45 protein-coding genes, 3 tRNA genes, 2 pseudogenes and 1 CRISPR repeat array (2 of these 51 cut by a window edge) are annotated in these 57,193 nt (G+C 72.5%); of the genes and pseudogenes, 20 read left to right on the top strand and 30 right to left on the bottom strand.

What is annotated here, in order from left to right:
• From HNR12_RS28050 to HNR12_RS27565, 7 genes are all read right to left on the bottom strand, one after another.
• On the bottom strand, nucleotides 1–2,395 hold the 5' end (the start) of the coding sequence (locus HNR12_RS28050) for a type I polyketide synthase (protein WP_246425845.1). Its footprint begins 7,871 nt before the window's first position; the window shows 2,395 of its 10,266 coding nt (coding positions 1–2,395); the start codon lies at nucleotides 2,393–2,395; its stop codon lies beyond the left edge, outside the window.
• Between the two features lie 692 nt (nucleotides 2,396–3,087).
• Nucleotides 3,088–4,350, bottom strand: a complete 1,263-nt coding sequence (locus HNR12_RS27590; RefSeq protein WP_179770279.1) for a styrene monooxygenase/indole monooxygenase family protein — start codon at nucleotides 4,348–4,350, stop codon at nucleotides 3,088–3,090.
• Between the two features lie 64 nt (nucleotides 4,351–4,414).
• Complete coding sequence (locus HNR12_RS27585; RefSeq protein WP_179770278.1) at nucleotides 4,415–4,972, bottom strand: GTP-binding protein; 558 nt, start codon at nucleotides 4,970–4,972, stop codon at nucleotides 4,415–4,417.
• 13 nt (nucleotides 4,973–4,985) lie between these two features.
• Entirely contained in the window at nucleotides 4,986–5,345 is a 360-nt protein-coding gene (locus HNR12_RS27580) for a DUF742 domain-containing protein (RefSeq protein WP_179770277.1), read from the bottom strand.
• Between the two features lie 52 nt (nucleotides 5,346–5,397).
• Nucleotides 5,398–5,823, bottom strand: a complete 426-nt coding sequence (locus tag HNR12_RS27575) for a roadblock/LC7 domain-containing protein (RefSeq protein WP_179770276.1) — start codon at nucleotides 5,821–5,823, stop codon at nucleotides 5,398–5,400.
• A 106-nt stretch (nucleotides 5,824–5,929) separates the two neighbouring features.
• The gene (locus HNR12_RS27570; protein ID WP_308118506.1) at nucleotides 5,930–7,189 is read right to left on the bottom strand and encodes a sensor histidine kinase; all 1,260 of its coding nucleotides are present in this window, start codon (nucleotides 7,187–7,189) and stop codon (nucleotides 5,930–5,932) included.
• Between the two features lie 756 nt (nucleotides 7,190–7,945).
• A complete protein-coding gene (locus HNR12_RS27565; protein ID WP_246425188.1) occupies nucleotides 7,946–8,989 on the bottom strand; it encodes a LacI family DNA-binding transcriptional regulator in 1,044 nt (347 codons plus the stop codon).
• Between the two features lie 277 nt (nucleotides 8,990–9,266).
• Here HNR12_RS27565 and HNR12_RS27560 point away from each other — a divergent pair, with 277 nt between their 5' ends.
• The 8 genes from HNR12_RS27560 to HNR12_RS27525 all read left to right on the top strand — a co-directional run bounded on the left by HNR12_RS27560 (nucleotide 9,267) and on the right by HNR12_RS27525 (nucleotide 19,537).
• On the top strand, nucleotides 9,267–10,787 hold the full coding sequence (locus tag HNR12_RS27560) for a sugar ABC transporter ATP-binding protein (protein WP_394353924.1): 1,521 nt from the start codon (nucleotides 9,267–9,269) through the stop codon (nucleotides 10,785–10,787).
• Nucleotides 10,784–11,845, top strand: coding sequence for an ABC transporter permease (locus HNR12_RS27555; RefSeq protein ID WP_372451097.1), 1,062 nt, complete (start codon nucleotides 10,784–10,786; stop codon nucleotides 11,843–11,845). Before HNR12_RS27560 ends, HNR12_RS27555 begins: the two co-directional genes overlap by 4 nt.
• Nucleotides 11,835–12,866 carry an ABC transporter permease gene (locus tag HNR12_RS27550; protein ID WP_308118507.1) on the top strand — a complete coding sequence of 344 codons (1,032 nt, stop codon included), beginning with the start codon at nucleotides 11,835–11,837 and terminating at the stop codon, nucleotides 12,864–12,866. The genes HNR12_RS27555 and HNR12_RS27550 overlap by 11 nt, the downstream gene beginning before the upstream one ends.
• Nucleotides 12,867–12,946: 80 nt before the next feature.
• On the top strand, nucleotides 12,947–14,023 hold the full coding sequence (gene rhaS / locus HNR12_RS27545; RefSeq protein WP_179770272.1) for a rhamnose ABC transporter substrate-binding protein: 1,077 nt from the start codon (nucleotides 12,947–12,949) through the stop codon (nucleotides 14,021–14,023).
• Between the two features lie 156 nt (nucleotides 14,024–14,179).
• Entirely contained in the window at nucleotides 14,180–14,500 is a 321-nt protein-coding gene (locus HNR12_RS27540; RefSeq protein WP_179770271.1) for an L-rhamnose mutarotase, read from the top strand.
• A gap of 49 nt (nucleotides 14,501–14,549) precedes the next feature.
• Complete coding sequence (rhaI, locus tag HNR12_RS27535) at nucleotides 14,550–15,716, top strand: L-rhamnose isomerase (protein ID WP_179770270.1); 1,167 nt, start codon at nucleotides 14,550–14,552, stop codon at nucleotides 15,714–15,716.
• A gap of 137 nt (nucleotides 15,717–15,853) precedes the next feature.
• Nucleotides 15,854–17,953, top strand: coding sequence for a bifunctional aldolase/short-chain dehydrogenase (locus HNR12_RS27530; protein WP_179770269.1), 2,100 nt, complete (start codon nucleotides 15,854–15,856; stop codon nucleotides 17,951–17,953).
• Between the two features lie 120 nt (nucleotides 17,954–18,073).
• Nucleotides 18,074–19,537, top strand: a complete 1,464-nt coding sequence (locus HNR12_RS27525; protein ID WP_217782234.1) for a rhamnulokinase — start codon at nucleotides 18,074–18,076, stop codon at nucleotides 19,535–19,537.
• 93 nt (nucleotides 19,538–19,630) lie between these two features.
• On the opposite strand, the gene HNR12_RS27520 is transcribed toward HNR12_RS27525, so the two are convergent.
• Nucleotides 19,631–20,071, bottom strand: coding sequence for a DUF397 domain-containing protein (locus HNR12_RS27520; protein ID WP_179770267.1), 441 nt, complete (start codon nucleotides 20,069–20,071; stop codon nucleotides 19,631–19,633).
• Between the two features lie 317 nt (nucleotides 20,072–20,388).
• On the opposite strand from HNR12_RS27520, the gene rox reads away from it, so the two are divergent.
• Nucleotides 20,389–21,819 carry a rifampin monooxygenase gene (rox, locus tag HNR12_RS27515; RefSeq protein WP_179770266.1) on the top strand — a complete coding sequence of 477 codons (1,431 nt, stop codon included), beginning with the start codon at nucleotides 20,389–20,391 and terminating at the stop codon, nucleotides 21,817–21,819.
• A gap of 73 nt (nucleotides 21,820–21,892) precedes the next feature.
• Here the strand turns inward: rox and tgmC are convergent, their stop codons facing one another.
• The 3 genes from tgmC to HNR12_RS27500 form a co-directional block, all read right to left on the bottom strand.
• The gene (gene tgmC / locus HNR12_RS27510) at nucleotides 21,893–23,056 is read right to left on the bottom strand and encodes an ATP-grasp peptide maturase system methyltransferase (protein ID WP_338119853.1); all 1,164 of its coding nucleotides are present in this window, start codon (nucleotides 23,054–23,056) and stop codon (nucleotides 21,893–21,895) included.
• A 97-nt stretch (nucleotides 23,057–23,153) separates the two neighbouring features.
• Nucleotides 23,154–23,342 carry a DUF397 domain-containing protein gene (locus tag HNR12_RS27505; RefSeq protein WP_179770264.1) on the bottom strand — a complete coding sequence of 63 codons (189 nt, stop codon included), beginning with the start codon at nucleotides 23,340–23,342 and terminating at the stop codon, nucleotides 23,154–23,156.
• Nucleotides 23,326–24,108 carry a DUF5753 domain-containing protein gene (locus tag HNR12_RS27500; RefSeq protein ID WP_179770263.1) on the bottom strand — a complete coding sequence of 261 codons (783 nt, stop codon included), beginning with the start codon at nucleotides 24,106–24,108 and terminating at the stop codon, nucleotides 23,326–23,328. Before HNR12_RS27500 ends, HNR12_RS27505 begins: the two co-directional genes overlap by 17 nt.
• Before the next feature lie 393 nt (nucleotides 24,109–24,501).
• Between HNR12_RS27500 and HNR12_RS27495 the strand changes: the two genes are divergently transcribed.
• The 4 genes from HNR12_RS27495 (at nucleotide 24,502) to HNR12_RS27480 (ending at nucleotide 28,900) form a co-directional block, all read left to right on the top strand.
• Nucleotides 24,502–24,870, top strand: coding sequence for an ATP-binding protein (locus tag HNR12_RS27495; RefSeq protein WP_179770262.1), 369 nt, complete (start codon nucleotides 24,502–24,504; stop codon nucleotides 24,868–24,870).
• Nucleotides 24,871–25,021: 151 nt separating this feature from the next.
• Complete coding sequence (locus HNR12_RS27490; RefSeq protein WP_179770261.1) at nucleotides 25,022–25,240, top strand: helix-turn-helix domain-containing protein; 219 nt, start codon at nucleotides 25,022–25,024, stop codon at nucleotides 25,238–25,240.
• A 309-nt stretch (nucleotides 25,241–25,549) separates the two neighbouring features.
• Nucleotides 25,550–26,533, top strand: coding sequence for an alpha/beta hydrolase family protein (locus tag HNR12_RS27485; protein ID WP_179770260.1), 984 nt, complete (start codon nucleotides 25,550–25,552; stop codon nucleotides 26,531–26,533).
• Nucleotides 26,534–26,812: 279 nt separating this feature from the next.
• On the top strand, nucleotides 26,813–28,900 hold the full coding sequence (locus tag HNR12_RS27480; protein WP_308251302.1) for an acyltransferase family protein: 2,088 nt from the start codon (nucleotides 26,813–26,815) through the stop codon (nucleotides 28,898–28,900).
• 80 nt (nucleotides 28,901–28,980) lie between these two features.
• Here the strand turns inward: HNR12_RS27480 and HNR12_RS27475 are convergent, their stop codons facing one another.
• On the bottom strand, nucleotides 28,981–29,622 hold the full coding sequence (locus tag HNR12_RS27475) for a TetR/AcrR family transcriptional regulator (RefSeq protein ID WP_179770258.1): 642 nt from the start codon (nucleotides 29,620–29,622) through the stop codon (nucleotides 28,981–28,983).
• Nucleotides 29,623–29,822: 200 nt separating this feature from the next.
• Between HNR12_RS27475 and HNR12_RS27470 the strand changes: the two genes are divergently transcribed.
• Nucleotides 29,823–30,998 (top strand): acyl-CoA dehydrogenase family protein, encoded by a 1,176-nt coding sequence (locus HNR12_RS27470; protein ID WP_179770257.1) that lies wholly within the window; start codon nucleotides 29,823–29,825, stop codon nucleotides 30,996–30,998.
• A gap of 129 nt (nucleotides 30,999–31,127) precedes the next feature.
• On the opposite strand, the gene HNR12_RS27465 is transcribed toward HNR12_RS27470, so the two are convergent.
• Complete coding sequence (locus tag HNR12_RS27465; RefSeq protein ID WP_179770256.1) at nucleotides 31,128–31,502, bottom strand: FKBP-type peptidyl-prolyl cis-trans isomerase; 375 nt, start codon at nucleotides 31,500–31,502, stop codon at nucleotides 31,128–31,130.
• Between the two features lie 102 nt (nucleotides 31,503–31,604).
• Nucleotides 31,605–32,825: a mannose-6-phosphate isomerase, class I gene (gene manA / locus HNR12_RS27460; RefSeq protein ID WP_179770255.1), complete on the bottom strand. Its 1,221-nt coding sequence runs from the start codon at nucleotides 32,823–32,825 to the stop codon at nucleotides 31,605–31,607.
• A gap of 464 nt (nucleotides 32,826–33,289) precedes the next feature.
• Between manA and HNR12_RS27455 the strand changes: the two genes are divergently transcribed.
• Nucleotides 33,290–34,666, top strand: coding sequence for a GntP family permease (locus HNR12_RS27455; RefSeq protein ID WP_179770254.1), 1,377 nt, complete (start codon nucleotides 33,290–33,292; stop codon nucleotides 34,664–34,666).
• Here HNR12_RS27455 and HNR12_RS27450 read toward each other — a convergent pair.
• Nucleotides 34,650–35,411, bottom strand: coding sequence for a FadR/GntR family transcriptional regulator (locus HNR12_RS27450; protein ID WP_179770253.1), 762 nt, complete (start codon nucleotides 35,409–35,411; stop codon nucleotides 34,650–34,652). The genes HNR12_RS27455 and HNR12_RS27450 overlap by 17 nt on opposite strands.
• 243 nt (nucleotides 35,412–35,654) lie before the next feature.
• Here HNR12_RS27450 and HNR12_RS27445 point away from each other — a divergent pair, with 243 nt between their 5' ends.
• Nucleotides 35,655–36,176, top strand: a complete 522-nt coding sequence (locus HNR12_RS27445; RefSeq protein ID WP_246425838.1) for a gluconokinase — start codon at nucleotides 35,655–35,657, stop codon at nucleotides 36,174–36,176.
• Between the two features lie 36 nt (nucleotides 36,177–36,212).
• Here the strand turns inward: HNR12_RS27445 and HNR12_RS27440 are convergent, their stop codons facing one another.
• The 4 genes from HNR12_RS27440 to HNR12_RS27425 form a co-directional block, all read right to left on the bottom strand.
• Nucleotides 36,213–36,968 carry an IclR family transcriptional regulator gene (locus HNR12_RS27440; protein ID WP_179770941.1) on the bottom strand — a complete coding sequence of 252 codons (756 nt, stop codon included), beginning with the start codon at nucleotides 36,966–36,968 and terminating at the stop codon, nucleotides 36,213–36,215.
• 598 nt (nucleotides 36,969–37,566) lie between these two features.
• A complete protein-coding gene (locus tag HNR12_RS27435) occupies nucleotides 37,567–38,577 on the bottom strand; it encodes a LysR family transcriptional regulator (protein WP_179770251.1) in 1,011 nt (336 codons plus the stop codon).
• A gap of 551 nt (nucleotides 38,578–39,128) precedes the next feature.
• Nucleotides 39,129–39,848 (bottom strand): GntR family transcriptional regulator, encoded by a 720-nt coding sequence (locus tag HNR12_RS27430; RefSeq protein WP_179770250.1) that lies wholly within the window; start codon nucleotides 39,846–39,848, stop codon nucleotides 39,129–39,131.
• A gap of 174 nt (nucleotides 39,849–40,022) precedes the next feature.
• Nucleotides 40,023–41,477, bottom strand: coding sequence for a molybdopterin molybdotransferase MoeA (locus HNR12_RS27425; protein WP_179770249.1), 1,455 nt, complete (start codon nucleotides 41,475–41,477; stop codon nucleotides 40,023–40,025).
• Between the two features lie 188 nt (nucleotides 41,478–41,665).
• Here HNR12_RS27425 and HNR12_RS27420 point away from each other — a divergent pair.
• From HNR12_RS27420 to HNR12_RS27410, 3 genes are all read left to right on the top strand, one after another.
• A tRNA-Gly gene (locus tag HNR12_RS27420) sits at nucleotides 41,666–41,738 on the top strand.
• Between the two features lie 44 nt (nucleotides 41,739–41,782).
• Nucleotides 41,783–41,853 (top strand) — tRNA-Cys (locus tag HNR12_RS27415).
• Between the two features lie 17 nt (nucleotides 41,854–41,870).
• Nucleotides 41,871–41,947 (top strand) — tRNA-Val (locus tag HNR12_RS27410).
• Between the two features lie 94 nt (nucleotides 41,948–42,041).
• On the opposite strand, the gene HNR12_RS27405 is transcribed toward HNR12_RS27410, so the two are convergent.
• From HNR12_RS27405 to HNR12_RS27385, 5 genes and pseudogenes are all read right to left on the bottom strand, one after another.
• Complete coding sequence (locus HNR12_RS27405) at nucleotides 42,042–42,407, bottom strand: hypothetical protein (protein ID WP_308118615.1); 366 nt, start codon at nucleotides 42,405–42,407, stop codon at nucleotides 42,042–42,044.
• 358 nt (nucleotides 42,408–42,765) lie between these two features.
• A complete protein-coding gene (locus HNR12_RS29880) occupies nucleotides 42,766–43,173 on the bottom strand; it encodes a nucleotidyltransferase domain-containing protein (RefSeq protein ID WP_179770248.1) in 408 nt (135 codons plus the stop codon).
• Between the two features lie 279 nt (nucleotides 43,174–43,452).
• Nucleotides 43,453–44,622 carry an MFS transporter gene (locus HNR12_RS27395; protein WP_246425186.1) on the bottom strand — a complete coding sequence of 390 codons (1,170 nt, stop codon included), beginning with the start codon at nucleotides 44,620–44,622 and terminating at the stop codon, nucleotides 43,453–43,455.
• A 17-nt stretch (nucleotides 44,623–44,639) separates the two neighbouring features.
• Complete coding sequence (locus HNR12_RS27390; RefSeq protein ID WP_179770246.1) at nucleotides 44,640–45,245, bottom strand: TetR/AcrR family transcriptional regulator; 606 nt, start codon at nucleotides 45,243–45,245, stop codon at nucleotides 44,640–44,642.
• 5 nt (nucleotides 45,246–45,250) lie between these two features.
• Nucleotides 45,251–46,716 (bottom strand): annotated as a pseudogene (locus HNR12_RS27385) (ATP-binding cassette domain-containing protein).
• Between the two features lie 216 nt (nucleotides 46,717–46,932).
• Here HNR12_RS27385 and mobF point away from each other — a divergent pair.
• Nucleotides 46,933–47,712: pseudogene (gene mobF, locus HNR12_RS29875) on the top strand (MobF family relaxase); the annotation flags it as partial.
• A 97-nt stretch (nucleotides 47,713–47,809) separates the two neighbouring features.
• Nucleotides 47,810–49,791: a CRISPR direct-repeat array (repeat unit 29 nt; unit sequence CGGTTCACCTCCACGTGCGTGGAGAGCAC).
• 453 nt (nucleotides 49,792–50,244) lie between these two features.
• Here mobF and HNR12_RS27375 read toward each other — a convergent pair.
• From HNR12_RS27375 to fxlM, 6 genes are all read right to left on the bottom strand, one after another.
• A complete protein-coding gene (locus HNR12_RS27375) occupies nucleotides 50,245–51,219 on the bottom strand; it encodes a hypothetical protein (RefSeq protein ID WP_179770245.1) in 975 nt (324 codons plus the stop codon).
• Nucleotides 51,220–51,365: 146 nt separating this feature from the next.
• On the bottom strand, nucleotides 51,366–52,178 hold the full coding sequence (locus HNR12_RS27370) for a thiopeptide-type bacteriocin biosynthesis protein (RefSeq protein ID WP_179770244.1): 813 nt from the start codon (nucleotides 52,176–52,178) through the stop codon (nucleotides 51,366–51,368).
• 24 nt (nucleotides 52,179–52,202) lie between these two features.
• Complete coding sequence (locus HNR12_RS27365; protein WP_179770243.1) at nucleotides 52,203–53,471, bottom strand: lanthionine synthetase C family protein; 1,269 nt, start codon at nucleotides 53,469–53,471, stop codon at nucleotides 52,203–52,205.
• Nucleotides 53,468–56,488 carry a thiopeptide-type bacteriocin biosynthesis protein gene (locus HNR12_RS27360; RefSeq protein ID WP_179770242.1) on the bottom strand — a complete coding sequence of 1,007 codons (3,021 nt, stop codon included), beginning with the start codon at nucleotides 56,486–56,488 and terminating at the stop codon, nucleotides 53,468–53,470. The genes HNR12_RS27365 and HNR12_RS27360 overlap by 4 nt, the downstream gene beginning before the upstream one ends.
• Before the next feature lie 73 nt (nucleotides 56,489–56,561).
• Nucleotides 56,562–56,714 (bottom strand): FxLD family lanthipeptide, encoded by a 153-nt coding sequence (locus HNR12_RS27355; RefSeq protein WP_179770241.1) that lies wholly within the window; start codon nucleotides 56,712–56,714, stop codon nucleotides 56,562–56,564.
• A gap of 40 nt (nucleotides 56,715–56,754) precedes the next feature.
• On the bottom strand, nucleotides 56,755–57,193 hold the final stretch of the coding sequence (gene fxlM / locus HNR12_RS27350) for a methyltransferase, FxLD system (protein ID WP_179770240.1). The gene runs 782 nt beyond the window's last position; 439 of the gene's 1,221 nt are visible here — the last part of the coding sequence; its start codon lies off the right edge, out of view — the gene reads right to left on this strand; it ends in the stop codon at nucleotides 56,755–56,757.

Genomic DNA, 57,193 nt, shown 5'->3' with positions numbered 1-57,193 from the left:
GCACGGTGCGGGCCAGCGCCGCCAGCGTGCCGCCCGGCCCCAGCTCGCAGAACACCTCCGCCCCGCGCGCCCGCAGCACCGCCACGCAGTCGGCGAAGCGCACCGGCTCGCGCGCCTGGCGCGCCCAGTAGTCGGCCGCGCCCAGCTCCGCCGCGCCCGCGACCGCACCCGTCAGCCCCGACACCAGCAGCGGCCCCTCCCCCACCCGCACCGCCAGCCCGCGCGCCGCCGCCCGCAGCCCCGCCATGGCGGGCTCGACCAGCGGCGAGTGGAACGCGTGGCTCACCGCGAGCCGCCGCGTGCGCCGCCCCCGCGCGGCCAGGGCGCGCGCCACCCGCTCGACCGCCGCCGCCTCCCCCGACACCACCACCGACTCCGGCCCGTTGACGGCCGCCAGCGCCACCCGGTCGGCCGCCGCCGACACCAGCGCGCCCGCCTCCTCCGCCGACGCGCCCACCGCCACCATCGCCCCGCCCTCCGGCAGGGCGTCCAGCAGCCGCGCCCGCTCCGCCACCAGCGCGCACGCGTCGGCCAGCCCCAGCAGCCCGGCCGCGTGCGCCGCGCTGATCTCGCCGACCGAGTGCCCCGCCACCAGCGCCGGGCGCACCCCCCACGACTCCAGCAGCCGGTACAGCGCCACCTCCACCGCGAACAGGGCGGGCTGGGTGAACCCGGTGCGGTGCAGCAGCGCCGCCTCCGGGCCGCCCTCCGGGGCCCACAGCACCTCGCGCAGGGGGCGCGGCAGCAGCGGGTCCAGTTCGGCGCACACCGCGTCCAGCGCGGCGGCGAACACCGGTTCCTCGGCGTGCAGGCGGCGGCCCATCCGCGCGTACTGGGTGCCCTGCCCGGGGAACAGCACCGCCACCGGGCCGGCGACCGCCCTGCCGCGCAGCACGCCCGAGGCGCGCCCACCCCGCTCGACCGCCGCGAGGCCCGCCAGCAGCTCCGCCCGCCCGCCGGCGGCCACGCCGGCGCGGTGCGCCATGGGGGTGCGCGTGGCGGCGAGGGAGAAGGCGAGGTCGACCGGCCGGAGCCCGGGGTGCTCCGCCAGGTGCGCGCGCAGCCGCGCGGCCTGGGCGCGCAGCGCCTCGGGGCTCGCCGCCGACAGCACGAACGCCCGGTGCCGGCCGTCCCACGCCACCGCCCGCCCTTCCGGAACCTCCCCCGGCGCCTCACCCACCGCCGCCGCGGCCTCCTCGGGCGCGGCGACGATGACGTGGCAGTCCGTGCCGCCCATGCCGAACGACGACACCCCCGCCACCGGCCGCCGCCCCGGGTGCGGCCACGGCTCGGCCGCCACCTGCACGCGCAGGCCCAGGTCGGCCAGCGGGATGCGCGGGTGCGGCTCGGCGAAGTTCAGGCTGGGGACCAGCTCCCCGTGGGCCACCCCCAGCACCGCCTTGAGCAGCCCGGCGATCCCGGCGGCCGCGCCGAGGTGGCCGATGTTGGTCTTCACCGACCCCACCCGCAGCGGATCCCCCGCCGCCCGCGCCGCCCCCAGGACCTCGCCCAGCGCGGCGGCCTCCACCGGATCCCCGGCCCGCGTCCCCGTGCCGTGGAGCTCCACGTAGTCGACCCGCTCGGGCGCCAGCCCGGCGTCGCGCAGCGCGCCCCGCAGCGCCGCCGCCTGGCCCTCGCGCCCGGGCACGGTCAGCCCCTCGGTGGCGCCGTCGTTGGCGACCGCGCCGCCCAGCAGCACGGCGTGCACCCGGTCGCCGTCGCGCCGGGCGTCGGCCAGCCGCTTGAGCAGCACCGCCGCCCCGCCCTCGCCCCGCGCGTACCCGTTGGCGCGGGCGTCGAAGGTGAAGCAGCGGTCGTCGGGCGAGAGCGCGCCGAACAGCTCCTCGTGGCGCGCCGCCGCCCGCGCCACGTTGAGGTGGACGCCCCCCGCCAGCGCCGCGTCGGTCTCCCCCCGGCGCAGGCTCTCCATGGCCAGGTGCACCGCCACCAGCGAGGAGGACTGCCCGGTGTCGACGGTGAGGCTGGGCCCGCGCAGATCCAGCGCGTAGGAGACGCGGTTGGCGATGACTCCCCGGGCGCTGCCGGTCAGCGCGTGGTGGGTGGCCTGTCCCGGCGGCGCGGGGTCGTCGCCCATCGCCCCCACGAACACCCCGATCCGGCCGCCGCGCAGGGCGCGCGCCGCGAGCCGGGCGTCCTCCACCGCCTCCCACGCCAGGTGCAGCGCGAGCCGCTGGCGGGGGTCCATGGCCGCGGCCTCGACCGGGGCGATGCCGAACGGCTCGGGGTCGAAGGCGTCGGCCGCGACGAACCCGCCGCGGCGCCCGCCCGCCCCGGCCGCGCGCCCCGGCGGCGGCTCCTCGACGGCGGCGCGCCCCTCGGCCAGCAGCCGCCGGAGGGCCCCCGGGTCGGGCGCGCCGGGCAGGCGGCAGGCCATCCCCACCACCGCGACGGCCGCGTCATCCGCCGCACGGCACTGCGCCACCTCACTCCACCCCCGCCCATGGTCCGTCGGCCGCCGTGTCGTCCGCCCCGGACCGCGCCGCGGCGCGCGGGCGCCGTGCCGCCGACCGGACGCGGCGCTCCGCGAATTGCTGTTTCCCTCCGTCACCGGGTGCGCCGAGAACACGCGAATTCCCCTCGCCGCCGACCGCGGAATGGCCTCCGCCGTGTCAGCGCGCGGTTACGTGCGGTGCTCCGGCGCGCGCTCAGCCGCAGCAGGCGCGGCCCTCCGCACGGCACCCGGCGCCGCGGGTGCGCCCGCGGCGAGCGGGGCTTTCCCCGGGAGGAATGCGGCGGGCGGGCTGGTCAGCGTAATGCGCGTCCTGTGCCATATCAGGCCCCGGAGGTAGAGAAGGGGGATCGTACCGAGCAGCCGCCAAAAGGGGACATCAGCCCCAAAGGAAGCATGATTCGCTTAGGCGGCAACAACACAGAGATCGTAACTCCCACCTATAAGCAGAGCAATAGCATTCCCATATTCCCCGGGCACGAAGATCGTTTTCCGCAATTACTCCGAAAATCACCGGTTAAGGGAGTGATCCTGTGGTGCACGAGAGCCGTCCGGCCCGGTTTCCCCGTGCGGGGAAACCGGGCCGGACGGCGCGGTGGTCGTGTTTCGGCTGAGCGCTATCGGTTCTTGTTGGCCGCCGCAACCTGGGCCAGGTAGGCGCGGGCCTTCACCGGGTCGTACAGCCAGTTCTGGTAGTCCGGCGGGTAGTCCCACCCCTGGATCCAGCGGTCGCCGATCTCCGGGTAGGACGCGGCGCCGGCCAGCATCTCGGTGAAGTGCTCGGGCAGTTCGTGCTCCCACAGCGTGGAGTTCATCTCGGCCCAGTGCTGCACCGGCAGTCCGTACTCCCAGAACCGCTCGAACGCGTTGGTGAGGAACTGCGCGTCGAAGGGGCGGTCGCCGTGCTCGACGATGCTGGCCAGGTAGCTGCGGGCGCACCGCGTCGAGTGGTTCCAGCCCTGCCCCACGAACGGGTCCATCGTGATGACCACGTCGGCGATCCCCAGCACCAGCCCGCCCGAGGGCAGCACCCCGACCGGATTGCGCACCTGCGGTGTCAGGTGCTCCACCAGCGTGCTGTTGCCGTCGACCAGCGAGGCGTTGCGCACCCGCTCGTAGTAGTCGGGCGCGTACTTGCTGAGCAGGTCGCGCATCCGCCGCCACTGCTCCTCCGGGCGCGGCCGGTCGGGCCAGGCGTCCATAGGCCCGCCGCGCTTGTCGCCCAGGAACAGCGAGTGGCAGGGCCCCTCGGAGGTCAGGAAGGGCGTGAGGATCATGTTGCCGGCCTCGGCGGTGGAGGCCGCCCAGCCGATGGACTCGCTCTCGCCGGTGTCGGGCTCCACGTCGTAGATGTTGGCCTGGGCCACCACGCGCGGGCGGGCCCCGGTGAACCGCCCGGGGTCGGGGTCGAACAGCGCGCCCAGCTCCCCGTGGCCCACGGCGACCACGATGAGGTCGAACATCCGGGAGAAGTAGTCGAGGTCGCTGAGGGTGACCCCGTGGATGACCACCTTGCCGCCGGAGTCCTCGAAGTACTCCAGCCAGTCGGCCATCTTCACCCGCCGGTCGATCGAGACCGTGTACTGGTCGGCGCGGCCGGTCCGGCCGATGAGCTGGATGGGCGGCGTGCCGCCCGGGGGGTAGAGGTGGATCTTGAATTTGTCGACCTGGGGCGCCTGGGCGCTCCAGAAGTCCAGGTGGAGTTCGCGCTCGTACTCCAGCGCGGTGGGGAAGGTCAGCTGGGTGACGGAGGGCCGGCCGGTGCGGATCTCGATGGAGGTCTGCCCGGTGATGACCGTGACGTCGTAGCCGTGGTTGAGCAGACCGTGGGCCAGGTGGAGGCCCGAGTGCCCCGCGCCGACGATGAGGATCTTGCGCATCAGAAGAGTTTTCCTTCTCGGGTGTGGGCGGGAGGGGCCGCCGCAGCGCCCGCCCTCGCGGTGGTCACCCCACGGGTGCGGCGGCGGCGTTGGTCGACAGGGCGTAGCGCAGCAGCGTCTTGAGCACGGTGCCCCCCGACGACCGGTCGCGCGCGTCGAAGTCGAGGATGGGCACGCTGGGGCTGACCTCCAGCGCCTCGCGCACCTGCTCGGCGGTGTACTCCAGCTGGCCGTCGAACCGGTTCAGGGCGACGATGTAGGGGATGCGCCGGTTGGTCTCGAAGTAGTCGACCGCCTCGAAGCTCTCGGCGAGCCGGCGGCAGTCGACCACCACGACCGCGCCGACCGCGCCGCGCACCAGGTCGTCCCACATGAACCAGAACCGGGTCTGGCCGGGGGTGCCGAACATGTACATGATGAGCTGCTGGTCGACCGTGATCCGGCCGAAGTCCATCGCCACGGTCGTGGTGACCTTGTGGGGCGTGGCCGAGATGTCGTCGTGGCCGATGCTCGCCTCGGTCATGACGGCCTCGGTGGTCACCGCCGGGATCTCCGAGACCGAGCCCACCAGCGTGGTCTTGCCCGCCCCGAATCCTCCGGCGATGACGATCTTGGTCGACATCTTGGTCGGGATGTCACTGGAATAGTCGTTCGAGACCACGGAGCGCCCTCTCCAGTACCTGGTTCTCAGACGGGCTGTTGCCCGTGATGGTCGGGTGGATGTAGACGAGACCCAGTTCCGCGAGATCGCTCAGCAGGACCTGGGCCACACCCAGCGGGATCTTGAGTTCGGCGGAGACCTCGGCGACCGAGCGGGTCTCCCGGCACAGCACGTAGATGCGCTGGGACTCCGGCATCAGCTTGGCCGGCGGATCGTTGCTGGGATCCGCGGTCGAGACGAGCGTCTGCACCATGAGCGGGTGGCGCGACCGGGTCCGTCCGCCCGTGAAGGTGTAGGGGCGGATGCGCGAACCCCTGCGCTTGCGGTAGCTCATAACTGTGGCAACCTCTTCATGAATCAGCTCCAGCCTGCTCGGCCGCCGTCGCCTAGTTCCCGATCACTTCGCGGAGTTCGGAGCGCAGCTGCGGGGTGAGCGCGTGGCCCACGTTCTCCACGAGGCGGGTCATCTGGTAGGCGACGATCTTCATGTCGGCCGTGGGCGCGCTGAGCACCGCCAGGCACGAGCCGTCGCTGATCGACATGACGAACAGGTGGCCGTGCTGCATGCGCACGATGAGCTGCTCGCACTCCCCCTTGCCGAACAGCTTGGCCCCGCCCACCGCAAGGCTGTGCATGCCGCTGGCGATGGCGGCCAACTGCTCGGCGTGCTCCTCGGGGAAGTCGCGCGAGGAGGTGAGCACCAGGCCGTCGGAGGACACGACGACCGCGTGGTCCACGCCCGGGACGTCGTTGACGAAGTTGGAGATCAGCCAGGCGAAGTTCTCTGCGGTGACGCTCATCTGGTCGTTCATGGCAGTTCCAGCCCTTTGCTAGGCGGGTGGGTGAGCAGGTCCGCACCGGTGCGGCCGAGGGAGCGGCGCCGCCGGGTGCGGTGGCGGTCGGATCGGCGGCGCACGGTCACTCCGCGCGGTTGGTGTCGCGGGTGGCGGCGCGCTCGCCCTCAAGGAATCCGTCGAGGTCGTCGCGGATGCGCTCGGCGCGGTCGCGGCCCTGTCCGCCGCCCGCCGGGGCCGGCGGGTCCTGGGCAGGGGTGGGCAGCACCCGCAGCGGCGCGGCGTGCGCGGCGCTGCGGCGGGGCAGCCCGGCCGCGGTGACGGCGGAGGTCCCGCCGTTGCGGCGCGGCCCGCCGGGCGGGGGCGCGGCGTGCCCGGTCGGCTGGGGCGCCAGCGCGGGCATCATCCGCGAGGGGCCGGGCACCACGGGCTCGGGCCGGGGGCCGTAGGCGGTGATCAGGTTCGCGGGGATGACCGTGTAGGCGTTGAGGCCGCGGAAGGCGCGCGCCTCCAGCTGCACCCGCAGGCCGTGGCGGTGGGCGATCCGGCTGGCGACGTAGAGGCCCATGTGCCGGATCACGCGCTTGTCCAGGATCGGGGTGCCGGCCAGGCGGGCGTTGAGGTCGGCGAGCTGCTCGGGCGGGATCCCGATGCCCTCGTCCTCGACCACCAGCAGCAGTCCGCCGTCGGCCATGAGCTGGCCGCTGATGACCACCTGGGAGTGGTCGGGCGAGTGGTTGGTGGCGTTGTCGAGGAGTTCGGCCAGCAGGTGGCTGATGTCGTCGGCGGCCTCGCCCGCCACGTACTTCTCGGGCAGCCGCCCCAGGTGCACCCGGCTGTAGTTCTTGATCTCGGAGGTGGCGGCGCGGGCGACGTCCAGCAGCGCCACCGGCTCCATGCCGGAGTCGTCGCTCTCCTGGTCGGCCAGCACCAGCAGGTTCTCGCCGTTGCGGCGCATGCGCGTGGCCAGGTTGTCGATCTCGAACAGCTTGGCCAGCAGGTCGGGGTCCTCGGTGGAGTCCTCCAGCGCGCCGACGATGTCGAGCAAGGACTCCACCATGGTGAGGTCGCGCACCGCCAGCCCGGCCAGGGCGTCGGTGAGCAGGGCGGGGTCGGGCTCGTGTCCGGCGGGCGGGGGCGGCGCGGCTTCGGCCGCGTGCCGGCCCGAGGGCGGCCCCGACACGTAGGCGGCGCCCGCGTGGGCCCCGTTGTAGACGCTGTAGGCGGGCGCCGGCGCGGCGTGGCCGGGTGCTCCCGCCCGCTGCCGGGCGGGGGCCGGCTCGGGGCGGGGCGGCGCCGGGGCGATGGCGGCGCGCGGCGCGGGCTGCGCGGGCTCGGGTTCGGGCGCGCGGCCGAATCCCAGCCGGCGCAGCAGTCTGCGCACGACTCCCGGTCGCGCGGACCGGGAGTCGTCGGTTGTCGTCACGGCCGGGGTGCGGCCGTCTCGACCTGGCGGTGAGGGTGACTGCGCCACAACACGCCTCCTCGGAATCTGGTGGGGGGACATTTCACTTCCGCGCTCGGTGCGGAGGGCGCCCCCGGCGCACGCAAGCGCCGCGGGCATTGCGACCGGCCGCGCGGCGAAACGCCGGCGACAGGCGGAAACGCCGCCGAAAACGCGCGGCGGCGCATGCGGCCGCCGGCGGGAACAGCCCTCCGATCAGCCCAGATAATCGCACGGACAGGGCGGCTTTGCAGTGGAACCGTTAATGATCAACCGATTCTTCGGCGAGCCTAGCAAAGGACCCGGGACCACTCAGGAAGTTCGCAAAATACGATTGAGTTCACCGGAAAGCGCCGTATGAGGTGAATGACCTTGACCGCGACCGGTTCACACCCATGGTCCCGAAAGCGAAACAGGGGACGACCGGCCGGACACCCCCGGGATGATCGTTTTCCACGGTCGAAATCAATAAACTACTACGTTGTTTAGTGCATTCCGCTCGGACAATGGGAAACAACCGGGAACCACGCGCGGCGCCCGATACGGCAGATACAGCAGATACAACCGCCAAGGGGACGTTCCGCGCCGGACGGCGCCTCCGCCCGCCCACGCCGACGGCCCGGCGCCGCCCTCGCGGGGGGAACCGGGCCGTCGAGGCGCGGGGGACGGGGACGCGCGGCGCCGCCGCGGGCCGGCTCAGTCCCGCACGGCCGCCGTGGAGCCGCGCACCACCAGCTCGGGCGCGAAGCGCAGCCGCTCGTGGGTGTGGTCGGGGTCGTTGAGCTCCGACAGCAGCAGCCGCATCGCCGCCGCGCCCAGGTCGTACTTGGGCTGGGCCACCGTGGTCAGCCCCGGGTGCACCAGCCCGGCCGTGGCGACGTCGTCGTAGCCCACCACCGACAGGTCGGCCGGTGCGCTCAGCCCGCGCTCGCCCAGCCCTTTGAGCACGCCCAGCGCCAACTGGTCGTTGGAGCAGAACACCGCCTGGGGGCGCTTGCGCGGCCCCCCGGCCAGCACCTCCTCGACCGCCTTCTCGCCGGACTCGGCGTTGAGCTGCTCGGTCTCGATCACCCGCACGGACGCGTCGGGGTCCAGGCCCGACTCCTCCAGGGCCGCGCGCAGCCCGGCCAGGCGGGTGCGGCACTGCTCCAGGTCGGCGGGGCCGCTGAGGTAGGTGACGCGCTCGTGGCCGAGGTTGACCAGGTGGCGGCCCGCGGCCAGGCCGCCGGCGTGGTTGTCCACGGCCACGCTGCAGGCGATGTCGGCCGAGACGTCGCCGCGGTCCAGCAGCACGCCGGGGACGCCCTGCTTGCGCAGCCACAGCAGGTCGGCGGTGTCGCCGTCGACCGGCATCACCACGGCCCCGGCGGCGCGCTGCTCGGCCAGCAGCCGGATGGCGCGGCGCTGGCGCCCGGCCTGCTCGGCGGAGTTGAGCAGCACCACGGCCAGCCCCGCCTCGCCCGCGGTGTCCTCCACGCCGCGCGCGACCTCGGCGAAGAACGGGTTGGTGACGTCGAGGACGAGCAGCCCCACGGAGTCGCTGCGCCCCGCCCGCAGGCTGCGGCCCGAGGAGTTGCGGACGTAGTCCAGTTCCTGGACGGCGCGCTCGACCTTGCGCCGGGTGGCCTCGGCGACCCGCTCGGGGCGGTTCAGGACGTTGGAGACGGTTCCGGGCGACACCCCGGCGCGCGCGGCGACGTCGTTGATGCCCACGGGACGCTTGACTTCGGACGAGGACAACGCAGGTGCTCCGAGGTGGTCGGGCGGCTCCGGGCCGCTCATGCTCTCACAGGTTGATTAAAACGTGTCAATCCCTTCTGCGGAAACCTACTCCTCCGACGGGGACGGCGCTACCGGCCGGCCGAATCCGGCACCGACGGTCACGCCTCGGGCACAGGGGCGAAATCCAGGCGCAACCCCCTTGACATGCGAACTGTGACCCACCTAACGTCCTCCTCCATTGAAACGTTTTTCCAGCCGCCGCGCACCGCGGCCCTGATTCCTGAAGGGGGACGCCGTGGACCATCACCCACCATCGGCTCCTCCGCTCCTGTCGCTGGTCGGCGTGGGCAAGTCCTTCGGGACCGTGCGCGCACTCCAGGACGTCTCGCTGGAGCTGCGCGCGGGAGAGATCCACGCGCTCTGCGGAGAGAACGGGGCGGGCAAGTCCACCTTGGTGAAAACGATCGCCGGTGTGCACCGGCCCGACACCGGCCACATCGAGGGCGACGGCGCGCGCACGGAGTTCGCCGCCCCCGCCGACGCCCAGCGCGCCGGGGTGGCGGTCATCTACCAGGAGCCCACGCTCTTCCCCGACCTGTCGGTGGCCGAGAACATCTTCATGGGCCGCCAGCCGCTGAAGGCCGGGCGGCGCATCGACCGGCGGGCCATGCTCCGGGCCACCGAGGAGCTGTTCGGGCGCCTGGGCGTGCGCATCGACCCCGACCGCCCCGCGCGCGGGCTGTCCATCGCCGACCAGCAGCTGGTCGAGATCGCCAAGGCGATGTCGTTCGACGCCCGCGTGCTGGTCATGGACGAGCCCACGGCGGCGCTGTCGGGCGTTGAGGTCGAGCGGCTGTTCGCGGTGGCGCGCTCGCTGCGCGACTCCGGCGCGGCGGTGCTGTTCATCTCGCACCGCTTCGACGAGGTCTTCGCGCTGTGCGACCGCATCACGGTGATGCGCGACGGCCGCTACATCTCCACCGACCCCACCGCCGACCTCACCGTCGACGCCGTGGTGCGCCGCATGGTGGGCCGCGACGTCGCCACGCTGTTCCCCAAGCAGGAGGTCGAACCCGGCGAGACCGTGCTGGAGGTCGAGGGCCTGACCCGCGCGGGCGTGTTCGCCGACGTCTCCTTCACGGTGCGCGCCGGGGAGATCGTCGCCCTGGCCGGGCTGGTGGGCGCCGGCCGCAGCGAGGTCGTGCGCGCGGTGTTCGGCATCGACCGCTACGACTCCGGCCGGGTGCGCGTGGGCGGGAAGGCGCTGCCCCAGGGCCGGCCCGCCGCCGCCATGGCGGCCGGGGTGGCGCTGGTGCCCGAGGACCGCCGCCAGCAGGGCCTGGTCATGGAGATGTCCATCGAGCGCAACGCCACGCTGACCCGGCGCTGGCCGCTGAGCCGCATGGGCCTGCTGCGCCGCCGCGACGAGGAGCGGGCCACCGCCGTGTGGGCCGAGCGGCTGCACCTGAAGGCCGGCCGGCTCACCGACGCGGTCTCCACGCTGTCGGGCGGCAACCAGCAGAAGGTGGTGCTGGCCAAGTGGCTGGCCACCGAGCCGCGCCTGCTGATCGTCGACGAGCCCACGCGCGGCATCGACGTCGGCACCAAGGCCGAGGTGCACCGGCTGCTGTCGGAGCTGGCCGGCCAGGGGATCGCGGTCCTCATGGTCTCCAGCGAGCTGCCCGAGGTGCTGGGCATGGCCGACCGCGTGCTGGTCATGCACGAGGGGCGCGTCAGCGCCGAACTGGACCGCGGCGAGGCCGACGAGGAGTCGGTCATGTACGCGGCGACGGGCCAGGAGGGCAGGGCCGCGTGAGCACGACCCGCAACCCCCGGACCCCTGACGCCCCCTCGGCCGTACCGCAGGCCCGCGGCGGCGGCGACACCCGCGCCGGGCGGCGCGTGCGCCAGGTGCGCGAGCTGGGCATCCTGCTCGCCCTGGTGCTGCTGATCGCGGTCACCACCGCGGTCAACCCCGGCTTCCTGGCCGCCCAGAGCGTGCGCGACCTGCTGCTGGGCGCCACCCTGCTGACCATCCTGGCCGTGGGCCAGTCGCTGGTCCTCATCACCCGCAACGTCGACCTGTCGGTGGGCTCGGTCATGGGCCTGTCGGCGTTCGCCGTGGGCACCCTGTTCGTGGCCTTCCCCGGCCTGCCCGCGCCCGTGGTGGCGCTGGCGGGCGTGGCCGTGGGCACGGTGTGCGGCGTGGTCAACGGCGTGCTGGTGGCCGCGGCCCGGGTGCCGGCGCTGGTGGTCACCCTGGGCACGCTCTACATGTTCCGCGGCATCGACTTCTGGTGGGCCTCGGGCCGCCAGATCAACGCCGCCGACATGCCCGACGGCTTCCTCGGCCTGGGCCGGGTGACCCTGCTGGGCGTGCCGCTGCCGGCCGTGGTGGCGCTGCTGGTGGTGCTGGCCGCCGGCTGGTACCTGCGCAACTACCGCAGCGGCCGCGAGCTGTACGCGGTGGGCTCCGAGCCCCAGGCGGCGCGGCTGAGCGGCATCCCGGTGGACCGCCGGGTGTTCGTGCCCTTCGTCGTCAACGGCGCGCTGGCCGGCCTGGCGGGCGTGCTCTACGCCGCCCGGTTCGGCACCCTCGACGCCACCGTGGGCACCGGCATGGAATTGGAGGTCGTGGCCGCCGCGGTCGTGGGCGGCGTGGCGATCTTCGGCGGCAGCGGCACGGTCTACGGCGCGGCGCTGGGCGCCCTGCTGCTGTCGACCATCGACGCGGCGCTGCCGATGCTGCGGGTCGACTCCTTCTGGCAGCAGGCGGTGGTGGGCCTGCTGATCCTCGTCTCGATCGGACTGGACCGGCTGCTGGCCGTTCGCACGGCGCGCCGGCTTCGAGGAGGTGGTTCCCGTGGGGCCTGATGTGGGCACCGCTCCGAGGGCGGCGGCGTCGCCGGGCGCCGACTCCCGCTCGGCGCTGCGGCGCCTGGCGGGCACGCGCGAGACCTCGGTCATCGGCGCGCTGGTGGTGGCCGTGCTGGCGGCCTCGCTGCTGGTCGAGGGCTTCGCCAGCGGCCGCAACGCCGGCTTCCTGATCCTGGACATCGCCACGATCGCGCTGATCGCGCTGCCGATGACGCTGATCGTCATCACCGGCGAGATCGACCTGAGCGTGGCCAGCACCCTGGGCCTGACCAGCGCGGTCATGGGGCAGCTGTGGGTGATGGGCCTGCCGCTGGAGACCATCGTCCCGCTGTGCGTGCTGCTGGGCGTGGTGCTGGGCGCGGTCAACGGCCTGCTGGTGACGGTGGCGGGGCTGCCCTCGCTGGCGGTCACCATCGGCACGATGGCCATGTACCGGGGCCTGGCCTACGTGGTGCTGGGCGACCGGGCCGTGGCCGACTTCCCCTTCGAGTGGACCGGCGGCGCCACCGCGCGCATCCCCGGCACCGACCTGCCCTGGGTGGTGCTGCTCATCGCGGTGCTGGGCGGGGTGTTCGGCGTGGTGCTGCACGCCACGCCGGTGGGCCGCTCGCTGTTCGCCATCGGCAGCAACGACGAGGCGACCCGCTTCTCGGGCATCTCGGTGGCCTGGACCAAGCTGTGGCTGTTCGTGGCCTCGGGCGCGGTGGCGGGCCTGGCCGGGGTGTTCTGGACGCTCCAGTACGGCAGCGCCCGCGCCGACAACGCCTTCGGCCTGGAGCTGTCGGTGGTGGCGGCGGTGCTGCTGGGCGGGGTGTCCATCTTCGGCGGCAAGGGCGCGCTGCCCGGCGTGCTGGCGGGCGTGCTGCTGCTGGGCGTCATCCGCAACGCGCTGAGCCTGGCCGACGTGTCCTCCGACGTGCTGTCGATCGTCACCGGTGTGCTGCTGGTGGTCTCGGTGGTGCTGCCCACCACCATCACCCGGCTGCGCGAGCGCCGTCCCCGGGCGGCGCCGTCGTGACGGGCGGGCGCCCGCGCCCGCCCGCCTGCTCCCCGCACCCCCCGCTGTCCCCCCGCATCCCTTAGTACGAGGTGAACCCCATGATGAGAAAGCGCATCCGCTACGGCGTGACCGCCGCGGCCCTGGCCGGGGTCATGCTGGCCGCCACCGCCTGCGGCGGCACCACGCGCGGCGACGACTCCGGCGACGGCTCGGGCGGCGGCGCCCAGGGCGAGGCCGACCCGAACGCCGAGATCCCCGAGGGCCTGGCCATCAGCTTCCTGCCCAAGCAGCTGAACAACCCCTACATGACCTACGCCAACTCCGGCGGCCAGGAGGCCGTGGAGGAGCTGGCCGGCGAGTTCAAGGAGGTCGGCCCCTCCGAGGCCAACGCCTCCTCCCAGGTCAGCTACATCAACACGCTCAGCCAGCAGGGCAGCGACGCGATCGTGATCGCCGCCAACGACCCCGACGCGGTGTGCGGCGCGCTCAACCAGGCGCGCCAGGCCGGCAGCGTGGTCGTGTCCTACGACTCCGACACCAACCCCGACTGCCGCGACGTGTTCATCAACCAGGCCACGGCCGAGGACATCGCGCGCATCCAGGTCGAGATGGTCGCCGAGCAGATCGGCGGCGAGGGCGAGATCGCGTTCCTGTCGGCCACCCCCAACGCCACCAACCAGAACACCTGGCTGGAGCTGATGGAGGAGGAGCTGGCCAAGGAGGAGTACGCCGACATCGAGGTCGTGGACACCGTCTACGGCAACGACGACGACCAGAAGTCGTTCAACGAGATGCAGGCGCTCCTGCAGTCCCACCCCGACCTGGCCGGCGTGGTGGCCCCCACCACGGTGGGCCTGGCGGCGGCCGCCCGCTACCTGAGCGGGTCGGACTTCAAGGGCGAGGTCGTGCTGACCGGCCTGGGCACGCCCAACCAGATGCAGGAGTACGTCGCGGACGGCACCGTCGAGGAGTTCGCCCTGTGGGACCCCAAGGACATGGGCTACCTCGCGGGCTACGCGGCGGCGTCGCTGTCGGCCGGGCGGATCACCGGCGCCGAGGGCGAGACCTTCGAGGCCGGCCGGCTGGGCGACTACGAGATCGGCGCCAACGGCGAGGTCGTGCTGGGCCCGCCCACGGTCTTCAACGCCGACAACATCGACGACTACGACTTCTGACCGGCACCGGCCGGGGCGCGGGCCCCGTCGTCCGCGCCCCGGCCGCGCCGCCGCGCACCCCCCTCATCCCCCCGCCTTTGATCCCCCTGCCTTCGCTTCTGTGACCCCTGGTGATACCTGTGCGCCCGCGCGGGCGCGGAGAGGACGGCGACGGGTATGCAGCGCGTCTGCTTCCTGCTGAAGGTCCGGCCCGAGCGGCTGGCGGAGTACCGCGAGCGCCACGAGAACGTGTGGCCGGAGATGCTGGCCGCGCTCAGCGGGGCGGGCTGGCGCAACTACTCCCTGTTCGCCCGCGAGGACGGCCTGCTCGTGGGCTACCTGGAGACCGAGGACTTCGCGGCGGCGCAGGAGGCGATGGCGCGCACCGGTGTCAACGCCCGCTGGCAGGCGGAGATGGCGCCGTTCTTCGAGGGGCTCGACGGCCGGGGGCCCGACGAGGGCATGGTGCCGCTCACCGAGGTCTTCCACCTGGACTGACGCCCCGCGCCGCCCCACCACCCCTTACGTGTAGAAGGAGCCTTCCCACATGACCGACCTTGGCGCCGTCAAGTCCGCGCTGCGGCAGCAGGCCATCGAGCTTCCGTCGTGGGCGTTCGGCAACAGCGGCACCCGGTTCAAGGTGTTCGCGCAGAAGGGCGTGCCGCGCACCCCCCAGGAGAAGATCGCCGACGCCGCCCAGGTGCACGCCTACACCGGCATCGCGCCCAGCGTGGCGCTGCACATCCCCTGGGACGCGGTGGACGACTACGCGGCGCTGGCCGCCTACGCCGCCGAGCAGGGCGTGCGCGTGGGCACGATCAACGCCAACGTCTTCCAGGACGACGACTTCCGGCTGGGCAGCGTCACCAACCCCGACCCGGCGGTGCGCCGCAAGGCCCTGGACCACCTGCTGGCCTGTGTGGACGTCATGGACGCCACCGGCAGCCGCGATCTGAAGCTGTGGTTCGCCGACGGCACCAACTACCCCGGCCAGGACGACATCCGCGCCCGGCAGGACCGGCTGGCCGAGGCCCTGGTGGCGGTGCGCGACCGGCTGGCGCCCCACCAGCGGATCCTGCTGGAGTACAAGCTGTTCGAGCCGGCGTTCTACACCACCGACGTCCCCGACTGGGGCACCGCCTACGCCCACTGCCTCAAGCTGGGCGAGCAGGCGCAGGTCGTGGTGGACACCGGCCACCACGCGCCGGGCACCAACATCGAGTTCATCGTGGCGTTCCTGCTGCGCGAGGGGAAGCTGGGCGGGTTCGACTTCAACTCCCGCTTCTACGCCGACGACGACCTGATGGTGGGCGCGGCCGACCCCTTCCAGCTGTTCCGGATCATGCATGAGGTGGTGCGCGGCGGCGGCTACGACCCCGCCGCCGGGATCGCCTTCATGCTCGACCAGTGCCACAACATCGAGGCGAAGATCCCCGGGCAGATCCGCTCGGTGCTCAACGCCCAGGAGGCCACCGCCAAGGCGCTGCTGGTGGACACCGACGCGCTGGAGGCCGCGCAGCGGGCGGGCGACGTGCTGGGCGCCAACGCGGTGCTGATGGACGCCTACAACACCGACGTGCGCCCGCTGCTGGCCGAGCTGCGCGCCGAGGACGGCCTGGACCCCGACCCCATGGCCGCGTTCGCGCGCTCGGGCTACCTGGAGCGCATCGCGGCCGAGCGGGTGGGCGGGCAGCAGGCCGGCTGGGGCGCCTGACCCCCGGCGCGCACCCGCGCGCACAGCCCACACCACACCCGAGACTCCGCCCGCGAGACGACACGAACGCCACGGCGGACCCGGCGGCCCGGTGGGCGGGCCGCCCGGGTCCGCCCCCACCACACGCAGGGGATGAGATGACCGAGCCGACTTCCCATGGCCCCGACGCCGGCCATGGCCCCCACCCCCAGGTCGCGGCGCTGCTGGAGCGCTCGCACCGGCTGGGTGCCGACCCGCGCAACACCAACTACGCCGGGGGCAACGCCTCGGCCAAGGGCACCGCGACCGACCCCGTCACCGGCGAGCCCACCGAGCTGATGTGGGTCAAGGGCTCCGGCGGCGACCTGGGCACCCTCACCGAGGCGGGCCTGGCCGTGCTGCGGCTGGACCGGCTGCGCGCGCTGACCGGCGTCTACCCGGGCGTGGAGCGCGAGGACGAGATGGTCGCGGCGTTCGACTACTGCGCCCACGGCAAGGGCGGCGCCGCGCCCTCCATCGACACCGCGATGCACGGCCTGGTCGAGGCCGCCCACGTCGACCACCTGCACCCCGACTCCGGTATCGCGCTGGCGTGCGCGGCCGACGGCGAGAAGCTGACCGCCGAGTGCTTCGGCGGGCGGGTGGCCTGGGTGCCCTGGCGCCGCCCCGGCTTCCAGCTCGGGCTGGACATCGCCGCGATCAAGCGCGACAACCCCGAGGCCATCGGGGTCGTGCTGGGCGGGCACGGGATCACCGCCTGGGGTGAGACCAGCCAGGAGTGCGAGGCGAACTCGCTGGAGATCATCCGCACCGCCGAGGAGTTCATCGCCCGCCGGGGCGAGGGCCGCCCGCACCCCTTCGGCCCGGTGGTGGAGGGCTACGCCCCGCTGCCCGAGGCCGAGCGCCGTGCGCGCGCCGCGGCGCTGCTGCCGGTGGTGCGCGGCCTGGCCTCCACCGATCGGCCGCAGGTGGGCCACTACACCGACAGCGAGGCGGTGCTGGACTTCGTCTCCCGCGCCGAGCACCCCCGCCTTGCGGCGCTGGGGACCTCCTGCCCCGACCACTTCCTGCGTACCAAGGTGCGCCCGCTGGTGCTGGACGTGGCGCCCGACGTGCCGCTGGAGCGGGCGGTGGAGCGGCTGCGGGAGCTGCACGCGGCCTACCGCGAGGACTACCGGGCCTACTACGAGGCCCACGCCGAGGCCGACTCCCCCGCGATGCGCGGCGCCGACCCGGCGATCGTGCTGGTGCCGGGGGTGGGCATGTTCTCCTTCGGCGCCGACAAGCAGACCGCGCGCGTGGCCGGGGAGTTCTACGTCAACGCGATCAACGTGATGCGCGGTGCCGAGACCGTCTCCACCTACACCCCCATCCCGGAGTCGGAGAAGTTCCGGATCGAGTACTGGGCGCTGGAGGAGGCCAAGCTGCGCCGCCGGCCCAAGCCCAAGGCGCTGGCCACGCGGGTGGCGCTGGTGACGGGCGGCGGCTCGGGCATCGGCCGGGCCATCGCCCACCGGCTGGCGGCCGAGGGCGCCTGCGTGGTGGTGGCCGACCGCGACACCGAGGGCGCGGCCCGGGTGGCCGCGGAGATCACCGAGGCGGCCGGCGGGCGCGCGGGCGACGTCGCGGTGCCGGTGGCGGTGGACGTCACCGAGCCCGAGCAGGTGGCGGCGGCCGTGCGGGCGGCGGTGCTGGCGTTCGGCGGGCTGGACCTGGTGGTCAACAACGCCGGGCTGTCGATCTCCAAGCCGCTGCTGGAGACCACCGAGGCCGACTGGGACGTCCAGCACCGGGTGATGGCGCGGGGGTCGTTCCTGGTGGCGCGGGAGGCCGCGCGGGTGCTGGTCGAGCAGGGCATGGGCGGCGACATCGTCTACATCGCCAGCAAGAACGGCGTGTTCGCGGGCCCCAACAACGTGGCCTACGGCGCGGCGAAGGCCGACCAGGCGCACCAGGTGCGGCTGCTGGCCGCCGAGCTGGGCGAGCACGGGATCCGGGTCAACGGCGTCAACCCCGACGGCGTCGTGCGCGGGTCTGGCATCTTCGCGGGCGGCTGGGGCGCCCAGCGCGCGGCCGTCTACGGCGTGCCCGAGGAGGAGCTGGGCGCGTTCTACGCCAAGCGGACCCTGCTCAAGCGCGAGGTGCTGCCCGAGCACGTGGCCAACGCGGTCTTCGCCCTCACCGGCGGGGAGCTGAGCCACACCACCGGCCTGCACATCCCGGTGGACGCGGGCGTGGCGGCGGCGTTCCTGCGCTGAGGCGCGCGTGCGGCGGCCGGGCCGGGGGCCCGGCCGCCGCGCCCGGCTGTCCGGCCCGCCGTGCCCCCGCCCCGCCGTCCCCCCGTGTCTCCTCCGTGTCTTCTGAAAGGCGTGCGCCCCGTGTCCTCTCACGACGTCTTCGCCGCCGTCGACCTCGGCGCCTCCAGCGGCCGCGTGGTCGTCGGCCGGGTCGGCCCCGACGCGTTCGACCTGACCGAGGTCCACCGCTTCGCCAACCGGCCGCTGCGGCTGCCCAGCGGGCTGCACTGGGACATCGGCGGCCTCTACCGCGAGATCCTGGACGGCCTGCGCGCCGCCGCCGCGCACGGGCCGCGCTCGGTGGGGATCGACACCTGGGCGGTGGACTACGGCCTGCTCGACGCCACGGGCGCGCTGCTGGGCCTGCCCCACCACTACCGCGACACCCGCACCGACGCGGTGGCGCCGGCGGTGGTCGAGAAGGTGGGCGCGGCCGAGCTGTACGCCGCCAACGGGCTCCAGTTCCTGCCGTTCAACACCGTCTTCCAACTCGCGGCCGCGCGGGGCGGCGCGCAACCGGCGGCGGCCGACACCCTGCTGCTGATCCCCGACCTGATCGGCTACTGGCTGACCGGGGAGCGCGGCGCGGAGGTCACCAACGCCTCCACGACCGGGCTGCTCGACGTCACCACCCGGAAGTGGTCGGCGCCGATGCTGGCGGCGGCCGGGGTCGAGCCGTCGCTGCTGCCGCCCCTGCGCGTACCCGGCTCCCGGATCGGGCCGCTGCTGCCCGAGGCCGCCGAGCAGACGGGCCTGAGCGGGGTGGAGGTCCGGGCGGTTGCCTCCCACGACACCGCCTCGGCGGTGGCCGGGATCCCCGCGCGCAGCGAGCGGTTCGGCTACGTCTCGTGCGGCACGTGGTCGCTGGCGGGGCTGGAGCTGCCCGCGCCGGTGCTCACCGAGGCGGCGCGCGAGGCCAACTTCACCAACGAACTGGGCGTGGCGGGCACCACCCGGTTCCTGCGCAACATCATGGGGCTGTGGCTGGTCCAGGAGTGCCTGCGCGACTGGGGGCTGACCGACGCCGCGCTGCCGGGCCTGCTGGCGGAGGCCGCGGCCGCGCCCGCGTTCGCGTCACTGATCGACGCGGGCGACGCCCGGTACATGCCGCCGGGCGCGATGCCCGAGCGCATCGCGGCGCACCTGCGGGAGACCGGCCAGCCGGTGCCGGAGGGCCCGGAGGGGCGCGGCGCGCTGCTGCGGTGCGTGCTGGAGAGCCTGGCCCTGGCCCACCGCGACACCCTGCGCCGCGCGTGCGCGCTGGCGGACCGCGAGATCGAGGTGGTCCACCTGGTCGGCGGCGGCGCGCGCAACGAGCTGCTGTGCCAGTGGACCGCCGACGCGCTCGGCCTGCCGGTGGAGGCGGGCCCGGTGGAGGCGACGGCGATCGGCAACATCGCCGTCCAGTCCCACGCCCCCGACTCCCCGGAGGACCTGGCCCACCTGCGTGCCCTCATCCACCGCACCCAGGGCCCCCGCCGCTACGAGCCCAGCGGCGACCGTGCGTCCTGGGACGCGGCAGCGGCCCGCCTGGGACTGCGCTGAGGTACGCCTGCAACAGCATCTCGGTTCCAGACCGAACCGGCCCCCTCGGACGTCCTCCGAGGGGGCCGGTCGCGTCAGGCAGGCCGATCGCCTCTACAGACCGGCCGACTTCACGGCCATGACGAACGCCGACCACTCGTCCGCGGAAAACGCGAGGTGGCCGAGGTGCCGGTTCTGCGTGTCCCGGACGAGCACGGTGGGCACCGTGTCGGCGACCTCGACGCAGTCTCCGCCGTGAGAGCCGCTGTGCGTGGATTTATGCCACTGCGCCGGGTCAGGACTTGGTTCACTGTGGTTCATCGCGCCGGGAAAACTCTCCCGGATTTCCACGCAGGTCGCCCCGTTTCCGTTGCTGTGGCTGGTTTTGCGCCAAGCGCCGGGGAACCGCTCGTGGATTTCAACACACGTTGCGTTGTTTCCGTTGCTGTAACTGGATTTACGCCAGTGGTCGGCGACCTCAACGCAGTTGCCGCCCTTTTGGTTGCTGTAGCTGCTTTTACGCCATCCACTGACTGAAGCGGGCGTAGGCCCCATAGGGTCGTCCTCCTGGTCCGACGCGCCGCCGTCGGCGGCGCGTCGCCTCGTCGCAAGGAGGGCGGCCGCCGACTCCGGGCGGCCTTGGGGAGGAAAAACTCTCCCCTCCACTCTCAACGTATAGCGCACCCCGGGGCTTGCGGCAAGACCCCGGTCGTGCCGCAGAATCAACCCCCGTGGCCGGAGCCCACGGTCGTGGGATCGGGGACTTCCCGGTGGTCGTCGGCATGCGTACAGCCAGGAGGGGGCGCCGACACGTCCGGCCGGAATTCCTTCTCTTCTGTTTTTCCTGCTTTCCATGAACGGCGGATTTTTTCATGATCGACGTGATCGTTGCCGGCGCCGGACCCACCGGTCTGCTGCTGGCGGCCGAACTGCGGCTGCGCGACCTGCACGTGGTCGTGCTGGAGAAGGAGGCGGAACGCACCCCGCAGGTCCGCTCGCTCGGACTGCACGCGCGCAGCATCGAACTGATGGACCAGCGCGGCCTGCTCGACCGCTTCCTCGCGCACGGCAGGCGGTACCCGCTCGGCGGCTACTTCGCCGGTATCCCCAAGCCCCAGCCCGCCGGGCTGGACACCGCCCACGGCTACGTCCTCGGCATCCCGCAGACCACCACCGACCGCCTGCTGGAGGAGCACGCCGCCGAGGTCGGCGCCGACATCCGGCGCGGCCGCGAACTCGTCGGCCTGAGCCAGGACGGCGACGGCGTGACCGCCGAACTGGCCGACGGGTCGCACCTGCGCTCCCGCTACCTCGTCGGCTGCGACGGCGGCCGCAGCACGGTCCGCAGGCTCCTCGGCGTCGGCTTCCCCGGCGAGCCCGCGCGCAACGACATGCTGCTGGGCGAGATGGAACTCGCCGAGGCCCCGGAGACGGTGGCCGCCGTCGTCAAGGAGGTCCGCAGAACGCATCTGCTGTTCGGCGCCGGACCCATGGAGGGCGGGACCTACCGCGTGCTGGTCCCCGCCGCCGGCGTGGCCGGGGACCGCACGGTCCCGCCGACCGTCGAGGAGTTCCGGGAGCGCCTGCGGGCGTTCGCGGGCACCGACTTCGGCGCGCACTCCCCGCGCTGGCTCTCCCGCTTCGGCGACGCCACCCGCCAGGCCGAGCGCTACCGGGTCGGTCGGGTGCTGCTGGCGGGCGACGCGGCGCACATCCACCCGCCGACCGGTGGGCAGGGGCTCAACCTCGGCCTTCAGGACGCGTTCAACCTGGGGTGGAAGCTGGCCGCCGAGGTCAGCGGCTGGGCGCCGGAGGGGCTGCTGGACAGCTACCACGCCGAACTCCACCCCGTGGCCGCCGACGTGCTGGTCAACACCCGCGCGCAGATGCTGCTGCTGTCCACCGACTCGGGCGCCCGCGCGCTGCGGCACCTCATGTCGGAACTGCTGGACTTCGAGGAGGTCAACCGGTACCTGACCGAGAAGGTCACCGCGATCTCGGTCCGCTACGACCTCGGGGAGGGCCACCCCCTGCTCGGCCGGCGCCTGCGCGACGTTGAACTGAAGCACGGGCGCCGCCTCTACGAGCTGCTGCGCACCGGCCGGGGGCTCCTGCTCGACGGGACCGGCCGCCTCTCGGTGGCGGGCTGGGCGGACCGGATCGACCACGTGCCCGCCACGGCCGCCGAACTGGACGCCCCCGCCGTCCTGCTGCGCCCGGACGGCCACGTGTCATGGGTCGGCGAGGACCAGGCAGACCTTGCCGCCCACCTCCCCACCTGGTTCGGAGCCGCCGCGAACTGAGCACAGGAAACCCCCTCCGGCCGCCGCCACGCCGGCCGGAGGGGGTTGTCACCGGGTCATGCCTGCCGAACGGTCAGCCCCGCCCGGGCGGGAGGGGCAGCGGCCAGCGCCGGTCGCCGTCCGCCGAGCCGAACCAGACGTACTGCTCGTTCGGGGTGACGGTGGCGCCGAAGGCGCTCCAGTCGGGTGCGCCGTTGGCGGTCCACCACCGGTGGGCCTCCTCCACCGCCGTCCACAGCCGCCGGGGGCCGCCTTGCACCACGCGGAACCGGCCGCTCTCGACCGGTGCCAGGTCGATCTCCGCCCACGAACCGTCTCCGCCCTCCATGAAGAGGAAGTCGGTGCCGTCGTCGGCCTTCTTGAGGAGGGTCTCGGCGTCGCCCGAGGCGAGTTGGGCCACGAACGCCATGGCGGGGTCGCGCACGGCGGCGGGGTCCAGCGCCGTCCAGCCGTCCTCTCCGTCGTCGTCAACGGTGGTGCGCGTGTGCGGGGAGTGGCTCCGGGCCGGCATGAAGCCCGACCACTGCGGGAGGAAGCGTCCCGTCGCGGTTCCGTCGCCGCGCACGTCGAGCTCGACCATGGCGCCGCCGGTACCGCCCGCGACGTTGACGAGCACACGTCCACCGGGCACCACCTGACCGAGCCAGGCCGGAGGGACATGGGTGAAGGCGGTGGTGGCGATGATCCGGTCGTAGGGTGCGCGTTCGGGATAGCCCAGGTGGCCGTCGCAGACGGCGGTGACGGGCGTGTAGCCGGAGCGGTCGAGCCGGTCGGCGGCGTAGGCGACCAGGCGCGGCGAGATGTCGACACTGGTCACCCGCTGGGAGCCGAGCACCTCGCACAGGATCGCGGCGTTGTACCCGGAACCGGCTCCGATCTCCAAGACGCGCTCTCCACCGGCCAGGTCGAGTTCGCCGAGCAGCCGGGCCATGAGGCCGGGCATGGTCGAGGAGCTGGTCCAGCGGCCCTTGCCGGTTCCCTGGGGGAGGGCCTCCACGACAGGCGTGCCGTTGATCTCGATGACCAGCGTCTCGTCGGCGTAGACGTGGGCGGCCCACTCCTCGCGCTGCTCGGCACGGTCGCCGCGCACGAGCCGGTACCGGGTGCCCTGCGGGGTGTGGTCGAAGAGGGCGAAGGCGGGAACGAACGCACCCCGGTCGACCCGCCGGAACGCGTCGATGAGAGCGCCCTCGGGCTCCAACACACCCGCCTCGACAAGCCGATCGGCAAGCGCCACCGAAGGGGCGTGGACAGCACGCGTCACGTCTTTCCTCCAGAAAACCCCCTCCGGCCACCGCCACGTCGGCCGAAGGGGGTTGTCGCATGTATGAGGGCTACAGGTCGGTGGTCTTCACCGCCAGGAGGAACGCCGACCACTCATCTGGGGAGAAGGCGAGGTGCCCCAGGTTGCGGTTCTGGGTGTCACGGACACTGACCGCCCGAGGGGTCTCACGGACCTCCACGCAACTCGCCCCATTGCCGTTGCTGTAGCTGCTCTTGTGCCACTCACGATGTTCCGTCACGGAGACCTCCTAGTACCTGCCGGACCAGATCAAGGCTGCTTCCAGGCGGAAGCGCCTCCCCCTGGAGCACGTCAAAGGTAGCGACGCACCGCCGGACTTGGGCTTCCGTCTCTATGATCTGCTCATCGAAGAAGTACTCGCAGGAAGCCACGGTCGGCCTACCGTCGAACACGTAGATCCGAAACGGCCCGGAGAGCCCGGGATGGAACCTGACGCTCCGAGGAACGACCTGGAGACGCACCTTTCGCGCTTCGGCGAAGTCGATGAGGTGTTCAAGCTGTGCCTTCATGACAGCCTCGTCCCCCACGACCCGACGAACCACGTCCTCGTCCAGTACTACTAAGACTAGCGGCCGGTCAGAGCGTTCAAAGATCGCCTGCTGTCGCTCCAACCTCGTACGGACGAAGCGATCGATCGTCTCTTCGGTCGCCCAGGGCTGAGTGGCGATGACCAGCGCCCGAGCGTAGTCGGGGGTCTGCACCAGGCCAGGCACAAGCACACCGTGGTATTCGTGCAGTTCAAGGGCCTTGCTTTCGAGATCGCTGTACTTCTCAAAGCCTGGTGGCAGCAGCCCCTGACTGCTGTAGTTCTCCCACGTTCGCAGCAACCGACCGCCCGCTTCAAGCGCCTGATCCAGGGCGGCGGCGTGGTCCTGCTGCGGCTTGAGTAAACCGGTCTCAATGAGGCTGATTGAGGACGACGAGAGGCCAACGCGTTTTCCAAGTTGTTCTTGGTTCCAGCCGAAGCTTCCACGGCATTTCCGCACCTCAGAAGTAGCGCTTCCAAACTGGGTTGAGGTTTTTACGTGTCATCGCCACCGCCTTCCACCAAGCTTCCCACTCCTTGACACTAGATGACCACCAACGTGCCACCCCGCGCCACCGGAATCGAGAATCTTTGAGTCGCCAATGGCGCCCGTAGCGCGACTGCTCCTCCTCCAGCACTGTGGTGATCACAGCACCTCAGAAACACGGATGGCCCTGCCGGTGTGACAGCACCGAACAGGGCCTTGGTCCCCAAACCTGGGAGGAGCCAGGTGGAAACCCAAGATGAACCCTATACGCCCGCAAGTGCCCTATTCGGCACCGGCAAGCTCACAATTCCGGCGGCGGCCATGACCGTTCTCGCCACTTCGCGTACTTTCGCCGGTCATCGGCGAATGGTTCCCGAGGCGCGGCGGTGGCTGGAACTCATGCTCGGGGCCTCGCGGCTCAGCGTTCCCGACGACACCCAGGCGACCGCCGTTCTGCTGTGCTCCGAGGCCGCGACGAACGCCGTCGTCCACACCGCCAGCGGACGCCAAGGAACCTTTACCGTCCACATCCGCGCCATCCCCGGCCACCTCACCGTCGAGGTCGAGGACGACGGCGCGGCGACCAACCCCGTCCCCGTCCAGGCCGGCGCCCTGGACGAGCACGGGCGCGGGCTGGCCCTGATCGCGGGCTTCGCCGACACGTGGGGGCCGCGCGCCCTCGGGTGCGGGATCTACTACACCCTCTCCTGGCGCCCCGCCCCGCTGGACATGTAGGCCGACCGACAAGCCACCCCCCGCGCGCGGCGGCCGACTCACCGGGAGGGGGAGACGGCCGCCCCGCGCACGAGGGCCGCCGGGATGCCAGGCCCGGCGGCCCCCACTTTCCCTCCTGCACTCTCCCGCCCCAACACGGAGACCCGGCCCCATGCCCGAGACGCACGGCACCGCCCGACCGCCCCGCCTCTACACCACCACCGAGGTGGCACGCCTGTTCCGCGTGGACCCCAAGACCGTCACCCGGTGGGTGAGAACAGGCCAACTCCGCGCCCTGCGGACCCCCGGCGGGCACGCCCGCATCCTCGCCGACGACGTGGACGCGGCACTCGCCGGCCTGACCCAGCCACCCCCCGCGCGCGGCGGCTGACTCGCTGGAGGGGAGACGGCCGCCCCGCGCACGAGGGCCGCCGGGATGCCAGGCCCGGCGGCCCTCACTTTTTCTCTGCAACTCCCCCGGCCCCACTCCCCCGCCTCCACTCCCTCACACTCCCGACCGACCACTCCCGGGCCGCGGTTGTTCTTCGCGTTGACAAAACGGAACATGGTTCCGTATGTTCAAGCGGAACAGAGTTCCGCTTGGGTGGCCACGGCCGTCCGAGTCGGGCTCCCCTCCTCCTCGGTGGCCGTCGAGTTCGACTCGGCGGGCCGTCCGGGGCCTGCAACGGAAGTGCGCATCATGAGTGTTTCGTCCACCGCCGCCCGCGCCGCCGAACTCCTCGGCCCGCCCGCCCCCGTCCTCTCCCTCGCCCCGGTGACCCTGCCCGCCCCCGGCCGGGCCGTGGACCTGGAACTGCGGGTCTCGGCCCCCGTGACCGGCGACGACCTGCCCGTCATCCTGCTCTCCCACGGCCACGGCTGGTCCCACCACCTCTCCTCCCTCAACGGCTACGCGCCGCTCGCCGACTTCTGGGCCGCGCACGGGTTCCTCGTGGTCCAGCCCACCCACCTCAGCTCGCGGTCCCTGAGCCTGCCCGCCGACACCCCCGGCGCCCCGCTCTTCTGGCGGCAGCGCGCCGAGGACATGACCCGGATCCTGGACGCGGCCGACGCGATCGAGGCCGCAGCGCCCCACCTGCGCGGGCGCGTGGACTGGAGCAGGGTGGCCGCGGCCGGGCACTCCATGGGCGGGCACACCACGAGCCTGCTGCTGGGCGCCCGGACCACCGACCCCGACGACGGATCGGAGCCCGACCTGTCCGAGCCGCGCATCACGGCCGGCGTGGTGCTGACCGGGACCGGCCGGGGCGGCGACGCCCTCAACCCGACCGCCGCCGAGAACTACCCCTTCCTCCGCAGCACGGACTTCTCCCGCATGGCCGCGCCCGCGCTCGTGGTCGTCGGCGACAAGGACGACTCCCCCCACCTGACCGTCGCCGGCCCCGAGTGGCACGCCGACCCCTACCGCCTCTCCCCCGGCCCCAAGACCCTGCTCACCTTCTTCGGTGCCGAGCACGGGCTGGGCGGCGTCTCGGGCTACGACGTCGCCGAGACCACCGACGACAGCCCCGAGCGCGTCGCCGCCGTGCAACTGCTGACCGCGGCCTACATGCGCACGCGCCTGTACCCCGGCGACCCCGCGTGGCAGGCGGCCCGCAAGGGGCTGACGACCGGCCCCGGCGCCCTCGGGAAGGTCGAGTCTAAGGGCGGCGACATCGCCTAAACCCCCGCGCGCGGTCCACGCGGCCCGTTCGGCGCGCGCGGCGGCCCCCGCCGCGCGGACCCGCGCCCGCCAACGCGTCCGCCCCGGTCACCGGTGGAACACCCGCCGTGGCCGGGGCGGATGCGTTCCTGGGAATTTGCTGAGAGAATTCGTCGGACGTTCGGACAGGCGACTGCGGGGCATCCCCTCGGGACGCCTGGCGACGCGGCCCGCCGTCCCCGGTGCGGGAGCAGCGGGCCGCGTCGTCCTCCGCCCTCTGGAGAACGGAGACCGCGCCCGGTGACCGCCGACACCCGCACCCTCGCCGCCCCCGCGTCCACCGGCTCCTCCCCCGCCGCGCGCCGGTTCCTGCCCGAGGTGCAGGGGCTGCGCGCGGTGGCGGTGCTGCTGGTGCTGATCTACCACGTCGACCACGACCTGCTGCCCGGCGGCTACGTCGGCGTCGACGTGTTCTTCGTGATCTCCGGCTTCCTCATCACCACGCTGCTGCTGCGCGAGGCCGGCGAGACCGGCCGGGTGTCCCTGGCCGGCTTCTACGTGCGCCGCATCCGGCGCATCCTCCCCGCCGCCGCCCTGGTGCTGGCCGTCACCGGTGCGCTGTCCTTCGTGCTCCTGCCGGAGTTCCGCCTCCTGGACACCGCGATGCAGCTGGCCGCGAGCGCGTTCTACGTCGAGAACCTGTTCCTGGCCGACCAGGCCGTGGACTACCTCGCCGCCGAGGCGGTCGCCAGCCCGGTCCAGCACTTCTGGTCCCTGGCCGTGGAGGAGCAGTTCTACCTGCTGTGGCCGCTGCTGTTCGTGGGCTGGGCCGCCCTGCCGCCCCGCCTGCGCACCGTGCGCGCGCTCCTGGCCGCCACCCTGATCCTGGCCGCCGCCTCGCTGGCCTGCTCCGTCGTGCTGACCTCCGGCAGCCCCCAGCAGTCCTACTTCCTGCCGCAGACCCGCATGTGGGAGCTGGCGGTGGGCGGCGTGCTCGCGATCGTCCTCAGCCGCCGCGAGGTCCCCGCCGCGCTGCGGTGGGTCCTGGGCTGGGCCGGACTGGCCGCCATCGGCGCCGCCGCCTGGTACTACAGCGACGCCACGCCCTTCCCCGGCTGGACGGCGCTGCTGCCCGTGCTGGGCGCGGCCGCCGTCATCGCCGCCGGGCACAACGGGCGGCGCCTCTCCTCCTACCAGGTCCTCTCCAGCCCGCCCGCCCGGTTCGTCGGCGACATCTCCTACGCCCTGTACCTGTGGCACTGGCCGCTGATCGTCTTCGCCCTCAGCCTCACCGACTCCACCCGCCTGGGCCCCCTGCACGGCGCGCTCGTGCTGGCGGCCTCCTTCCTGCTGGCCTGGGCCACCAAGGTCGCCGTGGAGGACCCGGTGCGCCGGTTCGGCCTGCTGCGCACCGGCCGCGCGGCCGCCGCGTTCGCGGTGTGCGCGTCGCTGCTGGTGGGGCTGATCGCCGCCGGCCAGTACGCCCGCTACGACCACCTGCGCGGCGTGGAGTTCGACCCCGTGCGCCACGTCGGCCCCTCGGCGCTGGGCACCGCCGACCCCACCGGCTCCCCCGACGTCCCGATCTACCCCGCACCGGTGGCCGCCGACGAGGACCTGCCCGACGTGTTCGAGCGCTGCCAGGCGTCGCCCCGGCTGACCGAGCTGCGCTCGTGCGTCTACGGCCCGGCCGACGCCGACACCACCGTCGCGGTCACCGGCGACTCCCACGCCGCCCACTGGGTCCCGGCACTGCGCGAGATCGCCCGCGAGCGCGGCTGGCGGCTGCACATCTACGCCAAGTCCTCCTGCGCGTTCACCACCACCCTGCTGGAGCACCCGGCCGACGGCCGCGACTACACCGAGTGCGCCGACTGGAACGCCTCGGTGCTGGCCGAGCTGACCGAGGAGGTGCGCCCCGACGTGGTGTTCACCAGCTCCAGCGCCCGGTCTCGGGCCGCCGGCGCCGCGTTCCCCGAGGCGGGCAGCACCGACATCGCCGCCGGGATGAACGAGCTGTGGGCGCCGCTGGAGGAGGCCGGGACCGACGTGGTGGCCATCCGCGACACCCCGCGCATGGGCGCCCGCCTGCCCGAGTGCGTCTCCGAGAACGCCGCCGCCCCCGCCGCCTGCGCCCGCGACCGCGCCGACGCCTTCGCCGACCAGGACCCCCAGCTGCTGGCGGCGGGCAACGCGCCCGAGGCCGACGTCGTGGACCTCACCGACGCGCTGTGCCTGGGCGGCGAGTGCCTGCCGGTGATCGGCAACGTGATGGTCTACCGCGACAGCCAGCACCTCACCGCCACCTACTCCCGGCTGGCGGCGCCGCGCCTGGACGCGGCGATCGAGGACCTGGAGGAGTCGGGCGCGCTGTCGGGCCTGTCCTGACGCCGGATGCGGTGCCGGGCCGGCGCCCCGCCCGCCCCCGGCCGGTGTCCCGGCCCTCGACGGGGCCTCGCCCGCCGGGCTCAGCGCCCGGTGTCCGCGCCCAGCCCCTCGTAGATGCGCGAGAGCCCGTCCAGGAACGCCGACAGCGCCAGTTCGAAGCTGTCGCGGTCGATCTCGGCGGCGTGCTCGGCGAGCCGGTGCGCCTGGGAGAGGTTGGGGTAGCGGTCGCGGTAGACCTGCACGTCGGCGTCGAACCCGCGGGCGAAGGAGTTGATGGCCGCGCCCACCACCAGGTACTTGGTGGAGGCGCCGATCATGGTGGCGTGCCGCGCGGGCCAGCCCGCCGACACCAGGCCGCCGTGCACGGCGTCGGCGCGGCGCAACGCCGCCTCGCGGCGGCCGGGGCCGTGGGCGATCACCGGCACCAGGTTGGGGTGGGCGGCGAGGGCGGCGCGGTAGGAGCGCGCCCACACCGTCAGCCCGTGGCGCCAGTCGCCGGTGGCGAACCCCGACACGTCGACCTCGGCCATGATCTCGTTGGCGATGTCGGCGAGCAGGTCCTCCTTGGTGCGGTAGTGGCTGTAGAGCGACGCCGCCTGGACGTCCAACTCCTGGGCCAGCCGGCGCATGGACAGCGCCGCCAGCCCCTCGCGGTCGATCACGGCCAGCGCCGCCGCGCGGATCCCGCTCACGCTCAGGATGGGGGTCCTGGGTCGGGCCATCCGGTGTCCTCCTGGTTCGGTTCGGCCTTGTCCGACGGCTGGGGGCGGTGCGGCCCGCACCGCCCCGGACCTGCGGCGGTCGTGCCTGCGATCCTGCCATGCCCGCCGCCGCCGCGCGGAGGCCCCCGCCCCGGCCCTTGCCGAGGCGGCGCTCCAGCCCCTACATTCAAAACCGAACAGCGTTAGGTTAAGGGGTTGAGATGGTCGACTTCGGGCTGACCGAGGAGCAGCGGGAGATCCAGGCGTGGGTGCGCACGTTCGTCGAGCGCGAACTCATGCCGCTGGAGAACGAGGTGCTGCGTCGCGAGCGGGAGGGCGCGCAGCCGGGCCTCACCGCCGACGAGGTGCGCGACCTGCGGGCCCTGGCCCGCAAGTCCGACTTCTGGGGCGTGCAGACCCCCGTGGAGTACGGCGGCATGGGCCTGGACTCGGTCACCGCCGCGCTCATCGAGATCGAACTGGGCCGCACCTTCCTGAGCTTCAAGTTCGGCGGCGAGGCCGACAACATCCTCTACCACGCCGACGAGGACCAGAAGCAGCGCTACCTGCTGCCCACGATCTCCGGCGAGCGCCGCTCGTGCTTCGCCATCACCGAGCCCGGCGCCGGATCCGACGCCAAGGCCATCCGCACCCGCGCGGTCAAGGACGGCGGCGACTGGGTGATCAACGGCGAGAAGACGTTCATCACCGGCGGCAACGAGGCCGACTTCGCCATGGTGTTCGCGGTCACCGACCCCGAGCGCGGCGCCGACGGCGGGGTCACCTGCTTCCTGGTCGACCGCGACGCCGGGTGGACCTCCGAGCCCATCGACACCATGGGCGAGCGCCGCCCGGCCTCCCTGGTGTTCGAGGACGTCCGGGTGCCCGAGGCCAACATCCTCGGCGAACTGGGCGGGGGCTTCAAACTGGCCATGCAGTGGATCGGCAAGGGCCGGTTCCTGCTGCCGGCCAACGCGCTGGGCGGCTGCGAGCGGCTGCTGTCCATGGCCATCGACTACGCCAAGACCCGGCACACCTTCGGCGCGCCCATCGCCGAGCGCCAGGCCATCCAGTGGATGATCGCCGACTCCCAGACCGAGATCGAGGCGCTGCGGCTGCTGGTGCTGCACGCCGCCTGGCAGGTCGACCAGGGCCGCGACTCCCGACACGCCCAGTCCATCGCCAAGCTCTACGGCGGCGTCAAGGCCAACGAGATCGTCGACCGGGTGATGCAGATCCACGGCGGCATGGGCTACACCCGCGAACTCCCCATCGAGCGGTGGTACCGCGACCTGCGGCTGCTGCGGATCTTCGAGGGCACCGACGAGATCCAGCGGCGCACCATCGCCCGCGACCTGCTCAAGGGGCACGTGAAGGTCGGCCAGACCCTGCGCTAGCCCCGCCTGCCGCGCGCGGCGACCGCGCCGCCGGGCCGGTGGCGTTGCGCGCGCCGATGCCCGCCCCGTCCGGACCGCTCCGGGCGGGGCGCGGTGCCGTGGTGGCGGCCGCCGGCGCGGCGGCCGCGCTCAGTGGACGTCGACCAGGTCCACGACGAACACCAGGGTCTCGCCGGGGCCGATGACCCCGCCGGCGCCCCGGTCGCCGTAGGCCAGGTGCGGCGGGATGACCAGCCGGCGCCGGCCGCCCACGCGCATGCCCAGCACGCCCTGCTCCCAGCCCTCGATCACCTGCCGCTTGCCGAGCGTGAAGCTCAGCGGCTCGCCGCGCTCCCAGGAGGCGTCGAACTCCTTGCCGGTCGAGTGGGCGACGCCGACGTAGTGGACGTCGACGGTCGAGCCGAAGCCCGCCTGGGGGCCGTCGCCGATGGTGACGTCGGAGACCGCCAACTCGGCCGGCGGAGGTCCGGGGGCGACGTCGACTACGGGACGTTCGAGCGTCATGAGGGCACTCCTCGCCATGATCGTGATGAAGGTCTCAGCGTACCGGGGTACGCGAGCGGTCGCGGACACGGCGCCGCCCCGGCGCGTCCGGCGACCCGCGCGCTACTCCGCCGCGGGTTCCGCGGCCGCCCCGTACGCGCCGCCGGGCGCGAGACCCACGGTGGCCACCACCAGGTGCCCCTCGCCGCGCACCTTCACCCGCCCGCTGCGGGCGGGCACGAACACCGACTCCCCGCGCGCCAGGGTGAGCATGTCGCCCGACTCCGCCACGAGGTCGGCGCTGCCCTCCAGCGCCAGGGCGATGGCGGGCGCGCCGCCCGGAAGCCGGGTCTCGACCGGGCCGGGGCCCAGCGTGGCCAGCGCGAACTCGGGCACCCCCGGCCGGAACTCGGCGCGGCCCTCGACCTCGACGGGGCCGGAGTAGGGAATCGGCAGCACGGAGAAGTCCACGACCGACAGCAGCTCGGCGGTGTCGACGTGCTTTCCGGTCAGCCCGGCGCGCAGCACGTTGTCGGAGCTGGCCATGACCTCCACGGCCGTGCCGCGCAGGTAGGCGTGCACGTTGCCGGCGGGCAGGAACAGCGCCTCGCCGGGGCGCAGGCTGACCCGGTTGAGCAGCAGGGCGGCCACGGCGCCGGGGTCGCCGGGGTAGCGCTCGGCCAGCTCCACGATGGTGTCGTGGTGGGCGCCGGCGCCGGCCATCTTCCACTCGGCGACGAACTCGCCGACGTCGCGCTCGCAGGCCGACTCCAGGGTGAGCAGCCGGGTGAAGGCGGCGCGCAGCGCGCGGTGGGGGTCGGGGTCGGCGAGGTCGCGGCGCAGCACCCCGGCCAGGTCGCAGGCAAGACCCTCCAGGTCGGCGCGCGCGGCGGCGGGGTCGCGGAATCCGCACAAAGCCTCGAACGGCTCCAGCGCCAGCACCAGCTCGGGCTTGTGGAAGGGGTCGCGGTAGTTGCGGTGGGGCGCGTTGACGGGGATGCCGGCGGCCTCCTCGGCGGCGAACCCGGCGCGGGCGCGCTCGGCGTCGGGGTGGACCTGCAGCGACAGCGGGGCCTCGGCGGCCAGCACCTTGAGCAGGAACGGCAGCCGCTCGCCGAAGCGGCGGAGGGTGGCCTCGCCGAGCATGTCGGCGGGGGCGGCGGCGATGACGTCGGCGAAGGCGAACGCGCCGTCGGGGGTGACCACGGTGCTGGGGGCGCCGTAGTGGGCGCCCAGCCACAGCTCGGCCTGCGGCCGGCCGTCGGGCTCCACACCCAGCAGCCTCGGGATCGCGGTCCGCGCTCCCCACGGGTAGGGCCGTATCCGGTTGATCAGCCTGTGCATCCGCCCCGCTCTTCCCGTTCGCCTTCACCACCGCTGTCGGGGGACAGTCTGCTAAACGGGGCACCGCCGCGTCAGCCCTGCCGACTCCCCCGCCACCGGTGGTGCGGGCACTACCCCGCGCGGGGGCCGCGCCGGTGGTGCGCACCATCCAACGTACCGAACGCCGAGGTCGGACTACAGGCCCGCGCCCGCGCGCACGGGGGGCGCGGGCACCCGGGGGCGGCGGGCGCGGAGCGGCGGGGCGGGCCCGGCCCGCGGCGGCGCGGGCGGCCCACGGCACGGTCGGCGCTGGTCGGCCGCCCGGCGCGGGGGCGCGCACCGCGTCGATAACAATTCCGAACGCCCGGGATCACATAAGCTCACAAATGGTATTACCATTGTGCCCAGCCATCCTCCGGCGCACGTCACACCCGCGCCCCGCGCACCCCGCGCGCCGGACCGTCCCCATTCGCGGAAGGCACACCGTGGAAGCCATCGAACCCGCCTACGGCACGGTGCCGCTGCTGCTCATCGCGGCCGCGGCGATCGCCGTCCTGCTGATACTCGTGATCTGGGTGCGCCTGCACGCCTTCGTCGCGCTCACCCTGGTCAGCCTGCTCACCGCACTGGCCACCCGCATCCCGTTGGCGGACGTGGTGCCCACCCTCCTGGAGGGGTTCGGCAGCACCCTGGCCAGCGTGGCCCTGCTGGTGGGCCTGGGCGTCATGATCGGCCGCCTGCTGGAGATCTCCGGCGGCGCCGCCGTCCTGGCCAACTCCCTCATCCGCGCCTTCGGCGAGCGCCGCGCGGGCTTCGCGCTGGGCGTGGCCTCGCTGATCTTCGGCTTCCCGATCTTCTTCGACGCCGGCCTGATCGTCATGCTGCCGATCATCTTCAGCGTGGCCCGGCGCCTGGGCGGCTCGGTCCTGTTCTACGCGCTTCCGGCCGCCGGCGCCTTCGCCGTGATGCACGCGTTCGTGCCGCCGCACCCCGGCCCGGTGGCCGGCGCCGACCTGATCGGCGCCAACATGGGCACCACGCTCATCGTCGGCACCGTGCTGGCGATCCCCACCTGGTACATCGCCAGCTACCTGTTCTCCCGCTACGCGGGCCGGCGCTTCGACCTGCCGGTGCCCGACGACCTCGTCCCCTCCGGCGAACAGGACGGGCAGCGGCCGCCGCACCTGCTGACTGTGCTGGGCGTGCTGCTCATGCCGATGCTGCTGATCTTTGCCAACACCGGGGCCTCCACCCTGGTCACCACCGGCACCCTCAGCGGGGACGCCGCCTGGGTGCAGGCGCTGGTGCTGATCGGGCAGACCCCGGTGGCGCTGCTGATCACCACGCTGGTGGCCATGGTCGTGCTGCCCTTCGGGCGGTTCGGGCGCGGCCGGGTCGAGGACATCGCCAACGAGGCCCTGGGCCCGGTCTGCGCGATCATCCTCATCACCGGCGCCGGCGGCATGTTCGGCGGCGTGCTGCGCACCAGCGGCATCGGCGAGGCGCTGGCCTCCAGCCTGGAGGCCACCGGGCTGCCGGTGATCGTGGCGGCGTTCGTGATCGCCACCGCGCTGCGGGTGGCGCAGGGCTCGGCCACGGTCGCGCTGACCACCACGGCGGCCCTGGTGGCGCCGCTGGTGGAGGCCACCGACGGGCTGTCCTCGCTGGACCTGTCGCTGATCGTGATCGCCATCGCCTGCGGCTCCACCGTGCTCTCCCACGTCAACGACTCCGGCTTCTGGCTGGTGGGACGGTTCCTGGGCATGGACACCAAGACCACCCTGCGCACGTGGACGGTGATGGAGACGCTGATCGGCGTGGTCGGGTTCGCCTTCGCGGCGGGGCTCAGCCTCGTGCTGTAGCGCCCGGACCCTCGGCCGGGGAGCCCGCGGCGGACGGCGCCGCCGGCTCCTCGGCCGCGTCCAGCGCGGTCACCACCTCGTCCACGATGGCGCGCATGGCGGCCTCGGCCACGTCGGCCAGGCCGCCGCCGATCGCCTCGGCGACGTGGGTGTGCAGGCGCAGCGCCTCGGGGCGGGGCAGATTGGGCATGAGGTCGTACTCGGTGCGGCCGGTCAGCACCTCGGCCACCACCCCCGACAGCCCGGCGAACATCTCGTTGCGCGACAGCTCCAGGATGCGGCGGTGGAACTCGATGTCCAGGTGCAGGAACGCCTCCAGGTCGCCACTCCGCCCGGTGGCGACCATGCGGGCGTTCAGCTCGACGATGCGCTCCCGTTCCTCGCGGGCGGCCCTGCGGGCCGCGAAAGCGGCGGCGGGCGGCTCCACGGCCGCGCGCAGCTCGGTCAGCGACCGCAGCTGGGCGATGCGGTGGGGCCCGGCCAGGCGCCAGCGGATGAGCTGGGGGTCGAAGACGCTCCACTCCTCCTGGGGGCGCACCCGCACACCGGTGCGGGGGCGGCTGACCACCATGCGCATGGACTCCAGCACGCGCACGGCCTCGCGGGCCACGGTCCGCGAGACGCCGAAGCGCTGAGCCAGCCGGTCCAGGGTAAGGACCGCGCCGGGGGCGTACTCTCCGGCGGCGATGGCCGGGCCCACCTCCGCGAGCACGCGGTTGTGCAGGGTGCGGTGGTGGTCGGTCATCGGTCTCCTTCGCCGGCGGACGGGGCGCTCCCCGCGGAGCGCATCATTGATAACACTATTAGTACGTAGGCCGCGCACCTTCACAAATCAGCACGCACACGAGCCCCGCGCACCGGCGGATCACGGAGCGCCGCGGGGCACGGAGACGGGACGGAAGCCGACATGTCAGACAACGTAGACGCCTCGGGCAGCACAGCCGGCGGGAGCACGGGGGCCGCCGCGCACCCCACGCACTTCGTCGTGATGGGGGTCTCGGGCAGCGGCAAGAGCACGGTCGCCGAGGCGGTGGCCGAGCGGCTGGGGCTGCCCTTCGCCGAGGCCGACCGGTTCCACCCCCAGGCCAACATCGACAAGATGTCGGCGGGCACGCCGCTGACCGACGAGGACCGGCGGCCGTGGCTGGAGTCGCTGGCGGAGTGGATCGGCGAGCACGACCGGCAGGGGCGGTCCACGGTGACCGCGTGCTCGGCGCTCAAGCGCTCCTACCGCGACATCCTCCGCTCCCGGGCCGCCGACGTGCGGTTCCTCCACCTGGACGGCGACACCGAGACCCTGGCCCGGCGGCTGCACGCGCGCAAGGGGCACTTCATGCCCGAGTCGCTGCTGCGCTCCCAGCAGGCCACGCTGGAACCGCTGGCCGACGACGAACCGGGCGCCACGCTCGACATCGCGCCCCCGGCGGAGGAGGTCGTCGAGCGCGCCGTCCGGATCGCGGCCGCCGCGATCGGCTCGGCCGAGGGCCCGCGGGGGTCCGCGCAGGGGTGAGGCGGTAGCGGGCGGGAGGAGCGGGAGGCGGTCGGATCAGTCGCCGGGGCTCTCCATGTGGCCCATGCGGATCGAGATCTCCATCGCGGCCTTGGTGACGGTCTCGCCGATGGTGTCGAGCTTGTCGCGGTCCATCCGGTAGGAGGGGCCGGAGGCGCTCAGGGCGGCGATGACCTCGCCGGTCAGCCCCCGGATCGGCGCGGCGACCGCGTTGAGGCCGACCTCCAGCTCCTCGACCGCCGTGGCGTAGCCGCGCTCCAGGATCTCCTCGATCTCCGCCCGCAGGACGTCGGGGTCGGTGATGGTGTCGGGCGTGAGCCGCTCCAGGCGGCCGCGGAGGATACGGCGCTGGTCGGTGGGCCGCATGTGGGCCAGCAGCACCTTGCCGGTCGAGGTGGAGTGCAGGGGGTTCTGCCGGCCGATCCAGTTCTGGCTGACGACCGCCGAGGCGCCGCGGACCTGGTCGATGTTGACCACCATGTCGCCGCTGGGGATGGCGATGTTCACCGTCTCGCCGAGGTCGGAGGCGAGGTCCTCGCACACGCGGCGGCTCTGCTGGGTGAGGTCGAGCCCGGCGGCCATGGTTCCGGCCAGCCGGATGATGCCGAACCCCAGCTGGTACTTGCCCCGCAGGCCGGGCTGCTCGACCAGTCCGCGCCGCTCCAGGGCTCCCACCAGGCGGAACGCCGTGGACTTGTGGACTCCCAGCTCGGCCGCGATCTCGGTGACCCCGGCCTCGCCGTGCTGGGCGAGGATCTCCAGAACCGTGATAGCCCGGTCGACCGACTGCACGGGCGCCCCGTTGCCCCCCGAGGCCGTTCTGGCCGAGACCGCTTCACCACCCGACCGCCGCTCGATCTCCTCCGGATCAAGGGTGCTGCGACTCTTTTCTGCGCGGTGGTCGTTGGAAGCCATGCGCACCACGATAGTGGGAGAACCTGTGCTCTCCCTGGACGCGGCGTGCTCCACGCCACACCCCGGCGGGCGCGGCGCGCGGGCCTCGCGCGGCTCCGCGCCGGTGACCTGGTGCGGGGCGGACACCGGCGCCGCCTCCGGTGGGGGCGGTAGCGGACGCCCGAATCCGCCGCCGCTCTCGGACTGAAACCCGCGTGGCAGGAGGTCCGCGCTGCTGGACGGCTACGGGCAGCGACGGGGCGGCGGAATCATCCCACCACTTCGCACGGGGCCGCCGCCGGGTCCGCACCCCGCCGGCGCCGCCCGCCGCCGAGGGCGCCGCCGGGGCCCGCGCCGGCCGACCGGAACCGCCCGCACGCAAACGTGATCGGAACGGAATCGGACACCCGCGAAGCAGCCGGAAACGGACGTCTGTTTCCCACGCCCCTTTCGATCCGGAACAGGCCGCGGCGGAAGGCGCCGCCACCCCAGGCGCTCACCCCCCGCTGGAGACGCGGGGCCCGGGCACCGCGCCCGCACCCTCCGCCGAGGGGGCGGCGCCCTCGCCGCCGTCGTCCCCGAGCGCGGCGCCCGCACCCAGCGGCGCGTCCAGCCGCGCCTGGAGCGGCACGGTGCGCGCGAACGCGATGAGTTCACCCGCCAGCACGGGCTCGGGATGCCGCTCGGCCACCACGATCCCCACGCCGGTGGGCTCGCCCGTCTCGGCCATGGGGATGACCCGCAGGCCCTCGGGCACCCCGGTGGGGCGCAGCCACGCGTGGGTGAGGACCGCGCAGCCGCCGCCGGCGCGGATGTGGGCGAACAGCGCGTCCGGGGAGTCCACGGCCACGCGGACCTCCGGCTCGGCGCCGGTGGTCAGGGCGACGGCCTTCTCGACGTGCCGCCACGACGCGTCGGGCAGCAGGCGGCAGAAGGGCACGTGGGCGAGGTCGGCCCAGTCCACGCGGGCGCGCCCGGCGAAGCGGTCGCGGTCGGCGGTGACCAGCACGAACCGCTCGCGGTAGAGCACCGCCTTGCCGCCGCGCGCGCGTGCGGGCGACAGCGCCACGCGGATGACGCCGCAGTCGATGGTGAAGTCGGTCAGCCCGTGCTGGATCTCGGTGCCCGACATCGTCCGAACGGTCAGCGCCACCCGGGGGTGGCGCGCGCCGAAGGGCGCGGCGACGTCGCCGAAGGCGGCGGCGGCCTCGGGCAGGACGCCCACGCGCAGCGTGCCGATGTGGCCGGCGCGGATGGTGGCGACGTCGGCGGCCAGGCCGTCGCGGTCGGCCAGCACGCGCGCGGCCCAGCGCAGCACGCGCTCGCCCTCGGGGGTGAAGCCCTCGAACCGGTGCCCGCGCCGCACGATGGGCACGCCCAGTTCGCTTTCGAGCTTGCGGATACCGGCCGACAGCGCCGGCTGGGAGACGTGGCAGGCCACGGCCGCGCGCGCGAAGTGCTGCTCCCGCGCCAGCGCGACCAGGTACTCGAACTGCCGAATCAGCATCCCCGTCCCTACCCGCGGCAAGGCCGACCGGGGCCGGACCCAGGGGTAGTCCGACCCCGGAGCTTGACGACCGCCCCGGACACCAAGGCGCCCGGGACGGTGCACGCCTCCGCAGCCCCCGCGCAGGGGGCCGGGCATTCATTGTGGTGTCTCAGACCACATTCGCGCCAGGTGTCCGCGCGATTCTCCGCGGACCCAGTCCGCGGGGCGCGCGCTCCGGGAGGGGTTTCCCGAGGTCAGGAGCACGGCGGACGGGGCGGCCGGTTTTCCGCCCCGGCGGAGAAACCGGGCCCGCCCCGGACTCCGGACCCCGAGGCGGCTCCCCCGCGGGGATTCGTCACCCGCCACCCGAATGCGCGGAGCCGGCGGCAGCGAGAACAGGAGGCGGGAAGAGCCGCCGATCCGCCGCTCAGGCGCAGGGGGGGTGGCGGTCGGACCTACGGGCCGCTCCAGTCGGCACGCGCTGCGCGGGAGCACCCATCAGGCCATGCCGCCGCACACCGCCGGGCAAGGAGCGGGCCGGTCGCCCCCGGGCAGGGCCGTGGACGGCTCTACAGCCCCGCGGCCCGGTCGCTCTCCGCCTCGGCCGAGGCGTCGGCCGCGCGTTCGTGGTAGGCGAGCCGCGTGGCCTCGGTGTGCTCACGCATCAGGGCCGCCGCGCGCTCGGAGTCGCCCGCCTCGATGGCGTCGATGATGCGCTCGTGCTCGTCCCAGGACTCCCGGCCGCGCTGGGTGACCACCAGCCCGTGGTACCAGCGCACCCGCCGCGCGACCTGGCCCGCGAGCCCGGCGAGCACGGCGTTGCCCGACAGCTCGGTGATGGAGCGGTGGAGTTCGGCGTTGCGGTCGACCATCGCGTCGCTGTCGCCGCGCTCCAGCCCGGCCACGCCCGCGCGCCACAGCTCGCGCAGCCGCTCCACGCCCTCGGGGGTGGCGGAGGCCGCCGCCAGCCGCGCCGCCTCGGTCTCCAGCAGCGTGCGCACGGCGAGCAGCTGCTCGGCCTCGCTCTCGCTGGGCTGGTGGACGAACGCGCCGTAGCCGGGGCGGAGGTCGACCCAGCCCTCGTTGCTGAGCCGCTGCAGCGCCTCGCGCACGGGCTGGCGGGACACGCCGAGCTGCTCGGCCAGCTCGTTCTCGACCAGGTGCTGGCCGGGCGGCAGCCGACGCCGCGTGATCAGCTCCAGCAGGGTCTCATAGACGCTGTCGCGCAGCGGAGCGGGGCGCTGCACCGGACTGGTCAGCACGCCCTTTTCGAGGCGGGGCGAGGTCATGGGTTCATGGCTTTCGTGGCGACGCGTCGGAGCCCTCGGCGGATGCGGGCGGGGCGGGATTTACGGCACCGAGTCTAAGCCAGACCCGCCCGCCGCTAGGCACAGCGCGCCGCCGCGCGCCCCTCCCCCACGGGCGGTGTGGCGGCGGGGGCGAGACGGCGGGCTCGGGGGGTGTCACCCCCCGCCGCGCGGAAGCCACACCAGCGCCGCGTAGGGGCCGCTCCAGCCGGGCGGGATCACGGCGTAGGCGTCGGCCAGGGCGGCGCCGCGCAGGCTGCCGGGGCGGTCGTGGCCGACCGGCTCGGCCTGGCCGCCGGTCACGCGGACGGCCACCAGGCGGGTGTCGTGGGCGTGCGGGCGGATCGCGCCCTTGACCCGCGCGGTGGGGGGAAGCGCGGCGCCGGGGTCGGGGGCGCCGGCCATGGCGCGCAGCAGGGGGGCGAGGAGGGTGACGGCGGCGGCGAGGGCGGCGTTGGGGTTGCCGGGCAGGCCGACGACGACCGTGCCGGGGTCCTCGGGCGTGCCCAGGTGGGCGAGCAGCTGCGGGTGGCCGGGGCGGCAGGAGACGCCGTCGACGACCACGGTCGCGCCGATGCGGGTGAGGGCGGCGCGCAGGTGGTCGGCGGGGCCCTTGGACGACGCGCCGCACACGACCACGACGTCGACCGGCGCGGCCGCCGCATTCAGCGCCTCGACCATCGTGTCGAAGCCGTCGCCGATGTAGCGCAGCGCGGTCACCTCTGCTCCGGCCGAGGCGGTGAGGGAGGGGAGCACGGGGCCGATGGCGTCGCGGACCTGCCCGGCGCCGGGGCGGCCGGCGGCGGCGATCTCGTCGCCGGTGACCAGGGCGGCGACGCGGGGGCGGCGCACGGTCAGCGTGTCGTGCCCGAGGCCGGCGGCGAGCCCGACGACGGCGGGGGTCACCGTGCTGCCCGCGGGCAGCACGGTGGCGCCGGGGGCGGTGTCCTCCCCGGCGCGGCGCACGTGGCGGCCGGGGGCGATCTCACCGGTGACCCTGGTGACCTTGGTGACGCTGCCGTGCGCGGTGGTGTCGAGGGTGGCGAGTTCGTAGGGCAGCACGGAGTCGGCGCCGGGCGGCACGGGGGCACCGGTGGCGATCTCGACGGCCTCGCCCGGGCGCAGCGCAAGCGGCTCGGCGGGGAACCCGCGCTCCGGAGCGGGTCCGGCCGCAGCAGCGGAGGCGGGAGCGGGGTCGGGGGCAGGAGCGGGAGCGCGGTCGGCCGGGGATTCCCCGGTCGCCCCGTGAAGGCGCCCGGAGCCGTCCAGAGCACCGCCGCCCGTTCTTCGAAGGGAGGCGGCGCCGGCCCCGACCGCGTCGCCGGAAGGCCCACCGCCGCGAGGACCGGGGCCGCCCGGCTCCTCGCCCGCGAGGACGCGTCCCACCACGGTCCACTCGGGACCGGGACCCGCGACGGCGTAGCCGTCCATGGCCGCGGCGTCGAACGGCGGCACCCCGACCAGCGCGGTCAGGTCCTGGGCCAGCACCGCTCCGACCGCCCGGTCGAGCGGCACCGGCCGTCCGGCGACGGGCCACAGCCGATCGCCCAGCTCGCGCGCTGCCTCACGCGCCTCCGCCCATGGCGTGACCGCGTTCCCACACCGGACCATCCGCACTCCTTCTGGCCCATCTGACGCCGCGACCGTGCACGGCCTTCTGTATATCTGCCGCCTCCGGGTGGCCTGGTGTCAACCCACCCGCCGATTTGCCGTCTGCTGACTTTCCGCTACAGTTCTAACTGCACGAAGGCACGGAAGCCCGGGACCTCGAACGGAACCGGATCCGGAGCCGGAAGCACGCGGACGTGGCTCAGCTGGTAGAGCATCACCTTGCCAAGGTGAGGGTCGCGGGTTCGAATCCCGTCGTCCGCTCGGAGACACCTCGGGGGCCGTCGACACCCCTGACCGTTGAGTCCGGTGGAGTGGCCGAGAGGCGAGGCAGCGGCCTGCAAAGCCGTCTACACGGGTTCAAATCCCGTCTCCACCTCTGGTTTCACCCCTCTGGGGCGGTTAGCTCAGTTGGTTAGAGCGCTACCTTGACACGGTAGAGGTCACAGGTTCGAATCCTGTATCGCCCACCAGCATCACTCCAGGTCAAAGGCCGCCTCGGCGGCCTTTTTCCATGCCCGGCACCGGGCCGTGGAGCCGGACTGGAGACGATCTTGCTCCAGTTCGCTACAAAGCCTCTTTCCTGCGGTGCGCACGGTAGTGCTCACCGGTCTGCGGAACCATCTCCATGAGCCTTTCCCGCTCCTGCGGATGCAGCGCTTCCAGACACCGCAGCCGGCGCTCCTCGAGCGCACTGCGCACCTGATCCCTCATCGCCGGGGTCACGTGCTCATAGACGTGGCCCATCCCCCGCATCCGGTGCCCCAGCCGGGCCGCGCGGGCGACCTCGGGGACGCCGTCCTCGGCCAGCCACGTCCGGTGGGTGTGTCGGCCCTCGTTGAAGGTGAACCCCGGCAGGATCGGCGCGCGCAGCCACGCCTGGTCGCTGCCGGGGACCCGTCCCAGGCCGGACGCCGCAGTCGATGGGCTCACTCCTAACCTTGCGTGGAGAGCACCACGAGACCGGGGCCGCGAAGCCAGATTGCCGCGGCTGACCAGGCGTTTGAGCTTGGAGCGCCTGTCGTAGGACACTTAAGGCCGGTTCGTCAATCCCATCCGTTTTCAATGTCCTCTTGGTGACGTCGACGATAAGCATCGAGGGTGCTGAACCAGTTTTATGCCCCGCTCGTAATCGGAACGAAGGTCCGAATCTTGGAATTGGATTGCGGCCCAAGAACCCAGTGACGGAGCGGCCACGTATCGACGCTACTCAGTACCTCGGTCAGTGCCAAGAGGTAGTCCGCGTCGAGTTCCGCGACGAGTTCGGCCAGGGCTGTCCCCTGAGCCTGGGTCAGGCAGTCGTTGATGGCTGTGGCAACCACGCGACCGAGGCGGTCTTGGATGGCGGGGTCAAGAGAGAGATTCTGGCGGAGCCAGGACACGAGCGCGCTGGGGCGGCCGCGTCTGCGCACCATGTGTTGACGGGCGGATCTTGGACGTCGTCACGCAGCTCAGAGAGCCATCCGGATTCCGCCCGGAAAAACGTCAGTTCGGTCTGAAGCGCCGCTCTGAGAGTGGTCCAGTCGTCGCGCGTCACGCTCACATCGATGTCGCCATGTGCTCGCGTGACGCGTCCCAGCCACACATCCAACCCCAAGCCGCCGGAAAGCCAGGCCCCGGTGCCGTCGATGGCGGCCGCCACTCGTTCAGCCGACCATGGAATCCACGCGTCAATCGACGGATCGTACGGGCGTCGCATACTCGCACCCTAGCCTTGTGGCCGTCCTGGTCTGTTTCTCGAGTGTCTAGGGGAAGGTGATCAGGATCTTGCCGTGAAGGTGTCCGCACGTAGTCGGTGTCGAGATAGATCGTGGTGACGGTGATGTGTCCCTCGGGCTCCGATCCTGCCAGCACGTTTGCGCCCGGCAAGATCACATCACCCGTATTGACCTCACACAGTCATAGGCCAACGGGCCCGCAGGACGGTGCACCGCCTGAGTGTGCGCCGTAAGCGGGCGAAAGACCTGCACGGCATGGCCTAACCATCATCGGCTGCCGGTATAGGGACGAGCTTGCTTCGGGAAACAAATGCCAACAATAGAAGCGCGGAAACGGCGAAGCCTGCTGCCGTGAGGGGAAGCGCGCCCACCCCTGCGGCGGAGAGGATGCTGCCTCCTGTCGCAGCTCCTATGGACACTCCGAGGTAGGTGCCGGAAGTGTTCAGCGCCAGCGCTTGCCCGGAGACCGGACCGGCGAGGTGATGCAGGCGGGCTTGGATTGCCGGGGAGTTCCAGAACGCCATACCGCCCCACAGCGTCGCGACGACCAGCACGAGCGGAAGTGCAGCGGGCCTCGCTGTCCAGAACACCCAGAGGACGATCATCGTGGCGACGATCGTGCCGATACCGATCAGCAGGGTTCGATCCGCGCCGAGGCTGTCGGTAGCGATCCCACCGAGCCAGATCCCCACGATGCCGGCGATCCCGGAGAGGCTGAAGGCGAGTGCGCGTTCCTCGATGCCGGCTGCTGTGGTCTCGGCCAGGTAGGGGGCGAGGTAAGTGAGCATCATCATCGAACCGGTCATGAGCAGGCAGTTCGCCAGCAATCCGAGTGAGATCGGAGCTCGCCGCAGGATGCGGAACTGCTCGGCCAGCCGTAGCGTGTCGTCGGTTCCCTCGGAGCGGGGCAGAGTGCTGAGCACGAGGACGAGGACGAGAACCCCTGCGATGGCCATCGTCGCGAAGGTCGCTCGCCAGCCGAGGACGCCGCCCACCCAGGTGCCGAGCGGCACTCCGGCTGCGATCGATCCCGTGACGCCGAGCGAGACGATGGCGATGTACCTGCCGACCTTCTGCGCTGGTGCGTGACGGGCGGTGAACGCGAACAGTGCCGGAGTCATCGCCGCCGAGGCCAACGCAGCGGCAACGCGCAGCGCCGTCAACACCGCAAACGAATCAGTGACCACAGCAGCGACGTTCGCGGCGATAAAGGCAAGCAACGCGGTCGTGAACAACCTGCGCCGTGGCACCGCCGCGATGACGACTGCCGCGACTGGTGCAGCAATTGCGACGGTCAGGGAGAACACGGTGACCAGTTGTCCGGCCTGTCCCTCGGTGACGTCCAGATCGGCCGCGAGCTCAGGCAGGATCCCGGCGATCACGTAGTCGTCGGTGTAGAGCACGAACGCGGCGGCCAGCAATGTGAACAACCACGCAGGCATACGCATCACCCAGGGCACGCGTTCGCGAGCAGCATCCGCAGATGCGCCCGCAGGACAGCTCGCATGCGTTCGACACTCAGAGCGCCGTGCGGGGTCACGGTGTCCAAGGTCAGCCCGCCGATCACGGCGGCGAGCTGCGCCGCGGCGAGGTCGACGTCCGGCACGTCGAGGAAGTCGAGCGCCTCGCGTAAGACAGCAGCAAGGTCAACGGCCATGCGCTCGGACGTCGCGCGGAACACCGGCATCGTCCGGGACGCCATGATCAGTTCGACCACCACGATCGCCTCGTCACGACGCGGCTCATCGACCGGCATGACCGCCTCGACCAGGGCTTGCAGGGCATCGAGCGCCGCCTCACCCGTGAGCCCGCGCAGTCCTTCGGCCGGATGGGAAGCGAGACGACGACCCATCCGGGCGCCCGCCTCCTCCGCCGCAGCGGTGAGCAGATCGTGATGGCCGTCAAAGTAGTGCCGCACCGAGCCGACGTTCAGACCGGACTCATCGGCCACCTTCCGTAGCGACACACCCTCGATGCCCTCGGCCACCACGAGGCGGAACGCCGCCCTGATCACCTCCTGACGACGCTCCTGCGGATCGATCCGTGCGGGCATGACTCCTACTTCCTCTCCCCCGTGACGCGGGCCTCGTCCCACACCGGCTCGCTGCTCTCGTAGACGTCCCCGTCGGCTCCGAAGATGAGGAAACGATCGAAGTCACGTGCGAACCAACGATCATGCGTCACGGCGAGCACAGTCCCCTCAAACGCCCTGAGCGCGGACTGAGCCAGCTCGTAGCGGGCCAATACCCGCGAGGCGTCCTCTCGCGGAAGGCCCGTGCGATGCTCATCACCGCGGTACAGGATGTCCAGCAGTGTGCGGCCCGCGAGGTCGGGGCGACTGCGATTCTGAGCAAACCATCCCGGCCGTAACTCGCACCGAGCCGTGCTGTGCCCCCGTGCGGCACGGGTTCGATCCTCGTATCGGTCACAGGCTCCTGCTCCGGAGCGGGGTCGGTGCCCCCGGCCGCGAGCAGGCGCAAGAAGTGCGACTTTCCCGACCCATTCGAGCCGAGGACCGCGACCCGATCACCGAAGTACGTCTCGAAACCGAACGCATGCATCAGACCCGTCAGCTCCAGCGCCTCGCAGGTCAACGCCCTCTTCCCGGTGCGCCCACCGCGCAGCCGCGTCTGAAGGCGCTGCTCGCGAGGCTGCTCCTCTGGAGGCCTGGCCTCCTCGAACCGTGTCAGCCGGGTCTGCGCTGCCCGATACCGGGAGGCCATGTCGGAGTTGTAAGCGGCCTTCTGCTTGTACATGAGCATGAGCGAGCGCAGCTTCGCGTGCTCTTCGTCCCAGCGGCGGCGCAGCTCGTCCAACCGCTCGAACCGTTGCTCCCGCGCGCGGTGGTAGGTGTCGAACCCGCCCGGATGCGTCCACGCGGTGTTGCCCGCCGCGCCCAGTTCCAGCGTCACGATCGAGGTCGCCGTCCGGGCCAGCAGCTCACGGTCGTGACTCACGAACAGCACGGCCTTGCCCGTCGCGCGCAACTGCTCTTCCAACCAGCGTTTGCCCGGCACGTCCAGGGAGTTGTCCGGCTCATCCAACAGCAGCAGATCATCCGGGCCGCGCAGCAGCGCCTCCGCGAGCCGCTTCTGTTCCCCACCCGACAACGTGGACACCGACCGGTCGCGACACCGCTCGAACGACACCCCGAGAGCGGCGACAGTGCAGACATCCCACAACACCTCAGCGTCATAGCCGCCCACCTCGCCCCATGCGGCGACGGCCGACGCGTACGCCATCTGCGACTCGGTAGCGCCCCGCTCATTCATCACGGCCTCAGAGCGTGCGAGACGTACGGCGGCATCGCGGATCACAGGCTGCGCGACCGACAACAGCAATTCGCCGGCCGTCGCGCCCGTGACGAACTGACGCATCACGCCCAAGCTGCCGTCACGAGTCACTGCGCCGGAGTCCGGTGAGAGTTCGCCCGTGACGATCCGAAGCAGCGTGGTCGTCCCAGCGCCGTTCGCGCCGATCACGGCGACCCGCTCACCCGCACCCAGGCCATCAAGATGAGCCATAGCGCCAAACTATCACACCTGTGATAAATAGATCCTCATGTGCGCCACTCAGGTGTTCGTTCGCTCGCTCGCCAGTGCGTGATGCGTGGTGCCAGTAGCGGCCTGCTTCAGCCCTCCACACGTCTCTCAAGCGAGGCCCCCGACGTCAACCCAAGTTGATAGCGGGAGGTTCTGACGTTTCGCCGTGGCGAGACGCCGTCGGCTCACCTGGCCGGTATGACGGTCTCGATGCGAGTAATGTCGGCCGGCGACGGCTACCAGTACCTGTTGCGCACCGTCGCCGCCGGTGACGGCGACCGTGACCTCTCCACGCCGCTGAAGAGGTACTACACGGAGGAGGGAACACCTCCCGGGTTTCGGATGGGGTCGGTCCTGCCGTACCTCGGCGGTGGTGAGCTCGCCAAGGGCGGGCAGGTGTCCGAGGCGCAGCTTCAGCTTCTGGTCGGGATGGGCCGCGACCCGATCACGGGTGAGCCGCTGGGTGAGGCGTATCGGCAGTACGCGAGCGTGCAAGAGCGCGTCGATCAGCGGGTCGCTGACCTCGCCCCGGAGTTGGGGCCGGTGTCTCGTGCGGAGCAGATCGCGGCGATCGAGGCGGAGGAGGCCGAGCGTGGCACCCGCCGCGCGGTCGCCGGCTACGATCTGACGTTCTCGGTGCCGAAGTCGCTGTCGGCGTGGTGGGGTGTTGCGGACGGGGGCACGCAACCGCTGATCGCGGATGCGCATGATCAGGCGGTTGCAGAGGTGGTTGCGTTCCTCGAACGCGAGGTTGCGACCACCCGCGTCGGCGCCGCCGGGCCGGACGGTGCGGTCGCGCACGTCGATGTCGCCGGCGTCCTCGCAACCGCGTTCGACCACTACGACTCGCGCAGTGGTGATCCGAAGTTGCACACGCACGTGGTGGTGAGCAACAAGGTGCTGACGGTGCAGGACCAGAAGTGGCGCTCCCTGGCCGGGCGGCCGGTGCACGCCTCGGTCGTCGCGCTGTCCGAGCTGTATAACGCGACCCTTGCCGACCGGATCACGAGCATGTTTGGGATCGAGTGGGAGGTGGAGAGCACATCGGCCTCAGCGGCATGCACTCCGCTGGGGCCGGTTCACCTCCACGTGCGTGGAGAGCACTATGGCGGGGGAGGCGACCGAATCCCAAGTCATGGTTCACCTCCACGTGCGTGGAGAGCACACTTTTCGCGGGCGTTAGCTGGTGCTCATGCGCGGTTCACCTCCACGTGCGTGGAGAGCACTCATGCTGGGCGCGGTATCTCTGGCATGGGTCGGGTTCACCTCCACGTGCGTGGAGAGCACTGGTGGCCGGCGTCGGCGAGGGCCTGGCGGTGCGGTTCACCTCCACGTGCGTGGAGAGCACTCAGCCCCGCCGTGGTGGTCGTAGTAGGCGGCCGGTTCACCTCCACGTGCGTGGAGAGCACGGTGATGAGCAGGCGGGGGCGGTGCTCGTCGGGGGTTCACCTCCACGTGCGTGGAGAGCACACTTTTCGCGGGCGTTAGCTGGTGCTCATGCGCGGTTCACCTCCACGTGCGTGGAGAGCACGCCGACGCCCTCGACGAGGGATCCGACGGGGCCGGTTCACCTCCACGTGCGTGGAGAGCACGGGCAGCCGGGGTGGGTCACGGGCGCGTGCGTCGGTTCACCTCCACGTGCGTGGAAAGCACGCGTGGATGTCGATCGTGTCCATGGTGCTGTCCGGTTCACCTCCACGTGCGTGGAGAGCACGTCGATGCGGCTGCGCTCGGCGGGTTGGAGGGCGGTTCACCTCCACGTGCGTGGAGAGCACGTCCTCGCCGGGCAGCGGGCCGTAGTGCCACAGGGTTCACCTCCACGTGCGTGGAGAGCACGATCATCCCGTCAGCGATCACCAGGCCACCCCCGGTTCACCTCCACGTGCGTGGAGAGCACGCCCAGTGGGACGACGTCGGCGTGACCGAGGTCGGTTCACCTCCACGTGCGTGGAGAGCACGGTGACCTTGGACTCTCCGGCCAACGGAGTTCCGGTTCACCTCCACGTGCGTGGAGAGCACCCTCCCACGTGGCCACCCTCACCGTGACCAAGCGGTTCACCTCCACGTGCGTGGAGAGCACGCCGCTCTTGCCGCCGATGCGCCGCTGAGCGCCGGTTCACCTCCACATGCGTGGAGAGCACGCGAACGCCAGCTCCCCCACCGCTGTCGCGTCGGTTCACCTCCACGTGCGTGGAGAGCACCCGGTCGGACGCCACCAGGATGAGGTCGCCGCCGGTTCACCTCCACGTGCGTGGAGAGCACAGTGGCCCGCCAAAGGGCAAGTGCGAAGGTATCGGTTCACCTCCACGTGCGTGGAGAGCACCCCAGCCCTACGGGGGCCACGCCCTCATCCGCCGGTTCACCTCCACGTGCGTGGAGAGCACATCTGCGGCCTCACCGGCTCCGGCAAGAGCGGCGGTTCACCTCCACGTGCGTGGAGAGCACGACGCGAACGCCTCCGGGTCGGCCAACCTGGCCGGTTCACCTCCACGTGCGTGGAGAGCACATTCAATGGAAATTAAGAGGGGACGGAATGTGTGGTTCACCTCCACGTGCGTGGAGAGCACCAAATCAGGGATGATGCTGCGTAGTACTCCCCCGGTTCACCTCCACGTGCGTGGAGAGCACCCGAGCGGCGACTACGAGGGGTGGCGCAACGGCGGTTCACCTCCACGTGCGTGGAGAGCACGCGCCGGCGGCGGCGCTCAGCGCGGCGCTCGGGCGGTTCACCTCCACGTGCGTGGAGAGCACGGGGTCGCCGCCGGCGACGGCGCGGTCATCGTCGGTTCACCTCCACGTGCGTGGAGAGCACTGTGGCTGACCGTGCAGGAGTTCTGCGAGGAACGGTTCACCTCCACGTGCGTGGAGAGCACGACACCTATGAGTGGACGCCATGGAGCGGGCTTCGGTTCACCTCCACGTGCGTGGAGAGCACGCGCCCGCGCTCCGCCCGCTGGGCGTTGATCTCGGTTCACCTCCACGTGCGTGGAGAGCACGGCGCTCGTAGACGACGCCGTGCGGCGGTGGCCGGTTCACCTCCACGTGCGTGGAGAGCACACTTATTGACCTGCGGATTTAGTCGACCCGAATACCGTTCGGGTAACTCTTTGTGCAGATAACCATTCGGAGAGTCCGTTCGGTCGATCCTCAGTGCAGTACCGCAGTGCCACCACTATCTGACAGCCACGGGTTCGGACTGCCAAGGGCAGGTCCACAGACAGGTGAGGAACAGCCCATTCCTCAAATGATCAGTGCAAGCACCGAGGCTCCCGCCTGCCTGTGGGCGCTACCTCGCCGAGCATAACCCGCGTTTTCGCTGGTTTCCGTCATTGCCGGAGTGGTTTGCTACGTGGCCGTTCTGGACTCGGCGCTTTTGTCGTCGCCTCTCTGGACGGTGCTCATCGCACGTAGTCATCTACCGGCTGACAGCATCCGCCGGGCCGTGGACAGCACCGGGAGGTCCCTTGCCCAAAGAACTCGTTGAAACACTGACCAGTGCGTTGGCCGGCCCTATCGGTCGCGGCGCGGCGATGCGCTGAGGTGGTGGGCGGCCAGCGCGGCGGCCTGCTCGCCGATTTTTGTCAGTTCCGCGTCATCTTCATAGTGTCCGCTACCGCTTCCGACCAACTGGGCGGCGTTGACTCGCATGCGCAGAGCACAGCGCTGGGGATCACTTAATCGTGGCTCCACGGCGGGTGAGCCCAGGACTGCGGTAGCCGCGTGGGCGTCGTCGCTTTCCATGGCAAGGTCAATAAGGGTGGACGCCAAGGCTGTGTGGTGCGGAGCCAGTTCACACGCCAAGGTCCCCAGCCGGGCGGTGAACACCGCCCCGCCGGGGGTGCTCGGCACCTCCGCCACGGCGGAGGCCATCGCGGTCACGGCGGTTGGCGTGTCGTGGGCGGCCGCACGGCGTGCCGCGGTGGTCAGGCATGCGGCCACCGCGCGTTCCCAGGCGTCATCGCAGACGCTTTCCCGCAGGAGTCTGTTGGCCTCCTCGGGGTCGTTGCGGTGCAGGGCTGCGAGGACGGCGACCTGGCGCCCGTCCAGTAGCCGGGTGCCGATGCCGTTGTGGCGGTGGAGGTGGTCCACGGCTTCCTCCCAGTGGCCCGCGGCGCACAGCGCTCGGGTGCCGTCGGCGATCAGGACCGCCCAGAGGAACCGGCGGAGTTCGGTGCGTTCGCCCGGGGTGGCCACGAGGTCGCCCACGGGGAAGGTCCGTCCTTGAAGGCGGGCATGGCCTCCGGGATGTGCGGCGGTGAACAGGGATGCGAAGAAGGTGTAGGCGTCGATGGGGTTTCCGGCGCGGAGGCTGAGGCGGCCGAGGTTGACCAGGGGCTGGAGGGCGAAGGTCGCGGCTTTGACGGAGAGCGGAGCGGCCTGAAGGAACATCTCGTGCTGTCGTCGGCACAGTGCGGCGGCGAGTTCGGGGCGGCCGGTGTCGCTGGCGAGCAGCGCGGCCTTGTTCATCGCCTCGCACGCGCGCACCAGCCCTTCCTCCGCGTCGCCGGCGCGGTCGGCACATTGGAGCAGTTCGTGGAGTTCGGTCCGTCGCCGCTGGGGTGGGAGAGCCCTGGGCCGGGCGCGGGGCACCAGCGGCAGATAGCGAATCGCGGGAGGGAGCGCGGGAGCTGTCATAGTGCCGCTGTTTCGGGGGCGAAGGCCGTTCGGGCTGCGGCGTGTGCCAGCACCGCCTGGTCTTCGGTCACGATGCCGAGCCTGTTCCAGTGGAAGATGACGTGGTGGGCAAGCACAGCGCGGAGTCCGCGCGTCAGACGGCCGCCTGCGTTGAGGGCGGCCACCCTCTGCCCGCACGTCTGGAAGGACTGCGCCCATGCGGAGAACCCCGCGAACGCCCCGCCATCAGCGAAGTGGGGGCCGGCGGGGCCGGGCTCGACGCTCAGCAGACCATGGACCTGGCGCTGGATTCTGGCCGATGGCGGGGCGCCGCTGGGCAGGACGCGGGTGGCGGCAACGCGGTCCCAGACGTCGCCCTGTTCGAAAGGATCCAACTCGGCGGCGCGTAGGAGCGTGTGGCACAGCAGCAGGGAGACCTCCCTGCGCCGGTCGGGGCGCTCGCCCCCTGCGGCCAGGAACCGGATGAGGTGTCGGGTGTCAGCGCAGAAGAGGGTGTGGGCGGCCTCCATTGCCGCCGCGCCGCCGAAGGCCCGGGTTTCGGGCTCGTAGACCACGCGGGTCCATCCGCTGATGCGCCCGGCGTCGGTGAGGCGGTCCAAGTCGCGGATGACCCGGGAGCGCAGGGCCTGCGCCGCGTCGGAATCGGCCGGAAGGGCGATGCGGCAGCGCCAGGCGCGTTTGCGCATCGTGAACCACCGGGTGTCCTTCAGAACGGGGGCCAGGTGGTGAACAGCGCCGTGTTCGGCTGTGGAGGAGTCAGCGAACTGCACATTGGCCTGCAACCACGTGTCGGTTTCCGATGTGGGCACTGCGGTCCTTCCGTAGGAGTAGCGTCAGGCCAGCGCCAAGCAGGCGTCCCAGGGCACGCCCGGTGCTGTGCCGTTGGCGTAGGCGTGGAGGGCGAGGGCGATGCCGGCGCGGCCGTTGAGGAACTCCGGGTCCGATGAGGGATCGTGGTCGAGCCGGTCGAGAAGAGCCGCGGCGGTGTGTTCGAGGTCGGCCGTCAGAGGGGCGGACGGCGCGTCGCGGTTGATGCGCCAGGCGCAGTGCAGCAGCCCGGCCCATCCGTGGCACAGTCCCAGGTCGGTAAGGGTGCCGAGCTGGGAGGTGTCGCGCAGGCAGTCGGCCATGGCCTGCACGGCCATGGCTTGGCGGGCGGGGTCGTCCACGGCGAGGCCGGCGAGCTGGTGGGCGCGGGCCAGGCCAGGGGTGCCGTAGCACCAAGAGGGGCGCTGCCGGCTCACCGCGACGGGGGCGGAACCTCCATTCCACTGGCGGAGAGTGAGGTAGTAGGGGGCCCAGCGCGCCCCCGTCTGCTCCGTGTGCTGCCAGGTGTCCAGGACAGCACAAATCCTTTCGATGGCCTGGGTGTGCCCGCCCACGGTGACGCCTCGCAGCAGCGCCAGCGAGAGTATGGCCAGCAGCGCTCCGGCTCCGTGGGCCACGCCGAGGTTGAGGTGCCCGCCGGGAAACGCCGGATCGCGGACGCCGGCAATGGACTGGTCGGTCCACCACCCGGGCAGCCGCCGGGAGAAGCCGGTGATGGGCTGAGTGAGGCGCGTCAGGTAGCTGAGGACCTGGCGGGTGATGTCGGAGCCTGGGTCGGTGTGCAGGTGGTAGGCGCCCAGGCCGGTCAGGCCCTGGATGAGGTCGAACTCGGCCTGCGGCGGGAGCTCGCCGCGGGCGAGCCGGGCGTGGGCGCGGGCCAGCCGATGCCGGGTGAGGCGCACGGCGGCTTGGTGGAGCCGCTGCCGCGCGCCGGTCAAACCCATGTGGAAGGCCGCTGCGGCGGTGACCAGACCCAGCGCGGGCGCCCCTGACCACAAGGTGGCGGTCGCGCCGCCGTTCACCGGCCCGGTCAGGGCTCGGCCGAGCCAGACCTTGGCGGTGTCCAAGGTGGCGTGGCCGGTGCGGGCGGCCTCAATGTGGGCCAGCGCTACTCCGGCGGCTCCCCCGCTGATCGAGGCGGGGCGCCCGCGCAAGGGCGGGTAGTCGGCCCGGAACCGCACCCGGCGGGGCTCGGCGAGGTCGGCGAGGATCCCCTGGGCGGCGGTGTGCGCTCGCCTGGCTGTGGCGGTGTCGTGGGCGGTGGGGCGGCTCATGACACGGGTCCGTCCGGTGCCCGGCGCGCGTGCCGGCTCAGCGCGGCTGCGCGCGCCAGCGCCAGGCAGGCTCGTTCTTCGTCGATGTCGGGCCCGAAGAAGCGGGCCGCGTGCAGGTGCAGCAGGTCCGGCAGCACCTCGCCCGGGTCGCCCCCGATGCTGTGCAGGGTCCTGGCGTAGGTGCGGGCGGCTGCGGCGCGTTCGTGCCAGGCATCGGCCACCGGGGCGGGGACCCCCACCGGGGCGGAGCCGGTGAGGGGCATCGCCTGGTCGAGCTGTGCACGGTCGGCGGCGCCGCGGGGAACGTGGTCGAGTAGCCAGGAGCGGGCACGCGCCTCTTCGTCGAAGATCTGGTGGACCAGGGCGTACATGCCCGCAGCCGCCCACACGCGCCGGTCGCGTCCCGCCGTAGCCGTGAGCGCGGCGGCCACAGCGCGGGAGTCGGCGACGAACAGTTCTTCGGCGGCGGTGAGCGCGGGTCCGGGACCGAACCTGCCGGTCTCGGGGGTGTAGGAGTCGTGGACGACGGCGGCCACCCGGCCACGGCGGCGGAGCGCCCGTGTCCAGTCGTGCACCGCCGCGAGCTGGTCGGGGTGCTCGGTCCAGACGCGGACCCGCAGGTGCGGATCGGGGTCGCGGTAGCGCAGGAACCACATGCGGGTCGCCCCTGCGGCGGCCAGTCGCGCCAGTTCTTCGGTGATCAGCCCATCGGCGCGGTCGGGGTGGCCGTACAGCTTCACCGTGCACCACCCGGGCCCGCCGGGCAGGTGCTCGGCCGCAGGCTCTGCCCCAAGGCGTAGGCGCACGGGGATCGGCGCCTGGTCGGCGACCAGGGTGGTGACGATCTCGTGGGCGCGGCCTCCGATCCAGGCGAGGTCCTGGTCGGTGGGGGCTTCGTGCAGCAGCACCCGCCCGTCGCGCTGGACGGCGGTGCGCACCAGTCCCTGGTGGGCGGCCAGATCGAGGTCGAGCCCGAGGTGCCGGTCGTGGTCCCCGAGGTAGACGCGGGCGGGGACCCGGTGGGTCGCGCGCCATCGGTCCAGGAATTCGGCCCATTGCCGCCACGGCGCCCCAGGTCCGGGGAGGTCGGCGGAGGCCAGCCACCAGCGGGCGGGGGCAAGGACGCAACTGCCCCACCGCACTCGCGGCAGGAACGGCAGATGGGCGGCGGCTCCCCAGGAGAAGGGGGCGGGTACGGCGGCCAGGGCTCGGGGCAGTTCCGCGAGGAAACGCATCATGGGGTGTGCGGTGCGGGTGAATTCGATCGCGGAGAACACCACCGGCTCCACCGGCCGCAGGTCCCTGCGAGTGACCAGGTGCAGGTGGCGGGCGTCGGCGGTGACGGCCAGATCCGCCGGGGACAACTGTACGGGAGCGGCCTCGTGGTGCTGCCCCAAGGCCACACGTGTCGTCAGCACCGGCGGGGTGCGCGCGATCTGGTCGCCACGGGCCGAAGCCGCCGGGCAGGTGAGCTGGACCGGCTTAGCGTTGCGGCGGAGCGTGGGCAGGCGCCGGTACAGGTTCACGAGGTCGTCGCGGCCGGCCCGGGGAAGCAGGTCGAGGAAGCGGCCGACGGTGGTTCCGGCGGCGCGTGCCACCCCGGTGACGACCAGGGAGAAGTCACCGGTGTTGAGGGCGGCGCGGCTGCGGGCGTGGATGCGTACCCGTACCTCGGTGTGCGGCCACACGGCCTCGGGCGGGGTGGCTCCCAGGCGGTGCAGGACGGCCTCGTCCAAGGCGAGGTCGCCGCCGGCGTCGATGCCGCGCTGAGCGAGGTCCAGCAGGACGGTGTCGCGCTCGGAGAGTCCCCCGGCGGGCACGGGGGGCAGCCTCGAGCCCGCGAACCCGGCCGGAAGGCCGAGCCCGTGATCGGGGTCGGTCAGCTCCGCTATCGGTACCACGGCTTCCATTCCGTAGCGTTCGCAGAAGCGGCGGTGGTAGTCGCGCCAGGCCGGGCTGCCCGCGGGGTCGGGGGTCAGGCGCGCCAGGATGGCGGTGGCTTCCTGCGTGCGCCAGGCGACGGTGCGCGGCACCGTCAGGTCGCTGTCCAGGCGCAGGTCCACCGTTGTCGCGGCCTCGCGGGGGGCGACCGCGGCGAGGGCCCTGTGCGCACGGCGCGCCGCAGCACCCCGGCCTGCGGGGGTGGCAGCGCCGTCGTGGTCGCGCACGGCCTGATGGGCGGCCTCCAAGTGGTCCACAAGCGCGGCGACCTGCGGAAACCGACCGGCGTCGGCACTGCGCGCGGCCGTGTGGATGTGTCGGAGCGGGTCTGGGGTGTCCAACGGCGGGTGCAGACTGCTCAGCAGCACGCGGTGGCGCACCAGCGTCTCCACCGCGCGCCGCGCGTCGTCGCGGCGATCGGGAAACGCGGCGGCCACGGCGGTTTCCACTTGAGCCCGTGGTGCGGGAATCCGCGCGGCCTCGAGGGCGATGCGCAGTGCGGTGGTCAGGCGCAGCGACGAGGAGGCTGCACGGTCCGCGCCCGGTTCGCCCTGGTGCTCGACGACCATCCGGCCCCCGCGGATCGCCGCGAGCGTGTTAGCGACGACGGGAAGCCCGGCGGCGAAGTCCTGCTCGCAGGTCTCCAGCCGCTCGACAGCCCCGGCGATCCAGGGCGCGCTGACTCGGAGCACAGGCCGGTGGTCGTTGCCGATTCCGCCTTTCACGGCCGAGGTGAACGCGGTGGCGGCGACACCGGCGAACAGCCCGAAGGGGGTGGCCCTGCTCTGGGCGCGCAACATGTACCGGGCGCACGCGGCGGCCACCCGGGACAGGTCCCGCCGACTGCCGCCCTTCCGGCAGATCGTTGCGAGCCGGCGGGCGAGGTCGGGACTGGCCTGGGCGATGGCCGGGCCGAGCACCGGGTGAGCGCGGACGTGCCGGAGCCAGGTGAGCCACTCCTCGGCATGGCCGGGTGCGTCGGCGGGCGCCTCGGGCCACGACGGCACCTCGCCGGGGCCGACGATCGCCGAGGCGCGCAGCACGGCGGTCCGATGGGCGGTGAAGCGGGGGGTCACGGGCCCTCCTTTGAGCGGGGGCCGGTGCCGCCATCGGCGGCACCGGGGTCTCAGCAGGTGACCATCTCGGTTCTCAGCACGAGGTGCAGGCGCTCTCGCACGTCGTGCCGCAGTTGTCCCCGGTCAGGTTGAGCAGGGCGTCCAGACGCGGGCCGCTCTCGACGACCTCAACGTCCAGGTCGAAGGGGTCGGCTTCGGCGTCGGTGTTGGCTGCCGGATACTGCATGGCTGCTTCCTCTCGTGTTCGTAGGCCCCTGGCGGGGATGTCAAGGCCAGGACAGGACAGTGCGCGTGTGCGGCTTGTCCAGGACCCGGACCCGGTCTTCGGGCAGGTCGGCATCCGGTGTTCCGCTGGGCCACACCTCGATGCGGGCCATGGTGTCCTTGCGCTTCGCCCAGGCGCGCAGGATGTCGACGTAGTGTTCGGCCGCCTCCCGCCCGTGCGGGCCGTAGGCGAACACCCCCGTCTCGAACCGGCCACCACCCGTTGCGCGCTTGGCCCGCACCGCCACGCTCCCGCCGTCGGCGAGCACCACCGGGGTCGGACGCTGGGCCACCCGGCCGGCCGGCCCGTGTTCCACCACGTCACCGGATATGTGCAGGGTGGCGTGCCGGTCGGCGTGGGCGGCCGTCCACAGGTGCATCCGGTCGGGGTAGACGAACTCCACACCGGGCCAGAACTCCGCGCGGGGTCCGTGCAGGGCC

The organism is Streptomonospora nanhaiensis (assembly GCF_013410565.1).
Lineage (GTDB): Bacteria > Actinomycetota > Actinomycetes > Streptosporangiales > Streptosporangiaceae > Streptomonospora > Streptomonospora nanhaiensis.
The sequence above is the reverse complement of the archived record's forward strand: the minus strand, read 5'-3'. Positions and strand labels throughout refer to the sequence as shown.

What these genes read in the sequence shown, in the direction of transcription:
- HNR12_RS27470 (WP_179770257.1), top strand. Translation starts at nt 29,823, where the DNA reads ATGGTCGACTTCGGGCTGACCGAGGAGCAGCGGGAGATCCAGGCGTGG.
- HNR12_RS27365 (WP_179770243.1), bottom strand. Translation starts at nt 53,471, where the DNA reads ATGAGCCGCCCCACCGCCCACGACACCGCCACAGCCAGGCGAGCGCAC.
- HNR12_RS27445 (WP_246425838.1), top strand. Translation starts at nt 35,655, where the DNA reads ATGGGGGTCTCGGGCAGCGGCAAGAGCACGGTCGCCGAGGCGGTGGCC.
- HNR12_RS27485 (WP_179770260.1), top strand. Translation starts at nt 25,550, where the DNA reads ATGAGTGTTTCGTCCACCGCCGCCCGCGCCGCCGAACTCCTCGGCCCG.
- rox (WP_179770266.1), top strand. Translation starts at nt 20,389, where the DNA reads ATGATCGACGTGATCGTTGCCGGCGCCGGACCCACCGGTCTGCTGCTG.
- HNR12_RS27425 (WP_179770249.1), bottom strand. Translation starts at nt 41,477, where the DNA reads ATGGTCCGGTGTGGGAACGCGGTCACGCCATGGGCGGAGGCGCGTGAG.
- HNR12_RS27540 (WP_179770271.1), top strand. Translation starts at nt 14,180, where the DNA reads ATGCAGCGCGTCTGCTTCCTGCTGAAGGTCCGGCCCGAGCGGCTGGCG.
- HNR12_RS27355 (WP_179770241.1), bottom strand. Translation starts at nt 56,714, where the DNA reads ATGCAGTATCCGGCAGCCAACACCGACGCCGAAGCCGACCCCTTCGAC.
- HNR12_RS27530 (WP_179770269.1), top strand. Translation starts at nt 15,854, where the DNA reads ATGACCGAGCCGACTTCCCATGGCCCCGACGCCGGCCATGGCCCCCAC.
- rhaI (WP_179770270.1), top strand. Translation starts at nt 14,550, where the DNA reads ATGACCGACCTTGGCGCCGTCAAGTCCGCGCTGCGGCAGCAGGCCATC.
- HNR12_RS27430 (WP_179770250.1), bottom strand. Translation starts at nt 39,848, where the DNA reads ATGACCTCGCCCCGCCTCGAAAAGGGCGTGCTGACCAGTCCGGTGCAG.
- HNR12_RS27495 (WP_179770262.1), top strand. Translation starts at nt 24,502, where the DNA reads ATGGTTCCCGAGGCGCGGCGGTGGCTGGAACTCATGCTCGGGGCCTCG.
- manA (WP_179770255.1), bottom strand. Translation starts at nt 32,825, where the DNA reads ATGCACAGGCTGATCAACCGGATACGGCCCTACCCGTGGGGAGCGCGG.
- HNR12_RS29880 (WP_179770248.1), bottom strand. Translation starts at nt 43,173, where the DNA reads ATGCGACGCCCGTACGATCCGTCGATTGACGCGTGGATTCCATGGTCG.
- HNR12_RS27580 (WP_179770277.1), bottom strand. Translation starts at nt 5,345, where the DNA reads ATGAGCTACCGCAAGCGCAGGGGTTCGCGCATCCGCCCCTACACCTTC.
- HNR12_RS27490 (WP_179770261.1), top strand. Translation starts at nt 25,022, where the DNA reads ATGCCCGAGACGCACGGCACCGCCCGACCGCCCCGCCTCTACACCACC.
- HNR12_RS27585 (WP_179770278.1), bottom strand. Translation starts at nt 4,972, where the DNA reads ATGTCGACCAAGATCGTCATCGCCGGAGGATTCGGGGCGGGCAAGACC.
- HNR12_RS27520 (WP_179770267.1), bottom strand. Translation starts at nt 20,071, where the DNA reads ATGGGGCCTACGCCCGCTTCAGTCAGTGGATGGCGTAAAAGCAGCTAC.
- rhaS (WP_179770272.1), top strand. Translation starts at nt 12,947, where the DNA reads ATGATGAGAAAGCGCATCCGCTACGGCGTGACCGCCGCGGCCCTGGCC.
- HNR12_RS27590 (WP_179770279.1), bottom strand. Translation starts at nt 4,350, where the DNA reads ATGCGCAAGATCCTCATCGTCGGCGCGGGGCACTCGGGCCTCCACCTG.
- HNR12_RS27450 (WP_179770253.1), bottom strand. Translation starts at nt 35,411, where the DNA reads ATGACCGACCACCACCGCACCCTGCACAACCGCGTGCTCGCGGAGGTG.
- HNR12_RS27390 (WP_179770246.1), bottom strand. Translation starts at nt 45,245, where the DNA reads ATGCCCGCACGGATCGATCCGCAGGAGCGTCGTCAGGAGGTGATCAGG.
- HNR12_RS27475 (WP_179770258.1), bottom strand. Translation starts at nt 29,622, where the DNA reads ATGGCCCGACCCAGGACCCCCATCCTGAGCGTGAGCGGGATCCGCGCG.
- HNR12_RS27435 (WP_179770251.1), bottom strand. Translation starts at nt 38,577, where the DNA reads ATGCTGATTCGGCAGTTCGAGTACCTGGTCGCGCTGGCGCGGGAGCAG.
- HNR12_RS27575 (WP_179770276.1), bottom strand. Translation starts at nt 5,823, where the DNA reads ATGAACGACCAGATGAGCGTCACCGCAGAGAACTTCGCCTGGCTGATC.
- HNR12_RS27465 (WP_179770256.1), bottom strand. Translation starts at nt 31,502, where the DNA reads ATGACGCTCGAACGTCCCGTAGTCGACGTCGCCCCCGGACCTCCGCCG.